Raw genomic sequence first — 57,671 nt, forward strand, 5'->3', positions numbered from 1 at the left:
ACACAGTAGTTAAGCTTCTTCACGCCGAGAGTAGTTGGTGGGAGACTGCCTGCGAGGGTAGGACGCTGCCGTGCTTTTTTAATATTCCGGCTTAGCTCAGTTGGTAGAGCGCTTGACTGTTAATCAAGATGTCGTCAGTTCGAGTCTGACAGCCGGAGCAAAGTGAGAGAAAGAGGACTTCAGGTCCTCTTTTTTGTGTCCTATTTTAGCTTGGAATGGATGAGATTATATCACTTAAAGGGTATAATAAGTAAGGATATGTTTTATTTAAAGGAGGAAATCAGATGGTAGGAATTTTACTTGCCAGCCATGGTGGGTTTGCTGATGGAATTGCTCAATCAGCTCAGATGCTATTTGGTAAACAAGAAAATTTTGCTCATGTAACCTTGTCCCCTGTTGAAGGACCAGAGGATATTCATGGCAAAATGGAACAAGCAATCGCTTCATTTTCTGATCAAAATGAAGTTTTGATGTTAGTAGATCTTTGGGGTGGAACGCCATTTAATCAGGCTAATACTTTACTTGAAAATCATACAAGCTGGGCAATTGTTGCTGGTATGAACTTACCAATGGTTGTTGAAGCTTTAACGCAACGATTAACAAATCCTGACTCTACTGCTCAACAAGTTGCCACAGCAATTATTGCCACAGCTCGTGATGGTATTAAAACAAAACCAACTAATTTAATGCCGCAAGAAGATACAGCTACTGCTGAGTCAGCTACGCCTGCTAAATCACAAAAATCAATTCCAGCTGGTACAGTAATTGGTGATGGCCATCTTAAAATTGTGTTAGCCCGAATTGATTCACGGCTATTGCATGGTCAAGTTGCCACTGGTTGGATTCCGACAATGCATCCTGACCGTGTAATTGTTGTATCTGATAGTGTCGCTAAGGATGAAATGCGTAAGAGCATGATTCGTGAAGCAGCACCTGCTGGTGTCAAGGCTCATACAGTTCCACTTGACAAGATGATCGAAATTGCTAAGGATCCACGTTTTGGTAATACCCATGCATTACTATTGTTTGAAAATCCGGAGGATGTTTTGACTGTGATTAAAGCTGGAGTTGATATTAAAACTGTTAATGTGGGTTCAATGTCATATTCAGTTGGTGACGTTAATGCCAACAATGTTTTATCAATGAACCAACAGGATGTTGATACTTTCCATGAACTTGAAAAAATGGGCGTTGAGTTTGACGTTCGTAAAGTTCCGACCGATAAGTCGGGCAACATGGATGCAATTTTGAATAAAGCTCAAAGTTTACTTGATGAGCAAAAGAAGTAATGAAATAGGAGTGAAAAAATGAACGCTATACAAATGGTTTTAGTTGTTCTGGTTGCTTTCCTTGCAGGTATGGAAGGTATTTTGGATCAATGGGAATTTCACCAACCCCTGGTTGCCTGTACTTTAATTGGTTTGGTTACTGGACACCTGGATTTAGGAATTATTTTGGGTGGTCAATTACAAATGATTGCTTTAGGTTGGGCTAATATCGGTGCCGCAGTTGCTCCTGATGCAGCTTTAGCATCAGTAGCTTCAGCAATTATTCTGGTTCAAAGTGGTCAAGGTACCAAAGGAATTGGGATGGCAACAGGGATTGCGATGCCTTTAGCTGTCGCTGGTTTGTTCTTAACAATGATTGTACGGACAATTTCAACTGGTATTGTTCACATTATGGATGCTGATGCCAAAAAGGCAAATTGGCGTAGAATCAACATGTGGCAATGGATTGATGTTTGTTTGCAAGGTTTAAGAATTGCGATTCCAGCTGCATTATTGTTGGCTATTCCAGCATCAACTGTTCAATATTGGCTAGGACTTATGCCTACTTGGTTAAGTGATGGTATGTCAATCGGCGGTGCAATGGTTGTAGCTGTTGGTTACGCAATGGTTATCAACATGATGGCTAGCCGTGAAGTTTGGCCATTCTTTGCAATTGGTTTTGCATTGGCAGCAATTAAAGATTTAACATTAATTGCCTTGGGTGCAATTGGTCTTGCAATGGCTGTTATGTACTTGGCTCTTGAATCAAAGGGCGGCAGTGGTAATTCTGGTTCAGATAATGACGGTACCGGCGATCCGCTCGGCGATATCATTGACGATTATTAAAGTGATATTAAGAGGAGGATTTTATAATGGCTGATCAAAAAATCAAATTAACAAAAGCCGACCGCTTCAAGGTTATGTGGCACTCACAATTTTTGCAGGCATCATGGAACTATGAAAGAATGCAAAACGGTGGTTTTGCCTACTCACTAATTCCAGCATTGAGAAAGCTGTATCCAAAAAAAGAGGATATGGCGGAAGCTTTACAACGTCACTTGGTGTTCTTCAATGTTCACCCATACTTAGTTTCACCAATTATCGGGGTTACATTGGCTCTAGAAGAAGATAAGGCTAACGGTGCTAAGGTTGAAGATGAAGCTATCCAAGGTGTTAAAGTTGGTATGATGGGACCTTTGGCCGGCGTTGGTGACCCGGTATTCTGGTACACGGTCCGGCCAATTGTTGGTGCCCTTGGTGCATCAATGGCAATTCAAGGTAATATTTTAGGACCAATTTTGTTCTTTGTTATTTGGAACGTAATCAGATTGGCATTTATGTGGTATACACAGGAATTTGGTTATCGAGCAGGGTCTGCGATTACTAACGACATGTCCGGTGGATTATTGCAAAAAGTTACCCGTGGTGCCTCAATGATGGGAATGTTCGTCCTAGGTTCATTAATTGAACGTTGGGTAAACATCACATTTACCCCAGTTGTTTCAAGGACACCAGTTCAAAAAGGTGGCTACATTGACTGGAACTCACTACCAGCTGGTGCTAAAGGAATTCAACAAGCATTAATTGGTCAGAGCAATGGTTTATCACTGACTAAATTCAAGACGACAACACTGCAGAATAACCTTGACAGCCTAATTCCGGGCTTAGCTGGGTTATTGCTGACATTTCTTTGCATGTGGCTGCTCAAGAAGAAGGTATCACCAATTGTAATTATTATTGGTATCTTCATCGTGGGTGTTGTTCTTCACGTATTGCACGTTCTTTAATCAAAAATGGTTAAGTCAAGCAATACCAAAGTCACTTTGACAATCAATGCTACGTGGTTTCGCGGTATTGCGACCTATGGCAAAGTGATGGTGGGCGATAAGGCGTTTGAGTTTTATAATGACCGAAATTTGAATGATTACGTGCAAATTCCGTGGGCAGAAATTACTTATGTGGTTGCTGATGTCCATTTTCATGGCCGGTATATTCCGCGGTTTGAAATTCGCACACGTAAGAATGGCACGTTTATCTTCTCAACTCGTGATAATAAAAAAGTGTTGCGTGCAATTCGCAATTATGTACCGAGCAGTAATTTGCGGCAGACGTTGGGTCTGTGGCAAAAGCTGAAACGGCGGCTTAAATCATAATTTAGGCAAAAAAATACTTAGATCAATTGATCTAAGTATTTTTTGTTTATTCAGCCTTTTCTTTACGCCAAAGTTTTGCAATCGCATAAAGGATGATAAAGATTGCTAACGCGGCAATCATTGCAATTCTGTTTTCTGGTAAAACCAGTAGCAGAATAATCATTAAGATGAAGAATAGTAAAGTCGCATAATCAAAGAATGGGAAGCCGGGCATCTTAAAGCTAGTTAATTGATCTTCTGGCGTCACCTTTCTGTATGCAACGTGTGAGAGTAACATAATGCACCAGATGATTAGGAACATACTGGTAGTTGTCGATGAAATGAAGGTAAACGCGTCGTTACCGATCATCACGATTAATAGTGGTGCGAGCTCGATTAAGCAGGCAGATAGGATTAAACCATTTTGCGGCAGTTGCCGGTGTAAGTGGCCAAAGGTATGGTTCCACTTGCCTTTACCGTTAAAGGTAATCGAAAATAACAATCGCCCAGCACTATAGAGAACGCTGTTGGTTGAAGAAACAGCCGCCGAGATAACGACAAAGTTAATGAGTGAACCAGCGTCATGGATTCCAGTTGCAGCCAGAGTTTGAACGAATGGACTGGAACTAGTTGAAACCTTGTTCCAAGGAATAACAACTAAAATGGCTACAATTGCTAAAACGTAAAAGAGGATAATTCTCGTTGGTACTTCATTGATCGCCTTACTGATGGTTTTCTTAGGATTTTGGGCTTCAGAAGCGGTAAAGCCGAGTAATTCAATCCCCACAAAACTAAAGATAACCATTTGAAAGCCTGACAGGAAGCCAACGCCACCTTTGGCAAAGAACCCCCCATTGTTGAACAGGTTGTTAAAACTGACAGGTCCATAAGTGGTGCTTTTACCAGTAATCAATAGATAGGCAACTAGGATGACAAATGCGACGACCGTTACAATTTTAATAATGGCAAAACTAAACTCCAAATTACCAAATAATCTGGCAGATAGCATGTTAATGCCTAGTAAAACGGCGATAGTAATCAGCCCTGGTACCCAAGTTGGCAAATGGGGGAACCAGTATTGAAAATAAATTCCCAATGCGGTCATTTCCGCCATAGCAAGTGTGATTAAACAAATCCAATAGAGGTAGCCAGTGATAAAACCGGTGTCCTTACCCAAGTATTTTTCAATAAATTCGATATATGTGTGCTTACTGAGGTCGGAAATAATTAACTCTCCCAATGCGCGCATAAGGAAAAAGAGAAAAATACCGACGATTAAATAAATAAGGATAACACTCGGCCCAGACTTTTGAATACTGTTACCAACACCAAGGAAAAGCCCAGTTCCGATAGTTCCGCCTAATGCAATTAATTGAATGTGAGTATTGGTTAGCGATCGTTCATACTCAGTAGAATCTTTTTTGTCCATAAAATTACTCCAATTTAGTCTTTAAAATTATTTTTCGGTTGATAAGTGCGCCGTAAGCCGGCTAGATCGCCCGTTCTTGGTGCCAAACCTTGCTGACAGCCCATAAAATGACAAAAATCAGAATGGCGCTAATCATTGCCATGCGGTTAGCTGGTAATGACAGTAATAAAATAATCATTAAGCCAAAAAAGATTAGTGTTAGATAGTCTAGCCACGGATATAGTGGCATTTGGAAGTTGGTTAACTTGCTTGCTTGTGTCTGTCTGCGGTAAGACAAGTGGGTTAAAATCATCAGGCACCAAATAATTAAAAACATACTAGTTGAAGTTGATGAGATGAAATTAAAAGCTTGATTACCAATCAGGATAATCACTAGCGGTGCCAGTCCCATTAAGCAGGCCGATAAAATCAAGCCGTTTTGTGGTAATTGGCGTCGTAAATGGCCAAAGGTTTGATTCCATTTACTCTTGCCGCCGTATGTAACCGAAAAGATTAACCGGCCAGAACTATATAGGAAACTATTGGTTGAGGAAACAGCGGCGGAAATTACAACGAAGTTGATAATCGAACCAGCATTACGAATACCGGTAGCTCCTAATGCTTGAACGAAGGGACTAGAATCAGTGGCAATTTTAGTCCACGGAATCACTAGCAGAATTGCTAAGATTGCCATGACATAGAATAAAATAATTCGCAGTGGCAATTCATTAATGGCTTTTTTAATAGTAACTTTAGGATTTTGTGCTTCCGATGCAGTTAAGCCGATTAGCTCAACGCCGACAAAACTAAAAATTACCATTTGAAAACCGCCAAAAAAGCCGTTAGCCCCTGTAGCAAACAAACCGCCGTTTTGGGTTAAATTGTTAAAGCTGACGGGGCCATAACTGGTATGTCCTCCAGTAACTAAGAGGTAGGCAATCAGCAAGACAAAGGCGATAATCGTAATAATTTTGATAATAGCAAAACTAAATTCCAAATTACCAAATAATCGTGCTGACAGCAGGTTAATAAACAATAAAACAACAATTGTAATTAACCCTGGAATCCAAGTTGGCAAATGCGAAAACCAGTATTGAAAGTAAATTCCAAGAGCCGTCATCTCCGCCATTCCTAGACTTATCCAGCTAATCCAGTACAAGTAACCGGTAATAAAACCGATATTCTTACCCAAATATTTTTCGATAAATTCAATATAAGTGTGCTTGTGCAAATCGGAGAGAACCAACTCGCCTAGAGCTCGCATCAAAAAGTACAGAAAAATGCCGACAATGATATAAATTAAAATCACACTTGGTCCAGCTTCATGAATGCTGTTACCTACGCCCAAGAAAAGACCAGTGCCGATCGTGCCGCCAAGCGCGATTAACTGGATATGTGCGTTGGTTAGTGTGCGCTTATAGCCTGAATTGGTCTTGGGGTCTTCTTTTGTCATTTAATCACTCCAAATCTATAAATATTATGTTACATTAGTGTTACATTATTCCATTTTAGCATTTATAAATGAGTTTTGCCTTAATAGATGAAAACTTTGCTAAATCATAACTTTTGTGATGATGAAGCCAATATTGGTAAGCTGGCACTTTTTTAGATGAAATGTTATTATTACTTTTATTAAAAAATAATTGGGAGATGGAGGAAAATGTTTACTTTTGATCGCTTTACAGTTAATGGCTTGAAAATTGAATTAATTTTGCCGGAATTAGACCAGGCACCAGCAATATTAGACTTAATTGCTAAAGACCGAGAACAGCTTGATCGCTGGCTGCCGTGGGCAGATACGACTAAAACTGTTGCTGATGAAGCTAACTTTATTGAAATGGTGCGCGAGCAAACGGCTAATTATCAAATGCTAGAATTAGTAATTATGGTAAATGGCCAAGTTGCGGGGATGCTGGACTTGCATAATGTTAGTCGTAAAGATCAGTGCGGTGAAATCGGCTATTGGCTAGGTAGCGCGTTTCAAGGTCAGGGAATTATGACGACCGCCGTTAAGCGATTGGTTAAATTAGCGTTTGCGAAAATGAATTTACACCGCATCGATTTAATGGCGGATCATGAAAACAAGCCAAGCCGTGCGGTGGCTAAGCGTGTGGGATTAGAACACGTGGCCTTGCTTCGAGCTAAGGTTAAATATCATGGCGAATTTCGCGATATGGATCTTTATACGATCATTAATGAGGCAAACTAAAAAGCATACTGGCGGTTGTCAGTATGCTTTTACGATTTATTTATCTTCATAACCATTTGGATGTGATTGGTGCCACTTCCAAGCACTAGTCATAACTTCTTCGGCACTTTCATGCTTTGGTTGCCAATGCAGGATTGTTCTTGCCTTGGTAGAGTCGGCTACGAGCGAGTCGGGATCGCCGCCACGTCTTGGTCCCATAGTATAAGGGATGTCGATGCCAGTTACCTTGCGAGCTGCAGCTAAAATTTCCAAGTTGGAATAACCATGTGCAGTACCTAAGTTGAAGACATCGGATTTCTTAGTTTTCATTAAATAGTCTAATGCCAATAAGTGTGCGTCAATTAAGTCCTCAATTTGGACATAATCGCGCACGTTGGTGCCATCTTTGGTATCATAATCATTGCCAAAAATGGTAAATTTACCGTCACCAGAAAGTGCACTCTTTAGAATATTTGGAATCAGGTGAGTTTCAGGAGCATGATCTTCGCCAATTGAACCATCACTGGCTGCACCAGCAACATTGAAGTAGCGCAAGGCGATTGACTTAATGCCATCAGCTTTGTCAGCCCAGTGCATAATCTTTTCCATCATGACCTTAGTGTCACCATAAGGGTTAATCGGATCAAGTGGAGAATCCTCGGTAATCGGAAGTTTCTTAGGGATGCCGTAAGTTGCGGCACTTGATGAGAAGACGAGATATTTAACACCGACGTCATTCATTGCTTCAAGCAATGAAATCATACCAGCAACATTGTTGTCGTAATATTTCAATGGCTTTTTAACAGATTCAGGCACTAATGAGTAGGCCGCAAAGTGCATTACAGCATCAATTTTTTCATTTCGTAAAATTTGGCTAACTAAAAACTTATTTTCAATATCGCCTTGATAAAATTTGGCTTGCGGATCGACAGCCTTTTGATGACCGGTGTATAAAGCATCGAGTACAACAACATTATTGCCGTTTTCAATCAACTTTTTAACAGCAATTGAGCCGATGTAGCCCGCGCCACCAACAACTAAAACGCGCATAATTTCCTCCATATATAATTAATTTAATCAAGTAAATTTTAGCACAAGCATGGCAAGACGAATATCTTTTTAGCAATAATTGACAGAAAAAGTATTTTGCAATATATTTACTTTTAGTAAGAGAATGGAGAAGAAGTTAGAAAATGATTCATAATTCAACAATTGATAGTCAAATTAATCACCGCTCAATCCGGAAGTTTAAGGACCAAACATTGAACGCGGAACAATTGCAAACGTTGTACACTGTATTTCAACATACCGCGACCAGCATGTTCATGCAGAACGCAACGCTGCTACATATAACTGATGAAGCTAAAAGAGCCAAAATTCGAGAATTGTGCAACCAAAATTATGTGGGTGCTGAAGGCGACTTGTTTATCTTCGTCGTGGATTTGTACCGGAACCAGCAGATTCGTCAGCAACTGGGCAAAGATGATGGCCGCGTGCATATGAGTGACCTGTTTATGCAGGGGATGGATGACACGCTATTGGCATGGCAAAATGTGGCTAATGCTGTGGAAAGCATGGGGTTAGGCTATGTGCCGTTGGGAACGATTAATGATCATCCTTTGGCAATGCTTGAGGTATTGGACTTGCCGCAATTGACGTTTGCAGCTTTGGGGATGCAAGTTGGTGTGCCTGATCAAGAGCCGCAATTAAAGCCGCGGCTGCCACTGCAATTCACTACGTTTGAAAATGATTATCCACGTGACTTTAAGGTCAGTGAATTGGCAGATTATGATCAATTGGTAACAACTTACTATGACCTGCGTGATTCTAACCGCCGAATTGATTCTTTCACTAAGCAGATTACCGGTGCTAAGCTCGACAGTCGGAAGATTGACCGCGATCAATTGCCAGAGTTATTGCATAAGCAGGGACTGTGCCTTGACTGGCAGTAAATTAGTTTGATTAGATATTTTTATTGCGTGACGTTTTTTCTTTTGGTATAATTTAAACGTTACGAGTTGCTGATTTAGCTCAGTCGGTAGAGCGTTTCCCTCGTAAAGAAAAGGTCGCCAGTTCGATTCTGGCAATCAGCATTTTTAATAGTAATTCAAAGTAATCAACCTTGATTTATTAACGTTTTTCGAAGATAAGTTAAGGCTGATTTTTGTTAATAATAGATGTCGTGCACAAAAAATGCACAAAGGAAAAATTTGTGTGCACGATAATGTTGTAAGAGGTAGAACAGAAGTTGATATAGCGGGCTTTATGCCCGCTATTTTTTGTGCACAAAAATGTTTTTGGTAAATTTAATAGTTATTTTGAATAGAAAAGTTAAGTGTAATATTACCTATAATTAAAGAGGCTACTGAACCACTTTTCGCAGATAAGAAATAAATTTTATCATTAATGAATAGATGGGCCATGTAAAAGCTAAGTCCTAGGGATATTAAAATGAAATTATAGTTAAATGGTGTGCTAAAATTTATTATAGAGAATTACATTTATGAGGTACAAAAATGGCTACTTTTGATGAATTGGTTAAACAAATAGATAAAAATGTTGAGGGCCAAAGAAATAGAGGTACTGCTTTTGAAAAAATGGCAGAATCTTATTTAAAGAATGAACCTAGTTATAAAAAAATCTATAAAAATGTCTGGATGTTGAGTGATGTTCCAGCAGAATATCATATTCCCAAAAAAGATACAGGTGTAGATCTTGTAGCTGAAGATTATTTTGGAAATTTAACGGCTGTACAAGCTAAGTTCTATCAAGGAAAAGTAGGGAAAGATACAATTAATTCCTTTGTTGCTGAAACTGGTAAGAGTTACTATGCAAATGGATTATTAATTTCTACTACTGACGATTGGAATAAAAATGCTGAAGCTGCAATAGAAGGCACTACAAAGCCTATAACGAGAATAGGTCTTTCACAATTGCGCCATGCTCATTTTAATTGGCAAAAATTTTCTTTTAGCCAAGATAATGATCTATCAGATCATAAAGTTAAAAAGTTAAGAGATTATCAAAAAGAAGCTATTGATAAATCTGTTAAGTATTTTAAAGAACATGATCGCGGCAAGTTAATAATGGCGCCTGGTACTGGTAAAACTTTTACCAGTTTGAAAATTGCTGAAGCATTAAAAGCCGATCAACATAAGCAACAATTTAATGTTTTATACTTGGTGCCAAGTATTCAGTTATTATCACAAACTTTATTTAGTTGGAATGATGATGTATCAGAAAATATAAAAATGACTTCATTTTCTGTTGTTTCTGATCGAAAAGCAACTAAAAGAAAAAGAGCAGATGATGATGATGATTTAGCAGCTAAAGATATTGGCTTTCCAGCAACTACTAATGTTGATGAATTAATGAGCGAATATAAGCAAATTAAGGAATTGCATGTTGGCAATCAAATGACAGTAATCTTTTCAACATATCAGTCAATTGATGTTATTACTAAAGCACAAAAAGCTGGCTATCCTGAATTTGATTTAATTATTGCTGATGAAGCCCATCGAACCACTGGTGCTAAGGAATTAGGCCAAGATGGAGATTTTACTAAAGTCCATTCAAATATTAATGTAAAGGGAAGATTACGCCTCTATCAAACGGCTACTCCTAAAATTTATGATGCTAAGGCAAAGAAAAAAGCTGAAGAAAATAGTATTGTTGTTTCTTCAATGGATGATGAAGCTAAGTATGGCCAAGAAATATTTAGATTAGGATTTGGCGATGCCGTTTCTCGTGGATATTTAACTGATTACAAAGTTACGGTTTTAGCTGTTAGTGAATCATTTGTTAATAAAGATATGCAACACTTGATGGCAGCTGATAATCAATTAAAAGTAGACGATATTGGTAAAATTATTGGTGTCTGGAATGCGATGGTTAAACGTAATGGTATTACTGGTGAAATTACTGGTGCACCAATGAAGCGAGCAATTGCATTTACTGACACAATCAAGCATTCAAAAGTAATTTCCAATGAATTTGAGACAGTAGTTAATGAATACTTAAATGAGCAAGCTGAAGATAGTTTTTCAGTTGATGTTAGACACGCTGACGGTTCTTTTAACGCATTACAAAAAGGCGAAGCAGTAGATTGGCTTGAAGATGAGTATATTGAAGATAATCACGCTCGTGTTTTGTCTAATGTACGTTTCTTGACTGAAGGAATAGACGTGCCTAATTTAGATGCAATTATTTTCTTTAGTCCTAAAAGTCCCAAGTTGATATTGTTCAAGCAGTAGGCCGAATTATGCGGCGCTACGAAGGCAAAGACTATGGTTACATTATTTTGCCAATTGTCGTTGCTGATGGTGTTGATCCAAGTATTGCCTTAGATAATGACACAAAATATAAAGGTGTATGGCAAGTATTAAATGCTTTAAGGTCAACTGATGAAAGATTTGAAGCAGAAGTAAATAACCTAAATCTGAAGAAAAATAAGTCAGGTAAAATTAATTTTATCGGTACAGATACTAGTCCCGATCATCCAGTTACGGAAGATGAAGGTAAAAAAGTTGATGAAGCTAAAGGTTCAGAACAACTTGAATTACCTTTAAATTGGAAGGAAATGCGACAAGCCTTTTATGGTAAAGTTGTTAAACGTGTTGGGGATCGGCGCTATTTAGAAGATTGGTCTAAAGATGTTACTGAGATTGCTAAGCAGTATATTAGACGAATTAATGATCTGATAGATAGTAACAGTAGCGTTAAAAAGGCTTTTGCCAAATTTTTAAAGAGTTTACGTTATAACATCAACGATTCAATTAATCGGGATAAAGCTGTTGAAATGCTAGCACAGCATTTAATTACTGAGCCGGTATTTGAAGCTTTATTTGGTGAATATAGCTTTGTTAAAAATAATGTAGTATCAAAGGCAATTAATTCTGTTATTGATGAATTTAAGAAATATGGTTTTGCTAAAGAACAAGAGAGTTTGAAGCCATTTTATGATTCAATTAAATTACGAGCTTCTGGTATTGATAACGTTGCTGGTAAACAAGAATTAATTAGAACTCTATATGATAAATTCTTCAGAACTGGTTTTAAAGATACAACTGATCAATTGGGCGTTGTCTTCACACCTGTACAAGTAGTAGATTTTATTATTCATTCAGTAGATTATGCACTAAATAAATATTTTGATAAATCATTAGCTGATAAAAATGTGCATATCTTAGATCCATTCGTGGGTACAGGAACATTTATTACACGTACTTTGCAATATCTCAAGGGTCAACTTGATACAGGTAAGATTACTTATGACGATATTTTAAGAAAATACATGCATGAACTTCATGCTAACGAAATTGTTCTCCTTAGTTATTACATTGCGGCAATTAACATTGAAGCTGTCTTTGAAGAAATTAGTGATTCTAAGCAATATCAGCCATTTGATGGCATTGTGTTAACAGATACTTTTGAAAGTACGGAACAAAATGATTCGTTTGAAGATGAACTGTTTGGTCAAAATAATGATAGATTAAAAAAAGAACAAGCATATCCAATTACAGCTATTATTGCAAATCCACCGTATTCAGTGGGACAGAAAAATCAAAATGATGATAATCAAAATATAAAATATCTAATATTAGATAAAGAAATTCAACGTACTTATGTTAAAAATAGTAATTCTGGATATAGTAAGGGGGCTTATGATACATATATCAAAGCTTTTAGATGGGCAAGTGACCGTATAGGTGATCGAGGTGTTATTGGTTTTGTCACTAATGGTAGTTATCTTGATAGTAGTAGTACTGACGGGTTTAGAGCATCACTTTATAAAGAATTTAATCATTTATATATCTTTAATTTGCGGGGAAATCAAAGAACCTCTGGCGAAACTTCACGTAAAGAAGGAGGAAAAATTTTTGGCTCAGGTAGTCGAGCACCTATTGCAATTAGCATTTTAGTTAAGGATGGTTCTGATAAGCATGAAATCTTTTACCATGATATCGGTGACTATCTTTCTCAAAATGAAAAACTTGCGATTATATCTAAATTTAATTCTATTAAGAACATTGATTGGCAAAAAATAACTCCAGATGATAATAATGATTGGCTTAATCAGAGAGATCCAAATTATAAAAAATATTCTTGGATAGCAGATGATAAAGATATTTCTAAAGGTGTATTTTTAAATCATGCATTGGGAGTAGTCACAAATAGGGATGCTTGGGTATCTGGCTTTTCTATGGATAAAGTTAAAGAGAATGTTAACAGAATTATTGTAAATTATAATCAAGAGATGAAACGATATCGCGACACTAATGATAAAAATAACTTTGAATTAAATAGAAATCCTAAACTAATAAAATGGACAGTAAATCTAGAAAATTCTTTGAGATCAGGAAATAATATTTGTTTTGATAGCAAAGATATGACATTAATAATGTATAGACCATTTACTAAAAAATGGATGTATTATAACGACACCTTAGTTGAAAGAGTACGTTTATATTATAAAAACTGGGGAAAGAAGAATTGTGTATTATTAACGAGTGGTAGAAGTGTAACAAAAGCCTTTTGTAGTTTAATTACTGATTTAATTCCAAGTATGGACTTATTAGAAAAAGCGCAAGGCTTTATGCGTTATGATAATTCTGATAAAGGTAATGAATTAGTACCAAGTCATGATAATGTTAATCAAGCTTTTGCTGATAAAATTGGTCTATCACTTGATGATACATTTGCCTATGTTTATGGTTTATTGCATTCAAAAGAGTATCGTGAAAAATATGCAAATGATCTTAAGAAAGATTTAGCACGTATTCCGATAGCTGCTAACAAAGAAAAGTACGTTGAAATTGGTAAAAAGCTAATGGATCTTCATCTTAATTATGAAAGTGTTGCAGCGTATAAAGATATAAAGTCAACTGCAACAGAACAAAGTGATTATCAAGTTTCAAAAATGAAGTTTGGTAAGAAAAAAGATGAAAATGGTAAGAATGTAAAAGATCATTCAAAGATTATTTTTAATGATGATATTAAGATTAGTAATATTCCAGATAAAGCATATGAATATGTGGTAAATGGACGTTCTGCTATTGAATGGATCATGGATCAATATCAAATTAAAACCGATAAGAAGTCAGGTATAACTGATGATCCTAATGATTACAGTGATGATCCAAAATATATTTATAATTTGTTGTTGAGTATTGTTAATATTTCTGTACAAACAGTTGATTTAGTTAATGAGCTGCCCAAGTTTGAAGTAGTGGAATAGTAAGATGGATAAAGAAAAAAATCTACCGGTATATTTACAAATGATTGAAAATGTTATTAATAAAATGTCATCTAACTCATTTTTGATACGAGGATGGGGAATTACAGTTATTAGCGGCTTGATAACGGTTTACTTAACTCATCTTAAAAATAAAAGTGATTGGTATATCCTCATATTATGTTTAGTGGTTTGCATATTATTTTGGATAAATGATGCATATTATTTGTATATAGAACGAAAATTTAGAATATTATATAGCAAAGCAATAAATAATGAAGTAGATAATTTTGCAATGGATATTAGTAATATAAAAATGAACTTTTCTAGTTGCATGTTCAGCTGTACATATCTTATATCGTATTTACCCATTTCGATTTGTATACTTATTGCAATTGTTTTTATGAAACCTTGTCATTTGTGATAATAAGGAGAAAGAATTATATGAAGGGCTACAGAATACGAAAAAGTGTGATTGATGATAGTTTTGTAGGTAATGTTGATATATCTGAAAATACAGTTGATGATGAAATTAATATTTTAAATTATTTTAAATGCAAGGATAAAAATGGAATACCAGTGTTAGATGGTGAACAGATGATTGAAGATTGGTTTCCTAGAAAAAAAGGTAAAAAAGTATTTATAAGCCATTCACATGATGATATTAGTGCAGCTAAAAGGCTAAGCCTTTATTTAAGACAAGAAAAAGGTTGGGATTGCTTCATTGATTCTGAAGTTTGGGGAAGTTGTTATAAGTTAATTAAGAAAATAGATGATGCGTATAATCGCCTTAGTAATGAAGAAAATTTGTATACTTACAATGGATGTCAAAAAACCACATCAGATATTTATCTTATGCTAACAACAGCTATAAATAAAGTGATTAATACCTGTCCAATATTTATTTTTATAGAATCAGAAAATTCTGTTGAAGATTCTACAACGTATTCACCATGGATAATGGAAGAACTTAATACTTATGAATTGTTACGACCAAAAGAAGAATTTGTAAGAAAAAATGTTTTTGTGAATGATAGTGCAGATTCTGTAATTCCAAATGTAGAAGTATCTTATAAAGTTGATGAAATTTTAAAGCGTATGGTAGAAATAAAAAATATTTCTGATGTTGATAATCTCAGTTTATAAATAATATTTGGAAGATAAGTATATAGGAGAAATAAAATGTCAAGACAGTTTGATGATTATGAAGAAAAGAAAGCAAAACAGAAAAGATATCTTATTGATGTAAAGCATTATAGGACTTGTGATGCTTGTGGTACTTTAATTGCACCAGGAGAAGAAGGATATGACATAAATATGTGTGAAAATTGCCAGAAGTACCAGACAAGAGATTAATTATTATTGGGTATCAAATTGTTTTTTGCTGATACACTCGGCATATTTCGTGTACTTTGCTTGTAGAGGACAATTTTTCATTTTGATTGAATTTGTTAAAAAAGACAGAAAATCTCAAATGATTTTCTGTCTTTTTGTTTACTTAAAATGCTAAATTATCTAGTAAAACCATTAAAGCGATCTTTTTTAATGAATCTTCTTTAATAATTTTAGTTTGCTCAATATAACTACATAAAGAGCCTAAGAGTTCTTCTTTATTTACTCTTTTATATAGCTTATATGGATCCATAACTTGGAAAAATAGTTTCAAATTCAAATCTAAGTTGTTCCAATCATATATATTTTGTTTGATCATGTACTCTTTAAGACAAAAATACATAATTTGACACATAATATCAGTAGGTTCACTTCTACCAATAAATCCAACTTTAATAGCTGCAATGTCTAAAAGAGGTGGGTGGCCGTGAAAATTAATGCATGTTGCTTTAATTTTATCTAAATTAATGCCCATGTATTTAATTTTTACTTCTTTGACAGAGTTAATAAATATTGTTTTAGCAATACTTGCATCACAAGTAAGTTTTGAGTAGTTAGTAGATTCTCCAGTGATTAGCTTAGAGATAGCCTGCTTTGACTCAAAATCTTTTGGCAAACTTTTTCCATGTGACCAATTTGCAACTGTTCTACTACTTATGTTAGGATTTCCTCCTTGATCTACAAGTAAAGTAGCTAGTTCTTCGTGGGAAAAGCTATTTTCTGTTAGGTAATTTTTAATAATTTCACTTAAATTGTTAAGTAGTTCGGTTTTTATCAACTTAAATTCCGAACAAGGCCTTGTTTTTTCTCCTTATCTTAGTTTTTGTAATTACTTTTTAAAGAATATCGTGTTTTTAAAGCTTTTTGGGTATTACTCTAAAACGACAAAAATCCCCCTTTCAAAATTTTGAAAGGGAGATTTTTTGGTTAAAAGCGTGTCAAGAAATCGTAGTGCAAAATTTTAACATTACGGTTTGTCGAAGTATATGGACCTTTTTCTTATTATTAAGATACTTAGAAAAACTAAGTTATCTTTTTAAGAAAGGAAGTGTATTTTGTGAGCTTTAAAGCGCATATGACAGCAAATCAATTGTTTGAAGGTTCTGAAGTTATGGTGTCAAATATCATCGAAAGAAAGCCCAGTGTTCAGTATGATAATGCGGAAGATGTTTCATCTTATCCTTATATGGTTAGGTTAGTTGTCACCAAGGATGCAAGTGGCATTAACGATGGTCAAATGCTTAATTTAAAATTGAAAAGGGCTGATGTAAAAATTGGCCAACAATTTAAATTTAGTGGTAAGACAGGTGCAACTATTCCTAATAGCAGTGTTGTGTGGTATTCACGAAATGGTTTTGTAAACATTTCTGTTAAAGGTGATGAGATTTTGAGGTGATTTTTGTGCAAGGACGTTCAACGGAGCTTGCTGGTTTTGTAACTTCAGTAGTTGATGCGAGATTAGCAGTGCTAAATGGTGATCAAAGTAGTATTAGCAACTCCTATTCTATTCTAGAAGAGGAAAGTGGAGCAGGACTTTTGTTTATTCTTAGGTATCCTAGCGGTATGCAGCTAGATTCAAAAACTTACTTTGGTTTATATGATACGATTGCTCCTGCTGTTTCTAGCGTTAAGACCATGATTAGGCCATTAACTTATCAACTTGTATCAATTGACGCTATGCCTATGGCCATGGCGCAAGGCTTTTTCTTCCCGTGGCGTGATGGTAAAGCTAAGAGATTAGTTGGTAGTATTGATGAAATTTTATCAGGTTATGATCTCAATGAAGAAATTCCAATAATGGATGGTATGGCTGCTTCACGCAAAGCAAGTACATATCTAATTACTGGTAACACCGGAAGTGGAAAAACCGAGGCTTTTAAGTATTTTGAAAGAGTTTTTGCTCGGACAACTAATAAAAGCGGAGATTGTAAAGCTAAGGTAATTATTTTTGACTCAAAAAAGGGTGCAGGTAGTCGTTGGGCTAAAAAGTATGATCCTGATATTGAATTGATAATTCCTAATGAAAGCGATCGACCAGAAGATTTTGTACCAAAGTGCAACGCCAAATTGGCAGAAGTCATTAAAGAGATGAACAAACGACAATCAAAATTGTTTGAAGTTTCAAGTAAAATCACTACTGATGCTAGTGAAATTGATGTTCCACCTATTTGGGTTTTATTCGAAGAGCTGGAAGGTATTACTTTGGGACTTAGTCCCAGATCGTCTCAAGTACAGGACTTGTATAGATTATTAACTCAAATTGCATTGCTTGGACGTGAAAGTTTAGTGGGTTTGTGTATTACTGCTCAATTAGGACGAAACGACGTGGTTCCTATCCCTATTCGTAGCCAAATGATGGTGAAAATTTTACTTGGTGTTATTGATAGAAGTTCAACTTCTTATTTATTTGGTGATTTAGATAATTCAATTCCTTTGCCAATGGGATCCGCTGGAAGCGGGATTATTTCGATTACTGATGGTAAACATTATGGTATTGAGCCAGTTGCAATGCCGACAATTTTGGAGGATTTTTAAATGTTATTATGGTTTATGGATAAGCTAACTAGCTTTATTTTAATTTGGATAGTAATAATTTTTGCTTATTATTTATTAAATATTGCACTTCATGGTGAATTGGTTAGATCACTTCAGTGCACTAAATCAAACCTTGATTATGCTGATTTAATAGCAAACATTTGTGCAGCTGGAATAAGAGTACATATTGATGGTACAAAAGTTAGAGTTATTGTTCCAACTAAGACTTTATGGCAATTTCATACTAACGGTACTGTTAGAGAAATTATGAAAGAGCGGGTTAATGGATCTCAGTTCAGTCAAGGTCTTGCTTTAACATATGGCAAGGGAATTGTATTTTCTCGGCCATGGATTAAGACTAATAAGATTGTTATTGAAGGAAGTTCAGCTGGATCTAAAAGAAGATAGTCTCTCGATTTTGGGCCTCAAGGCCCAAAAAAAGCGAGAGAAAAGTATATAAAGTCTTGTTGTGCATGTGTGTAAAACATTGTCATATAGCCCTTACGGGCTTGTTATTGGTAAGGGCTACACACTGTGCAAACTGTGTAGAAAGGTAAAATTGTGGAAAAAAGAGCACGACAGTTTATGTATGTGCAGTATTTAGAGTATTTGAAAATTGAGCTTTTAGATTTAGATAGTATTTTATCTAAATCCAGCCTTCAAGAGTGGGCGTATATTCTTCACGATAAGGACGTAGATAAAAATGGTGAGTTGATTCGACCACATGTTCATGTAGTTCTAAAATATACACATCCACAAGTTCCATCTCATGTTGCGAGACTTTTTAAAGATAAGTCGCAATATTTAGAAGTGTGGAAAGGTAAAATCAATAACGCTTATAGCTATTTAATTCATGCGACTAGTGAAGCCAAAAATAAATATCAATACGGTTCTGAATCGGTAATTGCCTCATTTGATTTTGCAAAAAGACTTGAAAAAATACAAGCTAGAGTTAAAAAATCTAATGTCGATTCTAGGTTTGTATTGGATATGATAACTCAGTATGGTGATCAGAAAATCTCATATAATGAGCTAGTTTCAGCTATTGGGTTTACAGAAGTTGCTCGAAATAAGAGAGTGATTGATAATTTATCTGCCCTTATTGCTGATAAAAAGCATGAGGAATGGCTTGTGAAATTTAAAGATCGAAAAACTGAAGTAATTTGGCTTTGGGGTGCTGCTGGGGTTGGTAAGACTCGTTATGCTAAATGGTTAGTAAAAGGTGAAAAAGCAGTGACTCTTGGAAGTAGTAGGGACTATTTTCAAGATTATCATGGTGAAAACTATGTAATTTTAAATGATTTGAGGCCTAGCGATTTCAAGTATGCCGATTTACTAAGGTTGTTGGATCCTTATGAGCACGACAAAAGCGCCCCGCGTCGTTATCATGATGTTAAGTTAAATATTGAAATGCTGGTTATAACTACGCCTTATAGTCCACGTGATTTTTATAAGCAAGTAAAGCTTGAAGATCCTGAAGTAGATACTTTTGCTCAACTTAACCGCAGAGTTCATGAAATTCATATTACATCAGAGTTTACTAAAGAAATTTTCGGAGATAGTACAGATGAATTTATTGAATGGCCGTGAAGTGATGGAAAGTCTAAAAATTAGCTCTACTTTACTTTATAAGTTTCGAAAATCAGGTATGCCGTATCATCAATTACCTGGTGGTCGTGCTTATTATTTATTAGATGAGGTGGAAGACTGGTTAAGACAAGCAGGTTATCATAAAGAAAAAGTATGGAGTAAATAAATTTGTTGAGGTAGAATTGTAAGTATCACTTCTGTTCTACCTCATTTTTGTGAGGTAGAAAAAATGATAAAGAAAGTAACTTCAGGTAAACATGTCGGAGAATGGCTAGTAAGAATCCAGCCTGTTGATAAGAAAACTGGTAAACGTTTGTCATGGCCAACGCAGTATGTGGCAAATAAGCGAAAAGCTGTATTAGTTGAAAATCAAATGTGGGCAGATTATGAAACTGGCTTAAATAGAAATTCGGGTAAAAATATTTTTGCTGAAGAATTTCAAAAATATGTGGATAAACGTGCGAAAACAATTAGTCCTGTTACCTTAAAGACCTGGCAAGATTCTGCTCGTGCATTTAAAAAATATTTTGGTAAGACTAGAATTAATCAAATTACTACTGACTTAGTTTCAGATTATGCACATGATTATGTTGAGAAGCATAATGTTATCGTAAATAACTCTGCAACTATTGCTAAAAGGTTAGTTCACATGCGGAATTTTTTTAAATCACTTGATGGAAAGATAGTTAAGGAAAATCCGGTTCCAGAAAAAGCGTTAAAATTGTTTTTTAAGCAAAGTGATTTTTCAGTTAAACAAGAAAGATATATTTTTACACCAGATGAATTAAATAAAATTAGAAACTTAATTATTTCTGATTTGCAAAAAAACACCTTTGTTCCTAATTGGGTAGGACGTTTAGCAATCTTAGTTGAAAGCTATACTGGAATGAGAATTGGTGAGTTACAAGCTCTAAAGTTTAAAAATATTGTTCATAAAAATAATGTTTGGACTTTTAAAATTAATGATTCTTGGTCTGATTATGTTAAAGGCTTTAATGGATCGTTAAAAGCCCGTCCTAAGGGATGTTCTAGAACGTTAGTACCTGTTCCTGAGGAATTAATTGAACTTTTACAACTGTTTGAGAAGAAACAAACGCAATATTTGCAAAATCATAATTGTGAAAATACTTTAGGTTTAATTTTTTTGAATTTACATGATTATCGGAATGCTACTAATAATTCTCCAATTACACAGCATGGAATTAATGATATGTTGAAACTGATTTGTAAGAGATTAGATATTCAATCTAATAAGAAAAAACTAAGTGCATATTCTTTTAGACATACAATTTGTACTAATTTGGCAAATACTCCACAAATGTCTTATCCATGGGCTGCAGAAAGAATGGGTCATTCATTGGAAATGTTTATGAAAACTTATGTAGGAATTGATCCTGATATGGACAGACAAATGAGTGTGTTATGGTCTGATAACTTTGCACAAAATAATGCACAAGCTAAATGAAATTGTAGTAAAAACGTTAATTTATAAGGAATACTGGGGCAACTTCTGTTGCGGCAATCAGCATTTTTAATAGTAATTCAAAGTAATCAGCCTTGATTTATCAACGTTTTTCGAAGATAAGTTAAGGTTGATTTTGTTTAATAATAGATATTTGGCACCAAGAAAATTAGCTTGGTGCCAAAATTGAAATAGTAGAGCAGGATATATGTTGAAATGGCGGGCTTTATGCCCGCTTTTTTGGTGCCAGAAAAATCTTTTGGAGTGAAACAGTTGATGATATGGCGGTTTTTTTGCTTGTTATGAGGTATTTTAAATAGTTGTAAATTAATTTGAAATGTTGTGGTCAGTCACACTATAAGGTCACACAAAGTAAAATAAGTTGAAAATTTGTTGTCATTAATTTTTTGGGAATGAACATAACCATTGATGTAGCAGGTCTAATTGCCTGCTTTTTTGTGTGACTGAGAGTGATTAGACTAATTTTATTATTAATAGAATTGTTCTTTAACAAGTAAGAACTCTCTATTTATTATGAAGTAGTAGGCAATTAAGCAGCAATTTATATTGTTGAAAATGCTAACGTGTACTTTTATTTTATAAATGCGTTTACTAAGTAAACACATTTGTGATAATATAGCAAATATGATTTTAATAAGGAGTTTTTAAAATGAAAATTCAAGAAACAAGTTATAAAATTAGTCGCTTATATAAATTATTTTTAGCCGATTATGCCAAATTAACTAAAAAAATTAATATAAATGTTGCTGACTATAATATATTTTTGACATTAGAAGAAAATCCAGGTTGTACTCAGCTTTTTTTAGCCCAAAAAAGACATGTTGAACGTAGTTTATTGACTCGGATTATAAAAAAATATCTTGAGCTGGATTTAATTGAGCGTCGGCAAAGTTCTACTAATAAGAGTGCTTATGCACTTTATCTCACACCTAAAGGAAAGCGAGCCACACGGTCAATAAGAAAAATGATTAATTCTTTAAATGAAAAAATTGCAAAACTTTGTTCTAGTGAAGAATACGAAGCACTTAATGGCATATTAGATTTATTAATTGAGAAATGGAACTAAAAATGAAGAAATTTACTATATTATCTCTATCACTGTTTACACTACTTGCTGGAGCAGCATTATCCCCAGCTTTGCCAAGCATCAGTCAAGCCTTTCCTCAAGTTAATAAACTTTGGATACAAGCATTAGTTACAATCCCGTCTATTTGTGTTATTTTTTGGCAAGTTTTGGCTACTAAAGTTAGTACAAAATTCTCAAGTAAAAAGCAATTAATTATCGGGCTGATTTTATATTCTTTTGGCGGAGGACTACCAGTATTAACTGCTAACTTTACATTAATTATTGTTAGTAGAATAGTTCTTGGAGTTGGATTAGGAATTATAGCCGACTTATCAGTTGAATTAATTAATTCCAACTATCAAGATGCTGAACGCAAACGAATGTTAAGCTATGCTGGAGCTTTAAATAATGGTGGTACAGTATTGGCCGTTTTATATGCGGGTTTGACAGCTAAATTAAATTGGCACCTTGTTTTTTATCTTTATCTTTTAGCACTAATTCCACTTTGCCTAGTTTTCAGCTTTTTAAAAGATGAGTCTATGACGTCTAAAAGAAAATTGGCATCTGACAAAACTAGTTTTGAACCTGAATTTTTATTTATTGCAGGTGAAATGCTAATAACTACTATTATCTATTTTATTGTTCCCACTAATCTTGGCTATGCTATTAAAGAGTATTTTAAAATTAATAATTCGCTGATAACGGGAGGATTAATGGCTTTAATTTCTATTCTAGGAGTTATCGCTGGTTTATTATTTAGTAGAAATCGTCTTAAAAATAAGAGCGTTTTAATTGGTTTATTTACTATGTTTTCTTGTTCAATGTTATTTCTATCTTTGGAAAACTCGTTAATGCTGTTTGTTATTGGTGCAGCATTAAGTGGATTTAGTCTCGGTATTGCCTTACCATTATTCAATCAAGAGATTATTTCAATCTCAAACATTAACTCAAGTAATCGTAATTTAAGTATTGGTCAAGCTATGATCTTTTTAGGACAATTTATTTCGCCATTTTTAATAACGGAACTACATAACTTGCTTAATTGTAATGTTTTTCAAATTGGATGTGGATTAAGCTTGATATTACTTTTTCTGAATATAATTAAACCCGTGAGATATTAAAATAACTTGCTTTATAATAATGCTTTTTTGCTAACTTAAAGTTGTACTAATATTTTCACAACATTAAAGTATTGCTAATAAGTAAATATTAGTGTTTAATTAAAAAATAAAACAAGGGGGAATTTATTGAGTATTAAAGAAATCATTAGAGTCAACGAACCAAGAGCTATTTTAATTTTAGTTATTTATATTTTTAGTTCATTTTCAAGCACTGGATCACAATATTTACTTAAATATGCGATAAATGCGATTAGTAACCAGAACTTTTCTAATTTTCTGTTTTGGATAATTACTCAAGCTGTTACTAAATTTATGGCAACTGCATTACTTGCGGTGGCAACTTATAAGTTTAATCAGCAGATGCAGGAGTATATCCATAGAGTACGAGATGAAATTTTACGCCATTATTATGCAAATGGTCAGGATAAAATTTCTAAAATAGAAAATGAATTAAGCAGTAATATGAAAATTTTAACGACTGATTATTTAGAGCCTGGGTCTATTATTGTGCAATCTTTACTTGTAATTATGCTATCGATTAGTGCCTTATTTACACTACATTGGAGTTTGATTTTAGCAACTATCATTGTCGCGATTATTGTATTTCTATTACCAAAAATTATGAAAAAAAAGTTATCAACGGCAACTGCCACTGCAGCGATGCAAAATTCAGAATTGCTTGAAACTATTAGTAATTGGTTTCAAGGCTTAACTGAATTACGGCGTTATCACGTTTTTTCAAAAATGAATAAGGAATTGGATCGCACTAGTCAAGCTTTAGCTCAAGCAAATATCAAAAAAGAAAATCTGCATGGCATTGCGATTGGAATTAATGGGATTGGTAATACGCTTGGACAAATTGGAATTATGGGCTATGCACTTGTTTTGCTTGTTAACCATCAAATTGATTTTGGTAGTTGGGTTATTGCTACTAGCTTTTGTTCGAATATTTTCAATGGCTTGTGGGACATAGTTGATGCAATTACATCCATTAATTCAACTAAGCAGTTGCGTGATCTAACTGGGAAATTACGCCAGTTTATTTCGCTACCACAAGTAGTACCGGTTAATAGTGTTCAAGTTAAAAATTTGGTAGTCGAGTATCAACATGGTGAGAAAATCGCCTACCCTGATTTTACAATTAATGCTGGTGATAAAGTATTGCTAACTGGAGATTCTGGTAGTGGTAAATCTACATTATTAAAAGTTTTATTGGGTGAGTTGATACCACAGCAAGGACAAGTTATTTATCAAACGGATAATGGACAAGTAATTAGTCCGCAAAATGCTATGGTTGGTTATATTGCTCAAGATAGCAGTTTATTTTCTACTAGTATTACGGACAACATTACAATGTTTGCTAACAATTTAGTTGAGAAAGTCCCTAAAGTTACAGAAAAAATGCAGCTTTCTGCTGATTTAGGTAACTTTCCTGCTGGTTTAAAAACGCAAGTTAATTTGGATCAAGATAATTTATCAGGTGGTCAGAAGCAGAAGATAGTTTTGGCTAGAGCCGCAATTCGTGAACCACAGATGTTGTTACTTGATGAAGCAACTAGCGCAATTGATAGTAATGCAACTGCTAAAATTGTTCATGAATTATTGCAAACTAAGCAAACTTTACTGTTGATAGCACATAATTTTAGCCCGAAATTAATGCAACAATTTGATTATCAAATTAATTTACAAGCTAAAGAAGGTGCAAAATAATGACGATTAAAGATTTTTTTAAGCAAAATCCATTACGTTGTATTCTGATAATTTTCACAGCGGCTTTCTTTCCAGCGATGCATCTGGTTAATACTGGATTGCTTGCAATAATAACAACAGCCGTAAAAAAATGGCAGATTCCATTTGCTTTTTGGCTAGTTGCAATTATGGCGCTAGTTTCACTGGTTGATTATTTTACTCAAGGCTGGTTTAATTCATTATTTACAAAACAGGCGGAAGAATATAGCGTAGCTTTGCGCCGTAAAATAGTTCAGCATTATTTTGATGATCAAGCTGATCACCAAGTTTCACAAGTACAAAATCGTTTAACTAATGATATCGAACAAGTAACTTGGGATTACTTTGCATCTTGGTGCAATATTATTATGGACATTAGCTTTTTTGTTTTTGCTTTCCTATTGTTGCTAAACTTTCATTGGTTATTGCTGGTAATTAGTATTGCAATGACAATTATTTCGTTAATCTTGCCTAAATTATTGAATAAGCAGTTACAAAAGGCAACATTACATATTTCTAGTGCTAATAAAATTTACCTTGATAGCCTTGAAAAATGGCTGTCTGGATTAGCAGAATTACGTCGATATTTAGCAGGTGCTAAATTATTTAAAGTGATCCAGGTAGATTCTAAAAAGTTAGAAGATGCCAATGTTAAACAAGTTGGTTTGCAACAAACTTTAGTAGTAATTAATGGTTTAATTTCGGAAAGTTTTAGCTTTTTACTTTTTATCCTAGCGGGATGGTTGATTATAAATCATCACGTTCAATTTGGTGCTTGGATTGTTGTGGGGGACTGTCAATATTATCTTGCTAGCTCAATTGAACAAATGATTGCGGCTTACGGACGAATTGAGGGAAGTAAGTCTCTTAATAAACAAATTGCAGATTCTGCCACACAAAGTTCGGTAAAACAGGAAAAGAGCGTGGGGACGCCAGTTTCTTTAATAACAGAAAATTTAAGTCTTAAGTTTCCTAATGGTGAGCGACTAACTTTTCCGGACATTAATATTAAAAAGGGTGAGAAGGTGTTGCTTACTGGAGATTCTGGTGCCGGTAAAACTAGCTTACTAAAAATTTTACTTGGTGAAATTACACCTACAACAGGTAAAGTGATATTTAGAAATGAAAAAGGACAAAAAATCATACCGAATATGAGTAAAGTTGGGTATATTTCCCAAGCACCAGTTTTGTTTCCAGGAAGTATTGCTGACAATATGACAATGTTTAACGCATGTCTAAAATCTAAATTAACACCACTGATTGAAAGAATTCAGTTTGCAAGGGATGTTTCAAATTTTCCCACAGGTTTGAATACGAGAATTAATTTAAACAAATTGAATATTTCAGGAGGACAAAGGCAAAAAATTGTTTTAATTCGGGCACTAGTTCATCAAAGTAAAATTATTCTGATTGATGAAGGAACAAGTGCTATTGATCAACAAGCAACAATTGAAATTTTGCGTGAAGTTACTTCTGGTGAACAAACAGTTATTTTTATTGCTCACAGTCTTAATGATTATATGAGACAGATGTTTGATCGTGAGATTCATTTAGTTAAAAACAAGAATTTAGGGTAAACCCGTTTTGATAAAAATACGTAAATATTTGGAGGAAAAATGAAGAAAATTTTTTTATGCTCTTATTTTGCTGGAGTTGTTGAACAATTTAAAACTTTCATTCAGACTAGTAACGTAAAAACTAACAAGGTTTTGTTTATTCCAACTGCTGGTAATGTTGAAGAATATACTGGATATATTGATGAGGGCCGCGAGGCCTTAACTAACTTGCATTATAAAATTGACGAATTAAACATAGACAAAGAAGATACGGAATACGTAGCAAATAAAATATCAGCAGCTGATATGATCTATATTAGTGGAGGAAATACATTTTATTTATTACAAGAGTTAAAAAGAAAAAATCTTTTGCCATTATTAATCAATAAAATTAATAGTGGTATTCCTTACATTGGTGAATCAGCTGGTGCAATTATTTTGGCACCTAGCATTGAATACAACAAAATTATGGATGATATACAAATTGCTCCTGATTTAAAAGATTATACGGGATTGAATATTACCGATTTTTATACGTTGCCGCATTTTATTGAACCACCGTTTACTGATAGTGTTCAAGAAACTTTTAAAACTTATAAAGATCAACTTAACTTGATTGCTATTAATAATTCTCAAGCAATAATAGTTAATGGAGATAATTACAAAGTAAAGTAATTTAAGAGTTTTTCGCTAAAAAATTATTATCCACAAAAAGTTGACGCTAACAACCTAACTTGTTTGCTTTATATTATAAAATCATGTAATATAATATTTGAAAACAGGTAACTAGAGTATCTGTTAGATGTAGATTTGAGTTAGGTGGGTTGGACTTAATTGCACTTTCTCAAGGAGTCTTTGAAGGGTTGTATGTGAACACCTCGAGCCAATAGAAAACATTCTTATTTGTAAATAAGTATAGGAACTCGTAAGAGTTCCTATTTTTTTGAAAGATTATTGAATAATGGTTGTAGAATCTGAAACAGACTTATTAATATCTGCTGCAAGAGAGTATGAAAAGCTACTGGGCAAAGAAATTAAAATGGTATTGGGTCGAAAAGGTAAAAGTGAAATTATAACTCTTCTTTTTGACTCAAGCGATTTTTATCATTTGGCTGGCTTGCACAAGTTAGCAGATGTCCGTGATATTTATCGAGGTGAAGCAACCGATATTTTTGACAAAATTGTGTCTGGCAGAATAGACATTTCTAATATTAACAGATCTGTATTTTTTGATAATATTATCGAACGTTTGGAAATTTTAAGTCAGATAAATGATCTGTTTACTAAAAGCAATACGATTTTTAAATTTAGAAAATTGCAAACTCGAAACAGTAAAATTAATTGGAAGTATTTAGTAGAGTTTGAAACAGTTCAAGGCTATTCTGGGTACTTATTTTTGACTGAATACCGTAATAGGCCTAATAATTATGTTTGTATGACAGACTTTAAAAAACATTTGGATTATGGTATAGGCCAAATTAAAATGACCTTATTACAAACAAAATTAATTGATAGTGGAACAGAAATAGTTATTTTTCAAAGTCCTTCATATAAAGACGAATAGTGGATAATTAAACTCTCATTTATAGGCGATGAATGAGTTTTATTTAATTGATATGTTATAGATTTGTTATCTTCCTTGATTTTATTAATAAGTGTGCATATTCTATTTTTAGATATTTAAATTAAAGGTGTTATAGTTTAACTAATGATAGAGGGGAAGTTGAAAATGATGAAAGTCCTGAACGGTAAAGAATTATGTCGTACTCTTGGTTTTAGTACCACTCTACTATATAAATTTAGAAGAGCAGGCATGCCGTATCACCAAATAGAAGGTGGTAGAGCATATTACATAGCTGATGAAGTAGAAGATTGGTTGCGTCAAGCAGGCTATCATCAACAAAAAGTATGGTCTAAATAAATATGAAGGGCGAATCTTGTTTCGCCTCCTTTAGTTAAGAAATAATAATGATTAGTTACAACATAAATAGTGGAAGAATGTGACCATAGTTATGAAGAATTAATGGAATTACCAAATAAATAATTATTATACTTAATAAAGGTATAATTGCACTAAAAATAGTGCACAGCTTTAAGCTATGTGCCAAAAAATCTTTTGGAGTGAAACGGTTGTTTATATAGCGGGCTTTATGCCCGCTTTTTTGTGTCAAAATGATATTTTATAAAAGCTATATTCATATAAAAATAATTTTGCTATAATTAAGAAACGTAGAAAAGTTAAAAAGGGCGGTGGCTACCGTTTGAAAGAAGATGATGCTTATGGCATTTACTGGACTAATACTCCAATCTCTTAGTAGAAAGGTCGGTCACTTGTGAGTGGTTACGAAGTAGCAACAATCGTGTTGCTATCAGTTACATTTCTCGTTGATTTGTTGACGTACATCGACAATCGCAAGAAATAACTGTAAACAAAAAACGCCCTGAGAAATAACTTGACAGTTACAGGGCGTATAAAAAATATGTCTGTAGCCACCGTCCTTTGAAGACGGCTCTACGTAGAGAAGTCCTATTTGCAGTAGGACTTCTTTTTAATTACAACGACATTATAGCATGTGCATTAGTCATGGGCAATCAATACTTGCAAACGAATAATTATTAAGTTACTTATCAATAAGTATCGGACTTTTGCTATAATTAAATTCGAACATGAGTAAGAATAGATAGCGGTGACTAATTTCTAACTTAAGGAAGTGGTGCTTATGGTGTAACAACTATTAAGTTCAGAATCTGGCAGGAAGGATTAGTCAGGTATCCACCATGGATACTGTTATTGCTCTTGGTTTGTCAATTGCAATGATTACTTTGGTATAGGTAGAAATTATTAGTAGCTTAACTAAGTTAACTAATAAGGCTACTGACTTAATCAAAGCGTTGGTTGAATTAAGGACCACTTTGAAGAAATTCAAAGCAAACAAATAACCGCTCTAGTTTCGCAGACAATTGCGGTTATTTATCAAAATATTGTTAAGTCATCGCTTTTTAAGCGGAAACTCATGTTAAGAAGTCCTACCCAATAGGGCTTCTTTTTTAGTTACAACGATATTATAACATGTGCATTAGTCACGGGCAATTAATACTCACAACTAAACTCATGAGAATTATAATACGAAAATGTTAAAAATAACACAAATTTTCCTTTTAAAAATGAATACTTTCTGTTATTATTTTCTATGGCTGAATTTGAGTAAAAAGGGGTGGTAGCTATGCCAAACATTAAAATCGTTTCGATTTCAATTTTAATTCTGGCAGTCTCACTTTTTTATCGAGTTAGGCAGTTCGTTCAATTTTTCAATAATATCCAAACTAAAGGACTTAGTGCTTTTTACATTTATAATTAGCCGTAAGTCTTTTTTTGTGGGCAGTTTTTGGGAGGTAATAGGTAATTATGCGTAATTTCAAAAGGTTATCAGCATTTGCTGTGGCATTGCTGGCTACAATTATGTTAAGTGCATGTGGCAACGGCAGTCAGAAGCAGAGTAATAGTGCAGCACCGAAGTCACTAAATGTCCAATTTGTCCCTAGTGTTGCAGCTAACAAGATGGAAGGCCGTGCTAAACCAATAGAAAAGATGTTGTCTAAACGATTGGGTATTCCTGTTCATGTTACGGTTTCAACCGACAACAATGCTGTGATTGAAGCAATGAAATCCAAGAAGGTTGATGTTGGCTTCTTACCTGCTGATGCCTATGTTCAAGCACATAAGCAAGGAGCTGCCGATGTTTTATTACAATCGGAACGTTACGGCTTAAAGGAGCCAGGTGGCACGTGGACTAAGCAACTAGTCCATACTCTGCGCTCAGAAATTTTGGTTAGGAAAAATTCCAAGATTAAGAGTTGGAAGGACTTAAAAGGCAAGTCGATTTCCATTCAAAGTCCAACTTCAACAACGGGGTATATTTTCCCAATTGCGGAGTTAAAGCAGAAGGGCTTTGACGTTACCAAGAATTGTAAGTTAGTTACAGTTACTGGCCATGATCAAGGGGTCTTGAACGTTTTAAGTGGTGACACCGATGCGGCATTTGTCTTTGAAGATGCTCGTAACAACGTTTTGCAAGACAACCCGAAAGTTAAGTCCCAAGTGGTACCAATTTACTTTACTAGACCAGTACCTAATGACACAATTTCCGTAATTCCAAGTTTGCCGAAGGCTTTTCGTGAAAAACTGGCTAAGGCTTTCATCGCGATTGGTAAGTCTAAGGCTGGTAAGAAGGTAATTGAAAGTGTTTATGACCAAGAAGGTTACATTCCTTCCAAAGACAGTGACTACAACATTGTTCGTAAGTACCAGAAGATTGCCCAAGAAGTTAAAAAGTAATTTTAATTAGCAAAAAACACGCTCTCAGATTAATTAACTGAGAACGTGTTTTGTTTGTATAATTATTCGCCTAAGTAAGCAAAATCCACTTTTTCATCGTAAACATGCAGCATTTTATCAAGGATGAAGCGGCAGGCAAGAGCGGTAACAGCTGGGATGACGAACCAAGCAAGCAGAGCCAATAGTAAATTGATGCTGCTAGCACCAGCGTCAAGGGAAGCAAGGGGACCAACAATTCCAACAAGACCGAAGCCGGCTGAAGCTGGAGTTCCAGAAATATGCCATAAGGCTACCGGCAGCGCGGACACTGTTGAAGTGATGATAATTGGGAGCATGATAATTGGATGTCTAAATAAGTTAGGGATCATCATCTTCATGGCGCCGAGGGCAACAGCAATGGTAACGCCGGCCTTGTTAACTTTCCATGAGTGAACAACCAGCACGATTGTGGTTGCGGCAACTCCCATCGCAGCAGCCCCAGCAGCGATTCCGCTAAGCTGAATAGCCATTCCAATGGCAACTGTTGAGACTGGTGTGACAATTAAGAGAGCAAACATCCATGAAATTAGAATACACATTAAAATTGGCTGCAGTTTGGTGAAGGAAGCAATGATCGCACCTAAGCCCGTAGTGATTTTGCTGACAAATGGCAAAAGCAGGAAGCCAATGTAGGCAGAACCGCCACCAACGACAATTGGACTCAACACGATTTTGACAGAGCCAAAGAGATTACCGATTAGCATTGTGAGAAAGACGGCGATAGCTGCAGTAATCATCGTGTTAATCAAGTCACCGGTACCAGATGAAATGAAAATTCCGGCTTGCTTGGTTGCGGGATTAATCGCTTGGGCGTTAAATTGGGTAACGCCAGAGCCAACGTAGGATGCACCCGCAACAATGGCAATATCAATTGGTGCAAAGTTAAATTGATAGGCAATTAGCGCACCGATCAATAGTGGGGTTGCTACTTGGAAAACTAGTAAAACATGGGTTAAACCAAGCGTAAAAGCATTGGTACCGCACAATTTTAAGATTGCGCTCAATACGGCGTTAGGAATTAAGCCAACGATAATTCCTGTCGCTGTTCCTGATAAAACTTTATTAAAAAATTCCTTTGCTGTAACTTGATTTTTTGTATTATTCATAATATTTTTCCTTAAAGTTGCTTTTATTTGGCAAAACCGATGTCATACCAAATTGGATGTTTGTTGGCGCATTTTGATGGGTCAACAGAGTAGTTGGTCAGTTTATTATTAACTGCCGTAATTGTATATTGGCTGTCAAGGGGAACGATGTAGGCTTCCTCATTCATGTAGTTTTGCCATTCATGGAAGACTTCAACCCGATGCTTGTGATTGAAGGAAGCTGGCGCATCCATCTCATTAATCAGGCGTGTATTTTCTGGTGTAGCAAATCTTGAGTAGTTGCCCAGCGATTTTTCACTGTATAAGTTAGCTTGTGAAGGTTCAGTCGATAAGCCGAAGCCCCCAATGTAGGCGTTGACGTCAGGGTTGTCTTTGTTTAATTTATCGTAGAAGGAGTTTTGTTCAGTAAGCCGGCCGCCCAGAAGCTTAACGTTCAAACCAATCTTGTGCCATTGCTGCAAGTAATTTTGAATAATTGGCTCTTGGGTGGCATTACCGCTCATTGCCATGAAGTTAATCTTAAGTGGCTTACCATTAGGTTGTGTGCGCCACTTGCCCTTCTTCTTGTAGCCAGCTTTATCCAAAATTTCGTTGGCCTTTTTCAGGTTGAAGGTGTAGCCTTTGGCATTTTTATCAAAGTAATCGCCAAAGCCGGCCGGAATTAAGGTTGGAATTCTGAACTTCAATCCTTGTGTATAACGCTTATCTACCTGGTCAACGTTCATTGCGTAAGCCATTGCTTGTCTGAGTGGCTTGCTATTCATAATATTGTTTTTATCAACAACATTCTTTTCCTGTTTGTTATCCCATTTACCGACCTTGAAGCCGAGGTAATAGTAAACAAGTTGGATTTGAGCGACGAAATTGTAGCCCTTGGTCTTTTTGACTTGATTCCACTGAGTGTTAATGACGTTAATCACGTCAAATTTATGACTCCTAATTGCTTCAGAAGCGGAATTAGTTGAGATAACTGAAGTCAAAATTTTATCCAGTTTTGGTTTGCCACGCCAGTAGTATTTGTTTGGCACCCAAGTAACTGATTGCCCCCGGACAATCTTTTGCACCTTATAGGGCCCAAAGAAGAGCGGCTCTTTTCGAACTTGATCGCTGGATTGTAATTTATCAAACGGCACGTTTTTCAAATAATGGTAAGGAGCAGCCGTTTCGCTGTAGCAATTACTGCCGGCATTGTACATTCCGGGGTACATCCTTTGGAAGTGAATTATAATGCTGCGGCCATTTTCGCCATCTGGGTATGTAATTCCCGAAATTGTTTTAGCCTTGCCATCATGGTATTGCTTGAGACCGACAATGTTGGCCATTTGGTCAGTGTAACGATCGCAATTAGTCTTTTTGTTAGCAATAATTTCGTAAGAATACTCTAAATCCTTGGCAGTAACTTGTTTACCGTCGGACCACTTAACGCCCTTTTTGGCAGTTACCGTAATTGTCTTATCTTGGCGATTAATCTTAAGTGTAGCTGGCCCCTTGTTGTTAATCTTGTAATGATTATCGTAGTAAAACAAGGTTTCATCGCCGAATTGGGATGCTAAATAGTCAACCGTATTTTCTGAAATTTCATCTAAGAAAATTCCTTGAAATGGTGTGTCTGTTTCAAGGGCGACTTTCAGTGTGCCGCCTTGCTTGACGGGCTTTGCAGGAACCGTTGTTTTTAACTTGTCGACTTCTTGTGTTGCGTTAGTATTCGAACTAGTATTGCTCTTACCGCAAGCGGTTAAAGCCATAGCTGCTAGCAAAACTGTGCCCAAATATTTAACAAATCTATCTTTCTTCATAATTATTTGCCTTATCTGATATTATTTTAATGAAAGTAAATTTCTATTTTTATAAATAATAACAGCGATTAAATTAAAATACAATATATTTTTTAATTTAATTTTATTATTTGCGGTAATTATGTATAATGCAGATTAGATAATTAATTTAGAATGCTAATACTTAAAATATTGATTTTATTTTAAATTAAAATGAAAATTAACAAAGCGAACATGAGAAGGGGTGCTGGTTTAAATGGTTATTAATATATTGAAGCAAGATAACTTTTATGAAGTTAGCTATGCTAGTGGGATGGTTGCCCGAGTTTATTTACTTGCGGCCAATATTTTTCGTTATTATGTTGATCCAACTGGGCAATATGCTCCGCCGAAGCAATCACAGGCGGGGTTGCATGCCCAAATTTTGGCACCGGCAGTTGATGAGTATGGCTCTCATTCAGTTAATAGTAGTGTGATAGAAACTGCTGCTAATTGGGCAATTGTGACTGACGACATGAAGATTAATTTTGCTAAAGATTCCGGTGCGATGAGTGTGTGGGTAAATGACAAGTTGGTTTTGCAGGAGGCGTGTCCAGTTAGCGTCAGCGCTGATGGCAGCACCCAGTTTTTACAAGCAGATGATACGGCTAATTATTTTGGTGGTGGAACGCAGAATGGCCGTTTTAATTTGTCTCGGCAACGGATTATAGTTGCCAACACCAGTAATTGGTTGGATCAAGGCGTGGCGTCACCGGCACCATTTTATTGGTCAACTGCTGGGTATGGTGTTTTGCGTTATACCTTTACACGCGGCGAATACGACTTTGCAAGTGAAAATCCGGGTCTGATAACTACGAAGCACGAAGAAAACCGCTTTGATGCTATTTACTTTTTTGCACCGACACCGTATCAGTTAATTCATACTTATCAAGAGTTAACGGGATTGCCGCTGTTACTACCAATATTTGGCTTTTATGAAGCACACTTGAATGCTTATAATCGTGATTATTGGGTAAAGGCGGACCCACAGGAAAAGGGTGCGATTAAATATCCGGATGGAAATTTTTATCGGGAATATCATCCTAAAGAGTTGCCGGAAGAATTAAAAGGGCAGGCAATTCGCGAAACTTTAAATGGTGAACAGGGTGGTGCTGCTTATTTGTTAAGCGCGCGCGGGATGCTCGACCAATATTTGGCTAACGATATGCCGCTAGGGTGGTTTTTACCCAATGATGGCTATGGCGCTGGTTATGGGCAGACCGATTCCTTGCAGGGAAATTTGCAAAATTTAGCAGACTTTATTCGGTATGCAAACAGTCGCGGTGTGGAAGTTGGGTTGTGGACCCAGCAAAGTTTATCTCCAGTAGATCCAGCTCACCCTAAGGTAAGCGATCGCGATTTTGAACAAGAGCTTGCAGCTGGAGTTACGGCATTGAAGACTGATATGGCTTGGGTCGGTGCCGGTTATTCTTTTGGTCTTGATGGCACGCAGACTGCTGCGGCAATGATTAAAAAAATTAAGGGGAAAAATTTACGTCCCTTTATTATTACGATGGATGGTTGGGCAGGTACACATAATACTGCCGCTGTTTGGACTGGTGATCAAAAAGGTGGCCAGTGGGAGTACATTCGCTTTCAAATACCGACTTACATTGGCGAGGGCTTGTCTGGTCAACCAAATGTGGGTTCTGATATGGATGGCATTTATCTTGGAAGTAATTCTGTGGTAAATACGCGCGACTATCAATGGAAGGCTTTTACGCCAATTCAGCTGAATATGGATGGCTGGGGAGCTAATCCGAAAAATCCATTCGCCTTTTCAGAACCAATTACGACGATTAATCGAGCATATTTGAAACAAAAGACAATGCTACTGCCATATATTTATACTGCTGCTCATGAGGCAGTTGTTGCTGGTAAGCCGCTTGTTCGCGCTCTATTTTTGGAATATCCAGATTTACCCGAGTGCTACTCAGATTTGGCAAAATATGAATATTTGTGGGGTGATGCCTTTTTGGTTGCACCAATTTATCAAAATACCGCTGCCGATGATAAGGGCAATGATATTCGTAACGGAATTTACCTGCCTGATGAAAAGCAGATTTGGTTTGATTACTATACAGGCAAAGCATATCAAGGCGGCCAGGTCATAAATGAGTTTGCGGCACCTATTTGGAAGTTGCCTGTCTTTGTTAAGGGAGGTGCAATTATCGCTAAAGCACCAGCGACCAATACACCTAAGGAGTATTTGCAGGCAAAACAAGCACGGCAGTTTGAAATTTATCCTGGAAAGAAAAACAAAATTACGGTTTATGAAGATGACGGTATTTCTGCCAAGTATCAAGATGGTGCCTTTGCTCAAACAACGATTGAAGCAGGGCAGGCAGCTGATCGATTATTAATTAAAATTGCGCCAACAGTTGGTCATTATGAAGGGATGAAGACCCAAAGAACAACAGAATTGGCAATTAAAATGAATAAGCTACCAAATGGGATTGCCATTAAACTAGATGACCAGAAATGTGACTTGAAGCAAGCCGAAAGTTTAACTGAATTTGTTCAGGATAGTAACGTCTATTACTTTGATAAGCATTACTTGCCTAATCCGTATTTGGCCGCAGTAGGTAATAATTTAGAACAAACTTTTTTGCGAATTAAGTTAGCAGCAGTTGATGTTAGTCAGATAAAAATTGAGCTGCAGTTAACTGGCGTAGATACAACGGTTACACCTGAAAATTGTTTACCAAAGAAGCAGGTTGCAGCCAAGGCGCCAATAGATTTAAGTAGCAGCAGTGTGCAAACGACAACATTATCATGGCAATACGCTGATGAGAGTCTAGGCCGCGTTACTTATAATGTTAAGGTTGACGGTGTGCTTTACACTGGAATTAAAGAGCCGAAGTTAGTTGTTCACGGTCTGTTGCCAAACAAACAACATGCTTTTAAAGTTCAAATTGTGACGGATAAGGGAACAACAGCGTGGAGCAAGGAACAATTGTTTTAAATATTGAAATTAATAGGAAGACTTTAGTTTAAGTCTTCCTATTTGTTTGCTCTGAATTGCTGCTAAAGTGAGACAATTGTTTTAAAATATTTAATTAGTAAGAAGTAGTGTAGAAAAAGCAACAATCTGCACTTGATTTTGTTTACTTTTTGAAAATTAAACATATTCAAACATTGACAAACAAAAAAGAACAATTATACTAAAGGTGAACTAAATTAGTTGCTGAATCTAGTTTAAAAAGTAGGTAACCAATGTTAAAAAGCGAAAGATTAAAAACGATTTTACAAGTAATTAATACTCAAAAATTTGTTACTGTGGATGAACTGGCTCAAGCACTGACAGTTTCAGATATGACAATTAGACGTGACCTAAATGAATTGGATAAATTGGGTAAAATTTCTCGAATTCATGGCGGTGCGCAATTAATATCGGATCAAACTAGAAATGAAAAGAGCTACCAGCAAAAGCGGGAAATTCATAGTAAGGAAAAGCTTGAGATTGCCAAGCGGGCCTGCAATTTGATTCATGAAAATGATTCTATTTATGTTGGTCCGGGCACTACTTTAGAATTAATGGTTGCTAATCTTAAGACTAAACGTCTGCGAATTGTAACTAATTCGCTACCTGTTTTTGAAGCAGCACGTAACAATCTTAATGATTATGAGTTAATTATGGTTGGTGGTTCGTACAGAAGAATTAGTGGTGCATTTTTAGGCACGCTAGCTAATAACGAACTAAAGACCATGTCATTTTCAGTTGGTTTTGTTGGTGTAAATGGGATTAAAAATACTTCTATGACAACAGCTAATTTGGAAGAAGGTCAGACTGAGAGTATAGGACTGGACCGTTCACAAAGTAAATTTGTCGTTGCAGATTATACCAAATTAAATCATAGCGACTTTCATCAGTTTTATGATTTACGGAATGTGGATGGGTTAATTACTAATCGCGAAGTAGGATCAGATGTAGAAAAGCATTACAGTCAATTTACAACTGTTTACAAGTAGTTTTACTGAGAGGAGATTAACTATGAAAGTTGTTATTGGTAGCGATAAAGATGGCTTTGAATTAAAAGAAAAGGTAAAGAATTATCTTAACAGCCATGATTACGACGTTTTAGATGTAACGCCAGAGCCAGCAGAAGACTTCGTTGAATCAAGTTTGAAAGTTACTCATGAGGTAATGGATAACGGGATTAAAAAGGCAATTATGTTTGACGAATATGGTGTTGGCTCTGCTATGGCCTCAAATAAGGTTAAAGGCATGGTTACGGCTAATGTTAATGAGGAAAGAACAGCTCATATGACCGCAATGCACAATGGTGCGAAGGCAATTGCATTAGGCAGCGGCATTGTTGGCGACAAACTGGCATACTCGATTGTGCAACACTATCTTGATACAGAATATGCTGGCGGTCGTCACCAAATTCGTTTGAATATGCTTGAGGAAATGATCTAAGGAGGTTTTGAAAATGTTTGATAATGATAGACCACAACCAGAATTTGTTGATCCTAAAATTGATAAGCATATGGTAATTGCTTTGGGTAATGATCATATCGTTACTCCAGTAAAAATGGCTATTTCTGACCATTTAAAAGAAGAAGGCTACCAAGTTATTGATGAAGGTACGCACGATAACACGAGAACACACTACCCAATGTATGGTAAAAGAGTTGCTGAAGATGTAGCTGATGGCCGCGCTGATCTCGGTGTCGTTCTTTGTGGTACAGGTATTGGTATTTCAACTGCTGCTAACAAGAACGAAGGCGTTCGTGCAGCCATGGTTGGTGATGTTGCTCAAGCTGAATATGCTAGACGTGAACTAAACGCTAATATTTTGGGCTTTGGTGGTATTGTGTTGGGTCGTGACTTTATTTTTGATATTGTTGATTCATACCTGAATGCTAAGTACGAACCATCTGATGCTAATAGAAAACTGATTAACAAAATTGATCATATTGCTAAGCCAAATCCAGACCAAAAGGATAATGTCCATTTCTTTGATGAAGAAAACAAGAAATGGTCCGAAGGCGTATACCACGACTAATTAGAATAAATAAAAATAATAGACTTTAATCGCACACAAAAAGGCAGCTCATTGAATATGAGCTGTTTTTTTATTTTTAATTATATGCTAATTCAATTAAAAGAGGAGCACAAATTTTAATAATGAAACCATATTAGGTATCTAGCAATGGATATTTTGCTTTATAATATTTAAAAATATAATGTCTTATCAAAATATTGCTATATAATAAATCATAAATAAAAATAAGAAACCTAAGGAGATAGAATAATGGCAACTAAATTATATGGTACCGTGCTGTTAAAAGCGCAAAGAATTATGAATGTGTTATTGAATACAAGTAATGGGATGACATTGGATGAAATATCAACTAAAGCAGTAATACCTAAGCCAACTGTATTTAAAATCTTAAAAACTTTAGATTATATTGGATTTGTCAGAAAAGATCATGAGGGAAAACGTTATTCTTTGGGCTCAAGAATGATTGGTTATGGTAACAAAGCGTTAAAAAGTTTTGATATTGTTTCAATTAGTGAGCCATATTTAAATGAACTAAGTAAAGTAACTAGTGAAACGATAAATCTTGGTGTTGAAGAAAATAGTCGTGTTACTTTATTGAAGAAAATTGATAGTCCACAAACCGTAAACCTTAATTCTCATGTAGGTGGAGCAATGGAATTATATTCATCAGCAATGGGAAAAGCTCTTCTTGCTACTAAGAGCGATCACGAACTAGACGAATATTTTTCTAAAATTGAATTAAAACCACTAACCAAGCGCACAATTACTAGTATTAGTGAACTTCGTAAGCAAATTTCTCAGGTTAAAGTAGACGGTTATGCACTAGATGCTCAAGAAAATCAAGATGATGTAGTCTGTGTAGGGGCTGCTATTCAAAAATATGGCAAAGTTTTTGGTGCAATTAGTGTTAGTACACCACAATATCGACTGGACGAATTACTGCTAGACGATTTAAAAAAGCTTATCATTTCAACTAGGAATCAAATAATAGAAATAATTTGAAAAATGACTTGTAAAATCGCTTTCATTGAGTTATATTTTATTTGCAAGGATAAAAAAGAAACTTGATTTCTTATTTGGAAAGGTAAAAGAATGTATGAAGAGATAAAAAAGATGGACTTAAGTAAATCTCCAACTCTTTTAACTAAGCAAGAAATTACTCATGCAATTGAAAATGTATTGCAGCACATCGATATTAACATGAAATATTTTGGTGACGATTTTCCAAGACCTAATACAAACAATGGTAAGTATTCCAAGATGGACAATACTGAATGGACTACTGGATTTTGGACAGGAATACTTTGGCTGGCTTATGAATATACACATGATTCGAAATATTATAAGCAGGCTATGAGAAACGTTGCTTCATTTTCTAATCGTATTGATAAAAAAATTGCTGTGGATAATCATGATTTAGGATTTATGTATACAACATCAGTAGTTAGCGATTACAAAATTACAGGTGATGAAGAAGCTAAAAGAATTGGGATAAAGGCTGCAGATCAATTAACCAAGCGCTATCAAGAAAAAGGTGGATTTATTCAAGCTTGGGGCAAGATGGATGGTAATGATAATTATCGTTTAATTGTTGATTCATTAATGAATATACCATTACTTTATTGGGCATCTTCAGCTACAGAAGATCCTAAATATGCTCATATGGCGGATACCCATTATGACCAAGTCTTAAAGACAATTGTTAGAGATAACGGCTCGACATTCCATACTTATTATTTTGATAAGGAAACGGGCAAGCCTTTAAGAGGAGCGACTCGTCAAGGATATAGTGATGACTCAAGTTGGGCAAGAGGTCAAGCTTGGGCGGTTTATGGAATTCCACTTCATTATAAATATCGTCATACTACCAGTGATTTTAAGACTTTTAATGGCGTAACTAATTACTTTATTAATCGCCTTCCGCAAGATTATGTACCTTATTGGGATTTAATTTTTGGTGATGGTGATGATCAACCCCGTGATTCTTCATCTGGCGTAATTGCAATTTGCGGGATTGCTGAAATGCTTAAATATATGCCTGAAAGTTATCAAAATAAATTTCAATATGAAATGGTTCTTCATAAGATGTTGAAATCAATCATTGATAATTATGCCAATAACAATTTTATTGCTGGTGCTCCTTTATTGGATCATGGTGTTTATTCCTGGCATTCGGGAAAAGGCGTTGATGAAGGAAATTTATGGGGAGATTATTTTTATTTTGAATCTCTAATTAGATTTTATAAAGATTGGCAAATTTTTTGGTAGAAAGAGTGAAGAAAATGGCTAATCCAAATATTGTTGCTGTAAGGCTAGATGAAAGACTAATTCATGGTCAAGGAAGATTATGGATTTCAAACTTGGGGGCAAACTTGGTTATTGTTGCAAATGATGAAGTTGCTCAAAGTTCAATTCAACAAACTTTAATGAAGTCATTATTGCCAAATTCAATTGGTGTTAGATTTTTCACTATTGAAGAAACAATCGATAAAATCTTTAAAGCTGCTCCTAGACAGAAGATTTTTATTATTGTAAAGACAGCTGAAGATACATTGAAGTTAGCGAAGGGAGGCGTGCCATTCAAGAAATTGAACGTGGGAAATATCCACTTTAAAGAAGGAAAGACTAAGGTTACCAATTATATCTCAGTAGATGAAAATGATATGCAAGCTCTTAAAGAAATGAGAGATGAATATCAAATTGATTTCAATACTCGGGTAACTCCGATTGGTAATGAGGTCGGTTCAGATTTTAATCTGAATCAGTATGTTGATAATTGGAAGGGAGAAAAATAATGACTTTTACAATTTGGCAAGCCCTGTTAGTTGGTTTATGGGCAGCCTTCTGTTTTGCAGGTCAAGTATGGGGAACTTATACTAACCGTGCTTTGTTTATTTCATTTGGTGTAGGTCTTATTTTAGGAGATCTAAAGACAGCAGTTATTTTCGGTGCAACAGCTGAATTAGCATTTATGGGATTCGGAGTTGGACCTGGTGGTTCTACTCCTCCTAACCCGTTAGGACCAGGGATTGTTGGCTCAATTTTAGCAATTACGATGCACAAATTGACACCAGCAGCTGCGTTAACTCTATCTTATCCATTTGCTATGCTAGTTCCATTTATCATTACTTTAATCTTTACGATTAACTCAGGCTCAATGGAATCAGCACGTAAAGCAATCAAAGAAGGAAAATATCGCAAGTTTAATTTGATGTCGAATGTTACTTTATGGGAATTCATGTTGTTTGCTTTTGTCTTCGGCTTTGCTGCAACTTTAAGTACCTCAGCTTTAAGAGCATTTGTTCAAATAATTCCTACTTGGCTCATGAATGGGTTAACAGTTGTCGGTGGATTACTTCCAGCAGTTGGTTTTGCACTTATTATGAGTACAATGCTTAAAAAAGAATATATTCCAGCAGTTGTCTTTGGTTACATTTGTGTAGCTTACTTAAAGATTCCAGTTATTGGTTTAACTTTTGTTGGTATCGCAATTGCTTTAAACAATTACTACAACAACAAAAAAGGTTCAGCTGTAAATGTTGATTCAGAAAATGCAGGAGGCGCTGAAGATGGCATCTAGGAAACCAGTTTTAACTAAACGTGATTATTTTATTTCAATTTTAAGATCGTATTATTTACAAAACTCACAAAATTACGGCAACATGCAGGGAACCGGTGTTGCTAAGACAATTTGGCCAGAATTACGTAAAATTTATAAAGGTGATGAGGCTAAGTTTAGAGAAGTAGCTAGTTCTAACGTTGAATTTTACAATACTAACCCACAGCCATATCCTTTTGTTACCAGTTTAATGCTGGCAATGTATGACAGTGGTCAAAGTGAAGAAGACGTACGAGCAATGAAGATGGCTTTAATGGGACCATTAGCTGGTATTGGTGATGCATTATCACAATTTGCTTTAGCACCATTATTCTCAACAATTTTTGCATCTTTAGCTCTGCAAGGTGTTGTTTATGCACCAATTATGTTCTTCATTTGTATGTTTGGAATTACTTTCGGTGTTAGAAACTTAATGGGCTATCTTGGCTGGAAAGTTGGGACAAGCATTATTGACACATTAAGCGATAGAATGGCTGCCTTAGCTGATATTGCTAGTACTGTTGGTTTGACTGTTATTTCTGGTTTATCAGTTTCCTTCGTTAAGGTTAACTTAGGCTTAAAATACTCAGCTCAAATTAAAGGTAAGACTCAGTTAGTTACTGTTCAAGCATTTTTGGACAAGATTATGCCATATATGTTGCCACTTTTGTTAATTTTCTTTGTTTATTGGTTAATTACTAAGAAAAAGTGGACAGCTTATAAGATTATTTTGTTGTTATTAGTTGTTGGTGTTGCACTTTCAGCCATGGGTATCTTGGTTCCTTAGTCTTGAGGTAGTTTTATGAAATATGATATTTGCATTATTGGTCATGGAGATTTTCCAATGGGAATTGACTCCGACATTAAAACAGTAGCTGGTACAGATGAACTAGTTACTTGTCTAAATCTAGATGAGCACACAACACATGAAAAATTTACACAAGATCTTGATCAGTATTTAGACACACATGAAAATGTTATTGTTTTTGCTGACATGACTGGTGGCGCTCCATACCAAATAGCAGCTAAGCGCATTTTAACTAATCCTAAAGATACTAATAAGTATGTCTTATCTGGTGTATCAATGAATCTAGTGCTTGATGTTTACTTGAAAAATTTATCTGGGCAATTAACTGCGGAAAACATAGAAGATTCATTAAATCATGTAATTGAGGAATCTAAATCAATGATGCAGTCAATTTCACAATCTACTATTTCTAAGAAGGCGTAGTAAGTGAACTGGGTCAATATTTTATTAATTATTCTAGTCGTAATTTTATTAATTCTTTATTTAGTAATTTTACCAATAGCTCGTCGTAAAAGTATGACTAGAAATCAGCAAGCAATGAATGATTTCTTTAAATCGCTTCATGAAAATGAAAAAGTTGTGTTGCTGAATGGCGTAGTTGGTACGATTAAAAGTGTTAGTCAACATTATGTTAACTTAGAAATTGCTCAAAATGTTATTGTCAAAGTTGATAAGCATGGTATTGCTTCTGAGCTGAATCAAGGAGAAAAAGCAGATGAATGAACTTACTCAGTTAAAAGTCAAGAAATTAATTGATCAGGATGAGATTTCATATGCAACTGACTACTTAGCTAATTCTAAGCTACTTCTTAATAATAAATTTTCATTTCATCACGTTTATGACATGGAGCCAAGTCCTACTACATATCATATGGATAATTGGACTGTTTCCCCTAATGGAGATCCTGAGTGGCTATATGTATTAAAACGTCAAGAATATTTGCAAGATCTTTTGTACTCCTATATAAAAACTAATAATCCTACCTATTTGGAAAAGATAAAAACATTTATTTTTGATTGGATAATTAACAACGATGAAAATGAAGAACAACGTTATATAACTTGGCGCACTATTGATACAGGAATTAGGTTGCTTAATTGGACTAAACCGTTAAGTTATTTGCTTCAAAAACAACTATTAAATGATGACGAAATTACAAGAATTAACCAATCTGTTAATCGTCAAGCCATGTATTTACATGATAATTACATTGAAAAATATGATTTGAGTAATTGGGGTGTTTTGATTACAACGGGAATTCTGACTTTTGCGGCAGAACATCCTGAAGTTATTGATAGTAGCTTAGTTAATTGGGCTGAGAGCAAGTTAAGCTTAGAACTAAAATTGCAGGTCGATGCTACTGGCTTACATTGGGAACAATCACCATTATATTTTATTGAAGTATTTAGAAGTTCTCTTTGTGTAGTTGCAAGTTATTTAGCCCACGATAAACAATTACCAACAATAATTGCAAGTTCTTTAAAAGCGATGCTTAAGACTTGTTACTATCAAATCAAACCAGATGGTTATATTTTGCAACAAGGTGATACTGATGCAATTAAAATTGCGGATTTAATCACCTCTGCTAAATATATTTTATTTGGTATAAAAGAGCCTAAAGTTAAGCAAGATTTCTTGCTGATGAGTTTAGCTGATCAAGCCAAAATATTGATTGGCGCTCAAGAAAAGCAAAATAATTGTTATTTTGATTCTTTAGTTTCAGGTAATTTTTATTATAAAGATTTAGTTAATCATAATTATTGGCATATTTATAATGGCAGTTTAGGCAGTGGCCATGGTCATGCGGCATCTGGACATCTTGATTTAACAATTAATAACGATAATTTGTTAATTGATCCAGGTCGATATACATATGTAAATTCACCTGAAAGGCGAAACCTGAAATCTGGATTTTCGCATAATGTGGTATTAGTTGATAATGGGTTTCCTACGCGACCGCGAGATTCTTGGAAATATCAAACAATTGTTACTAATCAACGTAATGAAGTTGAACATTACGATTTATATGATTTAGTGAAAATTAGTTATTATGACAAATCTAATGATTGCATAGTTACAAGATACTTTATTTGGCTTAAAGAAGTAGCAATTATGACTATTATTGACGTAGCTGAATGTAAGGGTAAGCATCTTCAATCAGATAATTGGATTTTTGCGCCAGAAGTTACTTGTCAACCAGAGTTTAATAATAGTTACTTAATAACTAATGGAGTTAACCAATATGAACTTTTCCATTCTTTAAAGAATGGTCAGCTAGAAAAGCAAATGTATTCTCCACGCTATAATGAATTAGAATCAACTACTAAATTAATTTTATCGAATCAGTTTACTGATAATAATCTTGCTTATACGGTAATTGGTAAAAAATCTGATATTGCAGATGTTCATTATTGTGAGTCTAAACGAATTGATGAAGTTATTGATGATGATGTTCATAGCTTTGGTGTAGAAATTGATTTAAGTAATAATCATCGAATAGTTATAAATATTCAACACGAAAATACAATCATCGGAAATAAATTGTATTTTGTTGGCGGTGTTCCTTGTTATGGTAATGTTTCTGTAAATTATGAATAGTAGGTGATTTTATGATAAATATAAAAACATCATATAGTCGATTTATAGCTAGTGTACTTGCAGTAATTATGTTGGTAATATTTTTCAATACTAATTCAATTACTGCTAAAGCAGCCAATTACTATGTTGATTCGAAAACAGGGTCAGATACTAACTCTGGATTATCAGTAACTTCGCCATGGAAATCCTTTAAAAACATTAATTCTAAAACTTTCCAACCTGGAGATGAGATTCTTTTAAAAAGTGGTTCTGTTTGGGATGAGCAGTTAATGCCTAAGGGCAGCGGGAATCAAAATGAACCAATCATTATTAATAAATATGGCGGTGAACTAAAGCCTGAAATTAATGGTAATGGCACTCATAACTATAAAAGAAATTCAGGAACAGTTATGCTGGTTAATCAGCATGATTGGATAATTAAAAATCTTGAAGTAACGAATTATAGTTCAACGATTCAATCACAACGTTCAGGTATTTTAATAATTAATAATAGTAATACAACGCAAAATAATATTACTGTTACAGATAATTATGTACATGATGTTAATTCTGATACGCAGGAACACGGTGCTTGGAAAGTTACCGGTGGCATAATTTTAATCGGAATAAATGAAGATTTAGATGGCAAAATAAATTCTAATAAGAATTTTGGCTTTGATAATGTTTTGGTTAAAAATAATCATGTTGACAATGTATCGATTGCCGGAATTAGAAATAAATCTACATTATTAAATACTAACGGTTCAGAGTCATATCCTAAGAATAATAAGAACATTACCTATGAAAATAACGATGTTGAAAATGTTTATGGTGATGGCATGATTATTTCTGAAGTTTCAGATAATGGAATTGTTAAAAATAATAAAGTTAATAAATTTTGCAATACTGAATCAAGATTCAATTATGCTGGCTTGTGGGTAATGGCTTCAGACAATACTACAGTTGAAAATAATGAAGTTTCTAATGGCTTGTATGGCAATAATGATGGTACAGCATTTGATATTGATTTAAGCTGTAATAATGTTGTTGTTCAACATAATTATTCTCATGATAATGCACGAGGCAGTGTATTATTTATGAATGCATCACATAATGGTATCTTCAGATACAATGTTTGCATTAATGATGGATGGAATCCTAATAGTAAGATGATATCTTACTTACCAAGTACTACGGCTGAAAAGGCGTATGTCTATAATAATCTGTTTATTGCCAGCCCAACTACAGCTAATTTGATTAAGTGTAGTGGAAATCGTCGTTACTTAGATTTTACAAATAATCTAGTTATTTCACAAAATCCAAATATGGTAACTTTTAATCAAGGAACAATGACAGGTGAATTGAACTTTAAGAATAATGCGACATACGGCTTTAATAGTCAGTGGTTTGGAAAAGATAATATTAGTTTAAAAGATGAGGATACTGTTAAACAGCTTATTGCAGATAATGTAAAAGTCTCGGGTATAGCTAATTTAAACCTTAAATCTCTTGCTAATTTACCAGAACTGAAAAAAGCAGGTATTTTTGAAGGAACAGGTTTAACAGATTTTAACGATCAATCAGTGGCTAATATCCCATCGATTGGACCAGTAGAGTTGAAATAAAAGGAAGTTTTAAAAATGAGTTTGAAAATGAATATGAATTATGCACACAGTCCTGAAGATGTTAAGCATTATTCAACTGATGAATTAAGAAGTCAATTTTTAGTACCTAAGGTTTTTGAACCTGGCAAAATTAATTTGACTTATACATACAACGATCGAATGATTCTTGGTGGTGTAATGCCAACTGATAAATCATTGGAAATCGTTTTGAGTAAGGAATTGGGTGTTGATTTCTTCTTGCAACGTCGCGAATTAGGCGTAATTAATTTAGGAGGTGATGGCACTATTGAGATTGATGGTGATAAAGAAGCAATGACTAAGCATGATGGCTATTATGTTGGTCAAGGTCATAAGCACGTTGTCTTTAGTTCTAATGATCCTAAAGACCCTGCAAAGTACTATGTTGTTTCAACACCAGCACAAAAATCGTACCCAGATAAGAAATTATTGTTCAAAGATGCTTTAGCTAAAGAGCTTGGTGATCAAGAACATATGAATAAGAGAACTATTTACAAGTATATTGATGCTTCACAAATGGACACCTGTCAATTACAAATGGGCTACACCGTTTTGGAACCAGGTTCTGGCTGGAACACGATGCCGGCACATACTCATGCTCGTAGAATGGAAGCATATCTTTACTGTGAATTTGCAGAACCAGATACAAGAGTATTTCACTTTGTTGGTAAACCAAGTGAAACCAAAGATATTGTAATGAAGAATGAACAGGCAGTAATTAATCCAAGTTGGTCAATTCACTGCGGTATCGGTACTACAAGTTATTCATTTATCTGGGCAATGTGTGGTGAAAACCAAACCTATGATGATATGGATTGGATTTCAATGGATGAGCTTAATTAGGCTGTATATTAACGGAGGTTTTTAAAGATGGAACAATCTAAAGAAGAAATCAAAAAGAATGAAGAAGCATTAGACAAGTTTAAGATGAGTCTTTATGACTTAACGGGCAAAGTTGCTATTATCACAGGCGGTAATACAGGATTAGGCCAAGGATATGCAGTTGCATTGGCTGAAGCTGGTGCTGATATCTTTATCCCAACATTTGGAACATTAGAATGGGATAATACTCGTGCGATGATTGAAAAACGTGGTCGCAAGGTCGAATTTATGGATGTTGATTTAACTAAACCTGGTGTTCCACAAAAGGTAGTTGAAAAGGCAATTGAAACTTTTGGTCATATTGATATTTTAATTAACAATGCCGGAATGATTAGAAGAAATCCATTGTTGGAATCAAAAGATGAAGATTGGGACAAAGTTATTAATATTAACCTGAATGCTGTTTACCATATGTCAATGGCAGCAGCCAAAGTAATGGCTAAACAAAAGTCAGGTAAGATTATCAATATTGGTTCTATGCTTTCGTTCCAAGGTGGTAAGTTTATTCCTTCATACACAGCTTCAAAGCATGGTGTTGCTGGACTTACCAAATCGTTTGCTAGTGAAATGGGTGCATATAATGTTCAAGTTAATGCAATTGCGCCTGGATATATTAAGACTGCTAATACTGCTCCAATTCGTGCTGATAAAGCTCGTAATCAAGAAATTTTGGATAGAATTCCTGCAGGTCACTGGGCAGAACCTTCTGAATTGATGGGAGTTGCAGTATTCTTAGCTAGTGCTGCTGCTAACTATGTCAATGGTGTTATCTTCCCAGTAGATGGTGGTTACTTAGTAAGATAGTATAAAGAAAAAGCGGCAGAAATGTCGCTTTTTTTATTGTTTAAATTATTAAAAGGCAAATAAAATTGAAAATAAAAATAAGCTTAAAGGATACTTTTGATAAGACTATTACAGGAGTTAGTGACGATGATCTTTGTGTTTTGCCGTTTAAAAAAAGATTTCAAGATGGTGATTATTATGAAGTAAATGTCGAGCACGCTCCCATGTACTTGATGGTACAGTTAGATGCTGTACTTAATCCAACACTAATATATTTGGCAAAACCCAATTGGCGATATAAAATTCCGATGAATTTAGAACGCTACTCGGCTTTACCAGACGGGGCGTTTACTGGAGAACATCACTATGCTTGCGTCCGAAAAGCAGAAGATTATGAAATAAATGCTTATCAAAATTTAGCTCGTAATAGCCACGATCAAAGACAAGAATCGGGCGCATATCCGCATATTTCAGCTAATGCAGAAACTAGGGGAGAAGAACCTTTTTTAGTAAAAAATGTGATAGATGGTTATTTAGCTAATAAAGGACATGGTAGGTTTCCGTTTCAATCTTGGGGTATTGATGCAAGAGATGATGCAAAATTAAAATTAGACTTTGGTCGCCCAGTGAATATTGCAAAAATTGGTATTCAGTTAAGAGCAGATTATCCGCACGACAGTTATTGGACTAAAGCTACTATTAAGTTTTCGAATAACAATAAGCAAATTGTTGATTTAGTAAAAACAGCAAAAATTCAATATTTTGTAGTTAACCAAGAAAATGTAAGTTTCTTAAGCATTAATAATCTAATCAGAGATTCTCAAGGTGATCCTGATTCATTCCCGTCATTAAGTCAGTTAATTGTGTTAGGTAAGAATAAATAAGTATGAGGTAAGGCTTCGAAATTAAATTTCGAAGCTTTTATAATAAAAAAGTATTGCAATTTTGAATCCGGTTTCATATAATTATATCTAGACAAGCGAACAAAAATAAACAAAAATAAACAAAATCGAAAAACTTGTCTAATTGGAAAGGAAGTTTATATTTTGAGCATAAATAGTTTGTTTTCACCAGAATCAGTATTTGTTAGTGAAAAGACAAGTTCAGAAGCTATTTTTAAGGAAGTTTCCAACAAATTATTTGACGAAAAATGTGTTAAGGAAGCTTTTTTCTCCGAAATTTTGAAGAGAGAAAAATTATATCCTACTGGCATTGATACGTCACCAATTTCTGAAAACTTACCTAATATTGCTGTTCCTCATACTGAAGGTGAATTTGTTAATACAAGACTAATTGTGCCGGTGGCATTGAAGACACCGGTTTGCTTTAAAAATATGATTGCACCAGATCAGGATTTGCAAGTTAAATTCTTGTTTATGATCTTAAATAATGATCCTGAGGGGCAGGCTAATATATTAGCTCAAATTATGGATTTCTTGCGTTTGACTCCAGTTTCAAAATTACAAAAGTTATTTAATTTCACTTCAACTGATAAAATTTATCAGTTTATGAGTGAAAATTTTAAAAAATAGGAGGTTTGTTTCTATGAGTAGAGAAGTTAAGTTTATTGCGGCATGTGGTGCAGGAGTAAATTCATCGCATCAAATCAAGGATGCTGTTGAAGCAGAAATGAGAAAACGTGGCTACAACGTTAAAGTTGATGCTTATATGATTAAGGATGTTAATGAAGATTTATTGTCAAAATATGATGGCTATTTGACAATTGCTAAGACTGATCTTTCATTTACACCTAAAATTCCTTTGATTGATGCAGGACCAATTTTGTATCGTATTCCTGCAATGGCAAAACCAGTTTATGATAATGTGGAAAAAGTTGTTAAAGAAATTAATTAAGTAAAATCTTTCTGAAAGGAAATAAAAATGAATGGGATTATTAATTTTGCTAACTCACTTTTTAAGCCATTAATTGATATGGGTGCTGCAACAATTATGTTAATTGTTTTAACATTAATTGCTATTTTATTTAAAGTAAAATTTAGTAAGGCACTTGAAGGTGGTATGAAATTAGCGATTGCGATTACAGCTATCGGTAATATTATGAACATGTTAACTACATCGTTCCAAAAGCCGATGCAGCAATTCGTTCAACATACAGGAATTCACATGGATATGCAGGATATGGGGTGGGCTCCTCTAGCAACGATTACTTGGGGATCGCCGTATACACTCTTTTATCTTCTAGTTCTGATTGTGTTAAATGTTGTACTACTTGTCTTAGATAAAACCAATACATTAGATGTCGATATTTTTGATGTTTGGCACTTAGCATTTGATGGACTGTTCTGTGTTTACGTTGGTGCTCCACTTTGGTTATCAACATTATTGGTATTATTCATTGGTACAATGAAGATTATTAATTCTGATTTAATGAAGCCAACTTTTAATGATCTTCTTGATGCCCCTGAGGGCAACCCAATGACCACTACACACATGAACTATATGATGAATCCAATTATCATGGTCTTTAACAAGTTCTTTGATAAATGCTTACCATGGTTAGATAAGTTTGACTTTGACTCCACTAAGTTAAATGAAAAAATTGGCTTTTGGGGTAGTAGGTTTGCAATTGGTGTTTATTTAGGTGTCTTTGTATCCTTACTTGCTGGTAACAATTTTGCTACTGAAGAAGGTTGGAAAGATATGTTCACTCTATCATTTGTAGGTGGTTCATGTATTGAACTGTTCTCAGTAATTGGATCATGGTTTATTGCTTCAGTTGAACCATTATCACAAGGTATTGCTGATTTTGCTACCAAGAAATTTTCTGGCCGTACATTCAACATTGGACTTGACTGGCCATTCTTAGCTGGCCGTTCAGAAATTTGGGCAGCAGCTAATGTTTTGGCACCAATTATGATGCTTGAAGCTATGATTCTTCCAGGGAACAGATTGATGCCTTTAGGTGGTATTATTGCCATGGGTGTAACCCCAGCTTTGCTAGTAGTTACTCGTGGTAAGATTATTCGGATGATTATTATCGGAACAATTGAATTACCTATCTTCCTTTGGGCTGGTACAATGGTTGGTCCATTTGTAACTAATATGGCTCATTCAGTAGGTGCTGCAATTCCTGCACATACAATGGTTTCAGATACTACTATGGAAGGACCTGTTGAAAAATACTTGGCTTACTTAGTAGGTAATGCATGGAAGCAACATGGTATGTTTATTGTTTATGCTCTACTTGCACTTGCTGCTTACTTACTATTATTCATGTGGTACGCTAAAGAAATGAAGAAGCGTAATGCTGACTATGCTGCAGCTGCTAAAAAATAATTACTGTAGGTGATTAAATGAAAAAGGTTAAAGTTACTTCAAAAGAAAAGGCAAGAAGAAATAGGTTGTTCATGTGGGCAATGTTTGTGGTTGTTATCAATTTATTACAATTAATTTTGAAGAATTGGATTACAAATTTAATTGCAATGGTTGGTACAATTTATGCCTTATATAAAATTGTAGTTTATGATAATCCTAAGAATCACCTTAGCCAAAAGTATTATGATTGGAAAGGCAATAAATTAAGTAATAAGAATTAATGGTGTGATGTAGTAGAACAATCTGTATATTAAAGCAAGCAATTTCAAATATAGATATTTATATATGTAATCGCTTGCAATTAGCAATAAGCTGTATTACAATAATCGTGAATTAAGTAGATGGATTGTTACTATTAAATTAGGCAAAACCGCAAATCGTAATTTGGGTCAATAAGCTCAAGTTAGGAATTGCGGTTTTTCTTTTTTTATTTGTGAAATCGGTAATAATTACTGTAAAACATCATTGCAAATAAGCGCTTTCTTTGCTAGAATCTTAAGTGGTATCAACCAGTTGCAAAGGAGGCGTTGCCAATGCAAAAACCATTATATCGGCAAGTTATTACAGATTTAGAAAAAAGAATTGGCCAGCTAAAGCCAAATGACAAATTACCTAGTGAGCGGCAGCTGTTAATGCAGTATTCCGTTAGTCGCAACACGATTAGATTAGCGCTGCAGGACTTAGAAGAGCGGGGCTTAATCTATCGATTGCATGGCAAAGGTACTTTTGTGTCCAGCATGTACCTTAATCAGACTAATATTGGCGGGATGTATTCTTTTTCAGAGGAAGTCAAACGCGCGGGACAAAAAGCAACTACCAAAAATTACAGCTTGGAGTTGGTAGTGCCTAGTAAGCAAATTGCTGAGCAATTGAACTTAAATGAGGGCGAGCAAACTTATAAGCTAGTCCGCATTCGCTTAGCTAATGATGAGCCGCGAATCTTAAGTACAACATATTTACCAGAACCGCTTTTTCCGGATCTTAAACTTAGTGACTTACAGGTTGACCCTCTTTATAGTGTGTTAAAAAATAAGTATCACCAACTTAGTGTGATGGCTTTTGAAGATGTTCAGGCTGTGAGCTTGACTGCTGTTGAATCCAAATTTTTAGCAGAAAAAGTTGGCGCTCCTTGTTTAAAAATTTATCGTAAGACGATTAATGATAAAAATATTCCTGTTGAATTCACAATCTCATTAGCTCGCGGGGACAGGTTTATTTATCGTTCAAGACAGTACAATCATTTAATTTAATTTTAGTGAAAGGTAGGAATTAACAACATGTTTTCAAAAACAGATGAGGAATTAGAACAACTTAGTGCGCGTATTACGACGCGTGAAATCCAGCAACAACCACAATTGTGGCAAGAAACTTGGTCAATCTATCAAGATAAAAAGGCAGAAATTCAAGCTTTTTTGGATAAGATTAATCAAAAATGGGGCAAATTACGAGTAATCTTTACTGGGGCCGGAACAAGTGCCTATGTTGGCAATACCATCATGCCGTATCTGCAGCAACATGGTGATCGGACTAAATATAATTTTGAATCAATTGACACCACTAAAATCGTTTCCACCCCTAAAGATTATCTTGAGCCAGAAACACCAACTATTTTAGTTTCCTTTGCGCGTAGCGGTGATTCACCGGAGTCAGTGGCAACAGTTGAACTAGCTAAAAAGATCGTTAAGCACTTATACCAAGTTGCCATCACTTGTGCTCCAGAAGGTCAATTAGCTAAGGACTTAACGGGCGATGCAACAGGGCTAGTTGTATTAACGCCAGCTAAATCCTTAGACCAAGGCTTTGCAATGACTGGTTCATTTTCATGTATGAGCTTAACGGCGTTATTGATTTTTGACACGCTAGATGACCAACGTAAAGAAAAGATTATTGGTGAAATTGCTCAAATGGGCAGGAGCGTGATTGAGCGTGAGCCGGAAATTCAATCACTGGTCGATACTGATTTTAACCGGATTACATACATTGGCAGTGGTAGTTTGGGTGGCTTGGCTGAAGAAACGCGGCTAAAGATTCTGGAATTAACTGCTGGTGAAGTAGCAGCCTTGTTTGACACATCAATGGGCTTGCGTCATGGTCCTAAGTCGTTTTTAGACAGTAAGACAATTGTTTTTGATTATGTTTCTAATAATTCATATACTAGACAATATGATCTGGACATTTTAAACGAGATTAAGGGCGACGACATTGTGCCGTTAGTCATGGCAGTTGGTCAAGAGAAGGATGACCAAAATTTTGCGGGCAAGTCCTTTACTTTTGAAGCTGATGAATTATTGCCTGATGCTTATCTAGCACTGCCAGATGTCATGTTTGGTCAGACGATTGCATTGTTAACTTCGATTAAAGTTAACAATAAGCCAGACACACCGTCTCCGACGGGGACAGTTAACCGAGTAGTTAAGGGTGTAACTATTCATAAATTTATAGAATAATAATTAATATTTTAATTAGAATGAAGGCCTTGTTTTATAATGAGCCTTCATTTTTTATTTTAAAAAACTTCTTATTGACAAAAAGTGGTAGGTACCTTATTATATAAATTGAAAGCGCTTTATAAATATTTTTTGTGTATTTATGGTATCGGTTCCAGTTCATGAAACTTAACCATACATAGGAGGAAGATATATGAATATTGTGGGTGCAAGAATCGATGAACGATTAGTTCATGGTCAAGTTGCCAATCTATGGACACCTAAGCTGCAGGTAGAGCGCATTATTGTGCTTGACGAAGCTGCCGCAAAGGATGATATCCAAAAGAGTGGTTTAAGAATGGCTACGCCAATGACAACTAGACTAAGTGTTTTACCAGTAGAAGTTGCCGCAGATCATTTGAAGAAGGATCGTTACGGTAACCAAAGACTGTTCCTAGTTGCTAAAAGACCGGAGAAGTTTTTAGATTTGCTTAATCAGGGGATTAAGCTTGATATGATCAACGTTGGTAACATGTCTAAGCGTGATGGTACGACCGAATTAACTAAGCAAGTTAACATCAATGAAGAAGATGCTAAGTTGTTTAAGCAAATAGCCGATCAAGGCGTTAAGTTAATTGCTCAAGTAAATCCAAGTGTTGATGCACATGACTTCTTGAAGTTAATTGATGAAAAGATGAAGTAGGAGGAAGAAAAATGGCTTGGTGGCAAATATTACTACTTACTTTATACGCAGGCCTAGAAATTCTAGATGAATTGCAAATTTATTCATCATTAAATACGCCTGTTGGTGCAGGATTAATTGCTGGATTAATCATGGGCAATTTACCTGCAGGACTGTTTATTGGTGCCTCAATGCAGTTGACTGTTTTAGGTGTTGGTACCTTCGGTGGGGCTTCAAGAATTGATGCGACTACTGGTACAGTTTTAGCAACTGCCTTCTCAGTCAGCATTAAGGGCATGAGCCCACAAGTGGCAATTTCTTCAATTGCCGTTCCAGTTGCGACAATCATGGTTGAATTGGACGTTTTGGCTAGATTTGCGAACACGTACTTTTCGCACAGAATTGATCACTTAATTGATGAAGAACACATTAACTATAAGGCAGTTGAACGCAATGTCTTGTATGGTGCTCTACCATGGTCGCTTTCACGTGCTGTTCCTGTATTTATTGCTTTGGCTTTTGGTCAAGGCTTAGTCCAAACAATCGCCAATGCCTTGAATGGTGACTTGCTTTGGTTAGGTAATGGGTTGACAGTAGCCGGTGCTACATTGCCAGCTGTTGGTTTTGCAATCTTGTTACGGTACTTACCAATTAAAAAGCATGCCGCATACTTAATTTTGGGCTTCACGATTACGACGTTGTTCTCAGTTTTGTTCAGCAGTATCCAGGCATTAGGTACTGGTGTTGCTGCAGCAAACAAGAGCTTTACTGCTACCTTTAACGGCTTGCCAATGTTGGCAGTTGCATTGCTAGGTTTAGCTCTCGCAATTTTGCACTACAAGAATATTCCGCTTAAGAGCGCTGCACAAAAGACTGTAAGTCAAAGCAACGCAAATGATGACGAGGGGGAAATTACTGATGACGAACTCTAAACCAAAGTATAAATTAACTGATAAAGACTTTAATCAAATTAACAGAAGATCATTATTCGGCTACCAGTTAGGCTGGAACTACGAAAGAATGCAGAACAGTGGTTATCTGTATACGATTTTGCCGCAACTGCGCAAGATTTATGGTGATGATACTCCAGAGTTGAGAGAAATGATGAAGACGCACATGCAGTTCTTTAACACTTCTAACTTCTTTAACACGATTATCACGGGACTTGACCTTGCCGTTGAGGAAAATGAAGGAATTGCTGGTAAAGATACGGTTACTGGTATGAAAGTTGGTTTGATGGGTTCATTTGCGGCAATTGGTGACTCAATTTTCGCTTCCTTAATTCCAGCTATCTTTGGGGCTTTAGCAGCTTCAATGGCTCATGAAGGCAACCCAACAGGAGTTATTATCTGGGTTGCAGTCTGCTTATTAATCTGCGTCTTTCGTTGGAAGCAATTACGGATTGCTTATAAGCAAGGTGTTTCTCTAGTTACTGATATGCGGGACCAATTAAATGCATTGACTGATTCAGCCACTGTTTTAGGTGTCTTCATGGTTGGTGCGTTAGTTGCCACAATGGTTAACATCAAATTTGCTTGGGTACCACAGATTGGTAAAGTATCAATGAACATTCAAAACAATTTGGATATGATTATTCCTAAACTATTACCTGCAGCTGTTGTTGCCTTTGTCTACTGGCTGCTTGGTAAGAAGGGTATGTCCTCTACTAAGGTAATCTTCATTGTCTTGATCCTTTGTGTAATCTTAGGTGGTACAGGAATTATCGCTAAGATTTAATTTAAATAATTAGAAAGTATATTATGGCAGAAAAAGAATTAATTTTGATTAGTCACGGGACGATGGCTGAGGGCTTAAAAGCCAGTGCTGAATTAATCATGGGTGAACAAGAGCATTTACATACGGTGTGCTTGTTACCTGATGAAGGTCCAGAAGACTTTAAGAAAAAATTTACCGCTGAAATTGTTGG

General features: G+C 35.3%; 54 protein-coding genes, 2 tRNA genes and 1 pseudogene (1 of these 57 running past the window's edge). 51 read left to right on the forward strand and 6 right to left on the reverse strand.

The window, feature by feature from the left end; genetic code table 11:
* Positions 1–85: 85 nt before the first annotated feature.
* From PT287_RS08395 to PT287_RS08415, 5 genes are all read left to right on the forward strand, one after another.
* Positions 86–158: transfer RNA gene (locus PT287_RS08395), tRNA-Asn, on the forward strand.
* 126 nt (positions 159–284) lie between these two features.
* Complete coding sequence (locus PT287_RS08400; protein ID WP_277134180.1) at positions 285–1,289, forward strand: PTS sugar transporter subunit IIB; 1,005 nt, start codon at positions 285–287, stop codon at positions 1,287–1,289.
* Positions 1,290–1,307: 18 nt separating this feature from the next.
* Entirely contained in the window at positions 1,308–2,114 is an 807-nt protein-coding gene (locus PT287_RS08405) for a PTS mannose/fructose/sorbose transporter subunit IIC (protein WP_277134181.1), read from the forward strand.
* 26 nt (positions 2,115–2,140) lie between these two features.
* Positions 2,141–3,055 (forward strand): PTS system mannose/fructose/sorbose family transporter subunit IID, encoded by a 915-nt coding sequence (locus PT287_RS08410; RefSeq protein ID WP_277134182.1) that lies wholly within the window; start codon positions 2,141–2,143, stop codon positions 3,053–3,055.
* Between the two features lie 6 nt (positions 3,056–3,061).
* The gene (locus PT287_RS08415) at positions 3,062–3,421 is read left to right on the forward strand and encodes a DUF956 family protein (protein WP_277134184.1); all 360 of its coding nucleotides are present in this window, start codon (positions 3,062–3,064) and stop codon (positions 3,419–3,421) included.
* A gap of 46 nt (positions 3,422–3,467) precedes the next feature.
* Here the strand turns inward: PT287_RS08415 and PT287_RS08420 are convergent, their stop codons facing one another.
* Both PT287_RS08420 and PT287_RS08425 read right to left on the reverse strand, forming a co-directional pair.
* A complete protein-coding gene (locus tag PT287_RS08420) occupies positions 3,468–4,829 on the reverse strand; it encodes an amino acid permease (protein ID WP_277134185.1) in 1,362 nt (453 codons plus the stop codon).
* A gap of 61 nt (positions 4,830–4,890) precedes the next feature.
* A complete protein-coding gene (locus PT287_RS08425; protein WP_277134187.1) occupies positions 4,891–6,261 on the reverse strand; it encodes an amino acid permease in 1,371 nt (456 codons plus the stop codon).
* A gap of 207 nt (positions 6,262–6,468) precedes the next feature.
* Here PT287_RS08425 and PT287_RS08430 point away from each other — a divergent pair, with 207 nt between their 5' ends.
* Positions 6,469–7,017, forward strand: coding sequence for a GNAT family protein (locus PT287_RS08430; protein ID WP_277134189.1), 549 nt, complete (start codon positions 6,469–6,471; stop codon positions 7,015–7,017).
* A gap of 36 nt (positions 7,018–7,053) precedes the next feature.
* On the opposite strand, the gene galE is transcribed toward PT287_RS08430, so the two are convergent.
* The gene (gene galE / locus PT287_RS08435) at positions 7,054–8,046 is read right to left on the reverse strand and encodes a UDP-glucose 4-epimerase GalE (RefSeq protein WP_277134191.1); all 993 of its coding nucleotides are present in this window, start codon (positions 8,044–8,046) and stop codon (positions 7,054–7,056) included.
* 143 nt (positions 8,047–8,189) lie between these two features.
* On the opposite strand from galE, the gene PT287_RS08440 reads away from it, so the two are divergent.
* The 5 genes and pseudogenes from PT287_RS08440 to PT287_RS08460 all read left to right on the forward strand — a co-directional run bounded on the left by PT287_RS08440 (position 8,190) and on the right by PT287_RS08460 (position 15,586).
* Entirely contained in the window at positions 8,190–8,948 is a 759-nt protein-coding gene (locus PT287_RS08440) for an NADPH-dependent oxidoreductase (RefSeq protein ID WP_277134192.1), read from the forward strand.
* Positions 8,949–9,016: 68 nt separating this feature from the next.
* Positions 9,017–9,089: transfer RNA gene (locus PT287_RS08445), tRNA-Thr, on the forward strand.
* Positions 9,090–9,512: 423 nt separating this feature from the next.
* Positions 9,513–14,233, forward strand: a pseudogene (locus tag PT287_RS08450) (type ISP restriction/modification enzyme).
* A 441-nt stretch (positions 14,234–14,674) separates the two neighbouring features.
* Complete coding sequence (locus PT287_RS08455) at positions 14,675–15,376, forward strand: hypothetical protein (RefSeq protein WP_277134193.1); 702 nt, start codon at positions 14,675–14,677, stop codon at positions 15,374–15,376.
* Positions 15,377–15,412: 36 nt separating this feature from the next.
* Positions 15,413–15,586, forward strand: a complete 174-nt coding sequence (locus PT287_RS08460; protein WP_277134195.1) for a hypothetical protein — start codon at positions 15,413–15,415, stop codon at positions 15,584–15,586.
* 142 nt (positions 15,587–15,728) lie between these two features.
* On the opposite strand, the gene PT287_RS08465 is transcribed toward PT287_RS08460, so the two are convergent.
* A complete protein-coding gene (locus tag PT287_RS08465) occupies positions 15,729–16,400 on the reverse strand; it encodes a hypothetical protein (RefSeq protein ID WP_277134197.1) in 672 nt (223 codons plus the stop codon).
* Between the two features lie 279 nt (positions 16,401–16,679).
* On the opposite strand from PT287_RS08465, the gene PT287_RS08470 reads away from it, so the two are divergent.
* The 14 genes from PT287_RS08470 (at position 16,680) to PT287_RS08535 (ending at position 31,037) form a co-directional block, all read left to right on the forward strand.
* Positions 16,680–17,018 carry a hypothetical protein gene (locus PT287_RS08470; RefSeq protein WP_277134199.1) on the forward strand — a complete coding sequence of 113 codons (339 nt, stop codon included), beginning with the start codon at positions 16,680–16,682 and terminating at the stop codon, positions 17,016–17,018.
* The gene (locus PT287_RS08475; protein WP_277134201.1) at positions 17,015–18,157 is read left to right on the forward strand and encodes a chromosome partitioning protein ParA; all 1,143 of its coding nucleotides are present in this window, start codon (positions 17,015–17,017) and stop codon (positions 18,155–18,157) included. The genes PT287_RS08470 and PT287_RS08475 overlap by 4 nt, the downstream gene beginning before the upstream one ends.
* Positions 18,158–18,565: a hypothetical protein gene (locus PT287_RS08480; protein WP_277134203.1), complete on the forward strand. Its 408-nt coding sequence runs from the start codon at positions 18,158–18,160 to the stop codon at positions 18,563–18,565. It abuts the gene before it with no gap.
* 153 nt (positions 18,566–18,718) lie between these two features.
* Positions 18,719–19,747 carry a Rep family protein gene (locus PT287_RS08485; protein ID WP_348635298.1) on the forward strand — a complete coding sequence of 343 codons (1,029 nt, stop codon included), beginning with the start codon at positions 18,719–18,721 and terminating at the stop codon, positions 19,745–19,747.
* Complete coding sequence (locus PT287_RS08490; RefSeq protein ID WP_277134205.1) at positions 19,725–19,913, forward strand: hypothetical protein; 189 nt, start codon at positions 19,725–19,727, stop codon at positions 19,911–19,913. Before PT287_RS08485 ends, PT287_RS08490 begins: the two co-directional genes overlap by 23 nt.
* Before the next feature lie 63 nt (positions 19,914–19,976).
* Positions 19,977–21,212 (forward strand): tyrosine-type recombinase/integrase, encoded by a 1,236-nt coding sequence (locus PT287_RS08495; RefSeq protein ID WP_277134207.1) that lies wholly within the window; start codon positions 19,977–19,979, stop codon positions 21,210–21,212.
* Positions 21,213–21,879: 667 nt separating this feature from the next.
* Positions 21,880–22,296, forward strand: coding sequence for a MarR family winged helix-turn-helix transcriptional regulator (locus PT287_RS08500; RefSeq protein WP_277134208.1), 417 nt, complete (start codon positions 21,880–21,882; stop codon positions 22,294–22,296).
* 2 nt (positions 22,297–22,298) lie between these two features.
* Positions 22,299–23,417 carry an MFS transporter gene (locus tag PT287_RS08505; RefSeq protein WP_277134209.1) on the forward strand — a complete coding sequence of 373 codons (1,119 nt, stop codon included), beginning with the start codon at positions 22,299–22,301 and terminating at the stop codon, positions 23,415–23,417.
* 126 nt (positions 23,418–23,543) lie between these two features.
* Positions 23,544–25,127 carry an ABC transporter ATP-binding protein gene (locus tag PT287_RS08510; protein ID WP_277134211.1) on the forward strand — a complete coding sequence of 528 codons (1,584 nt, stop codon included), beginning with the start codon at positions 23,544–23,546 and terminating at the stop codon, positions 25,125–25,127.
* Positions 25,127–26,722 carry an ABC transporter ATP-binding protein gene (locus PT287_RS08515; RefSeq protein ID WP_277134213.1) on the forward strand — a complete coding sequence of 532 codons (1,596 nt, stop codon included), beginning with the start codon at positions 25,127–25,129 and terminating at the stop codon, positions 26,720–26,722. Before PT287_RS08510 ends, PT287_RS08515 begins: the two co-directional genes overlap by 1 nt.
* 39 nt (positions 26,723–26,761) lie before the next feature.
* Entirely contained in the window at positions 26,762–27,376 is a 615-nt protein-coding gene (locus PT287_RS08520; RefSeq protein ID WP_277134214.1) for a Type 1 glutamine amidotransferase-like domain-containing protein, read from the forward strand.
* Positions 27,377–27,662: 286 nt separating this feature from the next.
* Positions 27,663–28,265, forward strand: coding sequence for a PBECR4 domain-containing protein (locus PT287_RS08525; protein ID WP_277134217.1), 603 nt, complete (start codon positions 27,663–27,665; stop codon positions 28,263–28,265).
* Positions 28,266–28,430: 165 nt separating this feature from the next.
* Positions 28,431–28,622: a hypothetical protein gene (locus tag PT287_RS08530; RefSeq protein WP_277134218.1), complete on the forward strand. Its 192-nt coding sequence runs from the start codon at positions 28,431–28,433 to the stop codon at positions 28,620–28,622.
* A gap of 1,485 nt (positions 28,623–30,107) precedes the next feature.
* Positions 30,108–31,037, forward strand: a complete 930-nt coding sequence (locus PT287_RS08535) for a phosphate/phosphite/phosphonate ABC transporter substrate-binding protein (protein WP_277134219.1) — start codon at positions 30,108–30,110, stop codon at positions 31,035–31,037.
* 62 nt (positions 31,038–31,099) lie between these two features.
* On the opposite strand, the gene PT287_RS08540 is transcribed toward PT287_RS08535, so the two are convergent.
* Complete coding sequence (locus tag PT287_RS08540; RefSeq protein WP_277134221.1) at positions 31,100–32,182, reverse strand: PTS sugar transporter subunit IIC; 1,083 nt, start codon at positions 32,180–32,182, stop codon at positions 31,100–31,102.
* Positions 32,183–32,205: 23 nt separating this feature from the next.
* Entirely contained in the window at positions 32,206–33,978 is a 1,773-nt protein-coding gene (locus PT287_RS08545) for an oligopeptide ABC transporter substrate-binding protein (RefSeq protein ID WP_277134223.1), read from the reverse strand.
* A gap of 235 nt (positions 33,979–34,213) precedes the next feature.
* Between PT287_RS08545 and PT287_RS08550 the strand changes: the two genes are divergently transcribed.
* From PT287_RS08550 to PT287_RS08675, 26 genes are all read left to right on the forward strand, one after another.
* On the forward strand, positions 34,214–36,961 hold the full coding sequence (locus PT287_RS08550; protein ID WP_277134224.1) for a TIM-barrel domain-containing protein: 2,748 nt from the start codon (positions 34,214–34,216) through the stop codon (positions 36,959–36,961).
* Between the two features lie 251 nt (positions 36,962–37,212).
* On the forward strand, positions 37,213–37,968 hold the full coding sequence (locus PT287_RS08555; protein WP_277134226.1) for a DeoR/GlpR family DNA-binding transcription regulator: 756 nt from the start codon (positions 37,213–37,215) through the stop codon (positions 37,966–37,968).
* A 22-nt stretch (positions 37,969–37,990) separates the two neighbouring features.
* A complete protein-coding gene (gene lacA / locus PT287_RS08560; protein ID WP_277134227.1) occupies positions 37,991–38,419 on the forward strand; it encodes a galactose-6-phosphate isomerase subunit LacA in 429 nt (142 codons plus the stop codon).
* A 70-nt stretch (positions 38,420–38,489) separates the two neighbouring features.
* Positions 38,490–39,008, forward strand: a complete 519-nt coding sequence (gene lacB / locus PT287_RS08565; RefSeq protein ID WP_277134328.1) for a galactose-6-phosphate isomerase subunit LacB — start codon at positions 38,490–38,492, stop codon at positions 39,006–39,008.
* Positions 39,009–39,257: 249 nt separating this feature from the next.
* Entirely contained in the window at positions 39,258–40,010 is a 753-nt protein-coding gene (locus PT287_RS08570; protein WP_277134228.1) for an IclR family transcriptional regulator, read from the forward strand.
* A gap of 111 nt (positions 40,011–40,121) precedes the next feature.
* Positions 40,122–41,276, forward strand: a complete 1,155-nt coding sequence (locus PT287_RS08575) for a glycoside hydrolase family 88 protein (RefSeq protein ID WP_277134229.1) — start codon at positions 40,122–40,124, stop codon at positions 41,274–41,276.
* Between the two features lie 14 nt (positions 41,277–41,290).
* Positions 41,291–41,803, forward strand: a complete 513-nt coding sequence (locus PT287_RS08580; protein WP_277134230.1) for a PTS sugar transporter subunit IIB — start codon at positions 41,291–41,293, stop codon at positions 41,801–41,803.
* Positions 41,803–42,588 (forward strand): PTS sugar transporter subunit IIC, encoded by a 786-nt coding sequence (locus tag PT287_RS08585; RefSeq protein ID WP_277134231.1) that lies wholly within the window; start codon positions 41,803–41,805, stop codon positions 42,586–42,588. Before PT287_RS08580 ends, PT287_RS08585 begins: the two co-directional genes overlap by 1 nt.
* A complete protein-coding gene (locus PT287_RS08590; RefSeq protein ID WP_277134232.1) occupies positions 42,578–43,393 on the forward strand; it encodes a PTS system mannose/fructose/sorbose family transporter subunit IID in 816 nt (271 codons plus the stop codon). The genes PT287_RS08585 and PT287_RS08590 overlap by 11 nt, the downstream gene beginning before the upstream one ends.
* Positions 43,394–43,408: 15 nt before the next feature.
* Positions 43,409–43,837 carry a PTS fructose transporter subunit IIA gene (locus PT287_RS08595; RefSeq protein ID WP_277134233.1) on the forward strand — a complete coding sequence of 143 codons (429 nt, stop codon included), beginning with the start codon at positions 43,409–43,411 and terminating at the stop codon, positions 43,835–43,837.
* A 3-nt stretch (positions 43,838–43,840) separates the two neighbouring features.
* Positions 43,841–44,137 carry a preprotein translocase subunit YajC gene (gene yajC / locus PT287_RS08600; RefSeq protein WP_277134234.1) on the forward strand — a complete coding sequence of 99 codons (297 nt, stop codon included), beginning with the start codon at positions 43,841–43,843 and terminating at the stop codon, positions 44,135–44,137.
* A complete protein-coding gene (locus PT287_RS08605; RefSeq protein ID WP_277134235.1) occupies positions 44,130–46,013 on the forward strand; it encodes a heparinase II/III family protein in 1,884 nt (627 codons plus the stop codon). Before yajC ends, PT287_RS08605 begins: the two co-directional genes overlap by 8 nt.
* A gap of 68 nt (positions 46,014–46,081) precedes the next feature.
* The gene (locus PT287_RS08610; RefSeq protein WP_277134236.1) at positions 46,082–47,617 is read left to right on the forward strand and encodes a right-handed parallel beta-helix repeat-containing protein; all 1,536 of its coding nucleotides are present in this window, start codon (positions 46,082–46,084) and stop codon (positions 47,615–47,617) included.
* Positions 47,618–47,632: 15 nt separating this feature from the next.
* Entirely contained in the window at positions 47,633–48,478 is an 846-nt protein-coding gene (gene kduI / locus PT287_RS08615) for a 5-dehydro-4-deoxy-D-glucuronate isomerase (RefSeq protein WP_277134237.1), read from the forward strand.
* Between the two features lie 27 nt (positions 48,479–48,505).
* A complete protein-coding gene (kduD, locus tag PT287_RS08620) occupies positions 48,506–49,321 on the forward strand; it encodes a 2-dehydro-3-deoxy-D-gluconate 5-dehydrogenase KduD (protein WP_277134238.1) in 816 nt (271 codons plus the stop codon).
* Positions 49,322–49,386: 65 nt separating this feature from the next.
* Entirely contained in the window at positions 49,387–50,184 is a 798-nt protein-coding gene (locus tag PT287_RS08625; protein WP_277134239.1) for a hypothetical protein, read from the forward strand.
* Between the two features lie 162 nt (positions 50,185–50,346).
* Entirely contained in the window at positions 50,347–50,832 is a 486-nt protein-coding gene (locus tag PT287_RS08630; RefSeq protein ID WP_277134240.1) for a PTS sugar transporter subunit IIA, read from the forward strand.
* A 13-nt stretch (positions 50,833–50,845) separates the two neighbouring features.
* The gene (locus PT287_RS08635) at positions 50,846–51,154 is read left to right on the forward strand and encodes a PTS fructose transporter subunit IIB (protein WP_277134241.1); all 309 of its coding nucleotides are present in this window, start codon (positions 50,846–50,848) and stop codon (positions 51,152–51,154) included.
* Positions 51,155–51,181: 27 nt separating this feature from the next.
* Positions 51,182–52,597, forward strand: coding sequence for a PTS transporter subunit IIC (locus PT287_RS08640; protein ID WP_277134242.1), 1,416 nt, complete (start codon positions 51,182–51,184; stop codon positions 52,595–52,597).
* 17 nt (positions 52,598–52,614) lie between these two features.
* On the forward strand, positions 52,615–52,857 hold the full coding sequence (locus tag PT287_RS08645; RefSeq protein ID WP_277134243.1) for a hypothetical protein: 243 nt from the start codon (positions 52,615–52,617) through the stop codon (positions 52,855–52,857).
* A gap of 312 nt (positions 52,858–53,169) precedes the next feature.
* The gene (locus PT287_RS08650; protein ID WP_277134244.1) at positions 53,170–53,886 is read left to right on the forward strand and encodes a GntR family transcriptional regulator; all 717 of its coding nucleotides are present in this window, start codon (positions 53,170–53,172) and stop codon (positions 53,884–53,886) included.
* A 27-nt stretch (positions 53,887–53,913) separates the two neighbouring features.
* Positions 53,914–55,083: an SIS domain-containing protein gene (locus tag PT287_RS08655; protein ID WP_277134245.1), complete on the forward strand. Its 1,170-nt coding sequence runs from the start codon at positions 53,914–53,916 to the stop codon at positions 55,081–55,083.
* A 193-nt stretch (positions 55,084–55,276) separates the two neighbouring features.
* Entirely contained in the window at positions 55,277–55,765 is a 489-nt protein-coding gene (locus PT287_RS08660; protein WP_277134246.1) for a PTS sugar transporter subunit IIB, read from the forward strand.
* Between the two features lie 11 nt (positions 55,766–55,776).
* Positions 55,777–56,676 carry a PTS sugar transporter subunit IIC gene (locus PT287_RS08665; RefSeq protein WP_277134247.1) on the forward strand — a complete coding sequence of 300 codons (900 nt, stop codon included), beginning with the start codon at positions 55,777–55,779 and terminating at the stop codon, positions 56,674–56,676.
* Complete coding sequence (locus PT287_RS08670) at positions 56,663–57,481, forward strand: PTS system mannose/fructose/sorbose family transporter subunit IID (RefSeq protein ID WP_277134248.1); 819 nt, start codon at positions 56,663–56,665, stop codon at positions 57,479–57,481. Before PT287_RS08665 ends, PT287_RS08670 begins: the two co-directional genes overlap by 14 nt.
* A gap of 23 nt (positions 57,482–57,504) precedes the next feature.
* A protein-coding gene (locus tag PT287_RS08675) for a PTS sugar transporter subunit IIA (RefSeq protein WP_277134249.1) crosses the window boundary here: on the forward strand, positions 57,505–57,671 show its beginning. Its footprint extends 235 nt past the window's final position; only the first 167 of its 402 coding nucleotides appear in the window; its start codon is at positions 57,505–57,507; the stop codon falls past the right edge of the window.

The organism is Lactobacillus sp. ESL0679, assembly GCF_029433515.1.
GTDB lineage: Bacteria > Bacillota > Bacilli > Lactobacillales > Lactobacillaceae > Lactobacillus.

What these genes read in the sequence shown, in the direction of transcription:
- PT287_RS08575 (WP_277134229.1), top strand. Translation starts at nt 40,122, where the DNA reads ATGGACTTAAGTAAATCTCCAACTCTTTTAACTAAGCAAGAAATTACT.
- PT287_RS08505 (WP_277134209.1), top strand. Translation starts at nt 22,299, where the DNA reads ATGAAGAAATTTACTATATTATCTCTATCACTGTTTACACTACTTGCT.
- PT287_RS08555 (WP_277134226.1), top strand. Translation starts at nt 37,213, where the DNA reads ATGTTAAAAAGCGAAAGATTAAAAACGATTTTACAAGTAATTAATACT.
- PT287_RS08400 (WP_277134180.1), top strand. Translation starts at nt 285, where the DNA reads ATGGTAGGAATTTTACTTGCCAGCCATGGTGGGTTTGCTGATGGAATT.
- PT287_RS08500 (WP_277134208.1), top strand. Translation starts at nt 21,880, where the DNA reads ATGAAAATTCAAGAAACAAGTTATAAAATTAGTCGCTTATATAAATTA.
- PT287_RS08480 (WP_277134203.1), top strand. Translation starts at nt 18,158, where the DNA reads ATGTTATTATGGTTTATGGATAAGCTAACTAGCTTTATTTTAATTTGG.
- PT287_RS08515 (WP_277134213.1), top strand. Translation starts at nt 25,127, where the DNA reads ATGACGATTAAAGATTTTTTTAAGCAAAATCCATTACGTTGTATTCTG.
- PT287_RS08440 (WP_277134192.1), top strand. Translation starts at nt 8,190, where the DNA reads ATGATTCATAATTCAACAATTGATAGTCAAATTAATCACCGCTCAATC.
- PT287_RS08525 (WP_277134217.1), top strand. Translation starts at nt 27,663, where the DNA reads ATGGTTGTAGAATCTGAAACAGACTTATTAATATCTGCTGCAAGAGAG.
- PT287_RS08415 (WP_277134184.1), top strand. Translation starts at nt 3,062, where the DNA reads ATGGTTAAGTCAAGCAATACCAAAGTCACTTTGACAATCAATGCTACG.
- PT287_RS08670 (WP_277134248.1), top strand. Translation starts at nt 56,663, where the DNA reads ATGACGAACTCTAAACCAAAGTATAAATTAACTGATAAAGACTTTAAT.
- lacA (WP_277134227.1), top strand. Translation starts at nt 37,991, where the DNA reads ATGAAAGTTGTTATTGGTAGCGATAAAGATGGCTTTGAATTAAAAGAA.
- PT287_RS08460 (WP_277134195.1), top strand. Translation starts at nt 15,413, where the DNA reads ATGTCAAGACAGTTTGATGATTATGAAGAAAAGAAAGCAAAACAGAAA.
- PT287_RS08420 (WP_277134185.1), bottom strand. Translation starts at nt 4,829, where the DNA reads ATGGACAAAAAAGATTCTACTGAGTATGAACGATCGCTAACCAATACT.
- PT287_RS08595 (WP_277134233.1), top strand. Translation starts at nt 43,409, where the DNA reads ATGAAATATGATATTTGCATTATTGGTCATGGAGATTTTCCAATGGGA.
- PT287_RS08650 (WP_277134244.1), top strand. Translation starts at nt 53,170, where the DNA reads ATGCAAAAACCATTATATCGGCAAGTTATTACAGATTTAGAAAAAAGA.
- PT287_RS08520 (WP_277134214.1), top strand. Translation starts at nt 26,762, where the DNA reads ATGAAGAAAATTTTTTTATGCTCTTATTTTGCTGGAGTTGTTGAACAA.
- lacB (WP_277134328.1), top strand. Translation starts at nt 38,490, where the DNA reads ATGGTAATTGCTTTGGGTAATGATCATATCGTTACTCCAGTAAAAATG.
- PT287_RS08430 (WP_277134189.1), top strand. Translation starts at nt 6,469, where the DNA reads ATGTTTACTTTTGATCGCTTTACAGTTAATGGCTTGAAAATTGAATTA.
- PT287_RS08605 (WP_277134235.1), top strand. Translation starts at nt 44,130, where the DNA reads ATGAATGAACTTACTCAGTTAAAAGTCAAGAAATTAATTGATCAGGAT.
- PT287_RS08570 (WP_277134228.1), top strand. Translation starts at nt 39,258, where the DNA reads ATGGCAACTAAATTATATGGTACCGTGCTGTTAAAAGCGCAAAGAATT.
- kduD (WP_277134238.1), top strand. Translation starts at nt 48,506, where the DNA reads ATGGAACAATCTAAAGAAGAAATCAAAAAGAATGAAGAAGCATTAGAC.
- PT287_RS08490 (WP_277134205.1), top strand. Translation starts at nt 19,725, where the DNA reads ATGAATTTATTGAATGGCCGTGAAGTGATGGAAAGTCTAAAAATTAGC.
- PT287_RS08665 (WP_277134247.1), top strand. Translation starts at nt 55,777, where the DNA reads ATGGCTTGGTGGCAAATATTACTACTTACTTTATACGCAGGCCTAGAA.
- PT287_RS08535 (WP_277134219.1), top strand. Translation starts at nt 30,108, where the DNA reads ATGCGTAATTTCAAAAGGTTATCAGCATTTGCTGTGGCATTGCTGGCT.
- PT287_RS08530 (WP_277134218.1), top strand. Translation starts at nt 28,431, where the DNA reads ATGATGAAAGTCCTGAACGGTAAAGAATTATGTCGTACTCTTGGTTTT.
- PT287_RS08645 (WP_277134243.1), top strand. Translation starts at nt 52,615, where the DNA reads ATGAAAAAGGTTAAAGTTACTTCAAAAGAAAAGGCAAGAAGAAATAGG.
- PT287_RS08640 (WP_277134242.1), top strand. Translation starts at nt 51,182, where the DNA reads ATGAATGGGATTATTAATTTTGCTAACTCACTTTTTAAGCCATTAATT.
- PT287_RS08655 (WP_277134245.1), top strand. Translation starts at nt 53,914, where the DNA reads ATGTTTTCAAAAACAGATGAGGAATTAGAACAACTTAGTGCGCGTATT.
- PT287_RS08495 (WP_277134207.1), top strand. Translation starts at nt 19,977, where the DNA reads ATGATAAAGAAAGTAACTTCAGGTAAACATGTCGGAGAATGGCTAGTA.
- PT287_RS08550 (WP_277134224.1), top strand. Translation starts at nt 34,214, where the DNA reads ATGGTTATTAATATATTGAAGCAAGATAACTTTTATGAAGTTAGCTAT.
- PT287_RS08590 (WP_277134232.1), top strand. Translation starts at nt 42,578, where the DNA reads ATGGCATCTAGGAAACCAGTTTTAACTAAACGTGATTATTTTATTTCA.
- PT287_RS08660 (WP_277134246.1), top strand. Translation starts at nt 55,277, where the DNA reads ATGAATATTGTGGGTGCAAGAATCGATGAACGATTAGTTCATGGTCAA.
- PT287_RS08585 (WP_277134231.1), top strand. Translation starts at nt 41,803, where the DNA reads ATGACTTTTACAATTTGGCAAGCCCTGTTAGTTGGTTTATGGGCAGCC.
- kduI (WP_277134237.1), top strand. Translation starts at nt 47,633, where the DNA reads ATGAGTTTGAAAATGAATATGAATTATGCACACAGTCCTGAAGATGTT.
- PT287_RS08425 (WP_277134187.1), bottom strand. Translation starts at nt 6,261, where the DNA reads ATGACAAAAGAAGACCCCAAGACCAATTCAGGCTATAAGCGCACACTA.
- PT287_RS08455 (WP_277134193.1), top strand. Translation starts at nt 14,675, where the DNA reads ATGAAGGGCTACAGAATACGAAAAAGTGTGATTGATGATAGTTTTGTA.
- PT287_RS08410 (WP_277134182.1), top strand. Translation starts at nt 2,141, where the DNA reads ATGGCTGATCAAAAAATCAAATTAACAAAAGCCGACCGCTTCAAGGTT.
- PT287_RS08405 (WP_277134181.1), top strand. Translation starts at nt 1,308, where the DNA reads ATGAACGCTATACAAATGGTTTTAGTTGTTCTGGTTGCTTTCCTTGCA.
- PT287_RS08610 (WP_277134236.1), top strand. Translation starts at nt 46,082, where the DNA reads ATGTTGGTAATATTTTTCAATACTAATTCAATTACTGCTAAAGCAGCC.
- PT287_RS08540 (WP_277134221.1), bottom strand. Translation starts at nt 32,182, where the DNA reads ATGAATAATACAAAAAATCAAGTTACAGCAAAGGAATTTTTTAATAAA.
- PT287_RS08580 (WP_277134230.1), top strand. Translation starts at nt 41,291, where the DNA reads ATGGCTAATCCAAATATTGTTGCTGTAAGGCTAGATGAAAGACTAATT.
- PT287_RS08545 (WP_277134223.1), bottom strand. Translation starts at nt 33,978, where the DNA reads ATGAAGAAAGATAGATTTGTTAAATATTTGGGCACAGTTTTGCTAGCA.
- PT287_RS08635 (WP_277134241.1), top strand. Translation starts at nt 50,846, where the DNA reads ATGAGTAGAGAAGTTAAGTTTATTGCGGCATGTGGTGCAGGAGTAAAT.
- galE (WP_277134191.1), bottom strand. Translation starts at nt 8,046, where the DNA reads ATGCGCGTTTTAGTTGTTGGTGGCGCGGGCTACATCGGCTCAATTGCT.